Consider the following 50,460-nt stretch of genomic DNA (forward strand, 5'->3'; position numbering starts at 1 on the left):
AAAATGAATTATGCAATCCAACTCTGTCCCAAAATCAGCCGTAAAACTAAATATATCCATCTAACTTATTATATAACAAACAAATATATGAAATTATGGATGATTACGGATATACATATAAAATTTTTAGATAAATTTGTGTAACAATTATATAATATATGAAGGTACGCTCTAAGGATCAGAAAGGAGTTACAAAAACACCACAATTTAATGAAACTGAAAGTCTATCCTCTAGAAGGACTGTAGAAGAACACAGAGATGACGTCTATAATTCATTATATGACTACTTTCGAAATTATACGAAGTTTCAATTATCCTCACTTGACCAAATGCTAATTAGGGCTGCTTTTAAACTCGAAAAAGTACGTCGCCGTCAATTTCTTGTACAAGAGGGAGACCTCTGCAAATACATTTGTTATGTGAAATCTGGAGCTTTACGGATTTACTCCGTAAACGAACGTGGACAGGAAGCTGTTGTAGCATTTGCTCTGGAGGGGAATTGGATATCGGACTGGGAAAGTGTGGTAAAACAAACCCCAAGCCGGTACTATATTGATGCAGTCGAAGACTCCGAGATTATGCAGATATCACCTGTTGAACTGCATGCTTTAGAGGCACAGGTCCCCGCTATAAGTGAGTTTCTTCGTCTTGAGCAAAGATCAGTAGCGGTTACAACACAAAAAAGAATACATACTGCTATCAGTATGAATGCGGAAGAAAGGTACCGTGATCTGTTGGAGCATCATCCTAAATATTTTCAAAGATTCTCACAGAACATGATTGCTTCTTATCTAGGGATTACACCAGAGACTCTTAGCCGGTTAAGAAAGCGCTGAGCTGCCTTTGTATTGCTTATGTTAGTTATAATTGGTACTTTGCAAGCAATTATCTCCTGTTTATATTCTCAGACAGTCGGAAAAATTCTGTTATGATAAGGTGTGTACGATCTTCAAATCTAAAAATCAGCCAAATTATCTTTCAGTCCATCAATTATTACATTTTTTGATAAAAGTCAAGAAACAGCAATTTACTGCCAACTATCTTTGCAATAAATAAAATCAAAAATAATGAAAACAGTATTAATTACAGGAGCAAATAAAGGTATTGGCTTGGAATCAGCACGTCAGTTGTTGAAGAAAGGATTTTATGTTTTTCTAGGGAGCCGTAATGTGAACAACGGTCTGAAAGCTGTAGAACAGCTAAAATTAGAAGGACTAACTAACGTTGAGGCTATTCAAATTGACGTCACTAATGAGGAGTCCATCAAGGTTGCGCACATGGAAATCGGAAGAAAAGTTGGTGTTTTAGATGTGTTGATCAACAACGCAGGAATCAGCGGAATTGATATTAACAGTGAAGGACATATGGTTCCTCAGACTGCCATCGATACTGATATCGCAGTTTACCAAAAGGTTTACAATACCAATGTTTACGGCCCGGCAAGAGTGATCAAAGCGTTTATTGATCTTTTAAAAAAATCGCCAGAACCACGAATTGTAAATCTTAGCTCAAGTCAAGGTTCTCTTACTTTACACAGTGATCCTAATTATCTCTACTACAATGTAAAAGGAGTAGTATACCTTTCTTCAAAAGCTGCATTGAATATGTATACGATTAACCTTGCTTATGAGCTGCGGGATACGAACTTCAAGGTTAATGCCGTCAGCCCAGGTTTTACGGCGACAGATTTTACAGGTAAGAACGGTGGATCAGTTGAAGTGGCCGCAGAACGCATTGTTAAATTTGCGCTGATTGGTAAAGATGGTCCAACTGGAAAATTTTTCTGTGAAGAGACGAACCCGGATGGAACAGGTGAAATTCCATGGTAAAAAGTAAAGTAAGATGCTGATACAATTGGTCAGCATCTTACTTTTATAACAAGGAATATTTGAAATAAATGAATTCAGCAGAGTATTTAAAGGAATATTTATGTTTGAAGATAATAAAGATTTAGTTTTCAGTGTGGTTAGCCTTAAAGGGTGCGCAAAATAGATACACCTTGTGCTCCAATCTGAGTAAAATGAATACAGGTCAGCTTTTTTTTCCTTCCTTTCAGTCGGCTATTTTCTCTTTCACAGTAAAAATTATTTTAGTAAAAAGTAAAACACTGACTGTTAGGCATTTAAATGATAATACTTTAATAATTTAGAACTATAAAATATTTGTATTTATTTATCACAAAGTAACGGCAAGATGTGTCTTTGTACGTACAAACTTTTCAAGTTGTACTACAAAGACGATCTTGCCTTTTTTGCAAAAAAGGGGTAAAAAACTGCGGAACTTGTTTTTTATTTTATCAAAATTTTGGATAAGATTCTAGATTCAGCCTAATCTTTCTTTTTTAATCTCCAATTTTTCCAGCGTAATCCACGCTGTTCGTTTTTAAGCCAAACGCTTTGACTACTATTGTTTTAGTAGATTTTATCGCTCAATTTTGTCTCAGAAATTTTAATCAAAAAAAATCAATGAGCAAGTTCATTTATTTACTGTTTCTGTTGTTCACTATTTCAATCGAGGGACAGGTGGGCATTAATACCCAAACTCCTGAAACGACTTTTGAAGTTGTTGGAAAACCAAATGACATCAATCACTATGACGGTATTATTCCCCCAAGAATAACGGGGGATCAACTTGCTAATAAAACTTATTCAATATTGCAGAAAGGAGCCATTGTTTACGTGACTCAACCTGCATCAAATCTTTTGGGGCAAGTCATTCATATCGTGGAAGAAGGCTACTACTATTTCAATGGACAGTATTGGAATCAGATTTTTAGGGAGCCTAATTATTACGATGCGCTCATCATATTGGACGAAACACTTTCGGCAAATACTATTTATGAACAAACCTCGTGGAACACATATCTTCCTTTTCCTACAAATCCTAGGCAGCATACATTATCCACTAAAATATATAGATTAGGAACATCGGGTCTTGGAATAACCGGGCAAATTGATGCGAGGCGAATAGGAACAATTGGCTATTTGGATGTTAGTATAATTTGTTCAACACCCATCACTTCAAACTACGTCATACTGAATCTTTCAAAACCATTACGGGATTTAGGTTTTATGTCGGATGGCAGTGTGGGTTCACTGAACAATATTTTAGTAAGTGGAAACTCAAACGGAATCAATTCAGGTGTAGAGCAGGGCATTATTTCATTAACAAACGTTGATTTCAATCTGTTTCTTTGGAAAAATCAAATCGAAAAATTCAACGGTACTATAAAGGGCATGACCACTTTTCCAATTAATTATTTGAATGTAATTGAATGATAGATAAGAGGGATTTTAAGAAGGAAAATTGCATTAAAATAAGGATTTCCATAATCCAAAAAGAAAAGTGGAAAAAAGTTTGTTCAGAAAAACAAATTTCTTTAACAAGTCTAATTATTAATTCTGTGGAAAACAGAATGATGGATGACGAGAGAAGAAAAGTATTAGCGTTCATTGAAAAACAAGATAATATTTTCGGAAAAATTGAGACCAACATCAATCAATTTGCAAAAATAGCAAATGCTCAGAAGTTTATCAGCGAAAATGAGCTCAGAAATTTTTCTGATAAGTTATCGGAAATCGTAATTCTAAAAAAAGAACAGAACGAAATTTTTGTGAAAATCTATGCACTCATAGCAAATGATCATTAAGATTTTAGGCTCTTCAGGATCAGATTTTCACGGAGTGAGGTACAATGATAAAAAAGTAGAAAAAGGGACAGGGGAATTAATGCTCATGAAGAATTTTCCATCTTTCATTGAGGAGAGTAGTAAACAAGAAGAGGTGAGAAATTACCTGAAATCAATATCAAACAATGATAGGGTTAAAAAACCACAATTCCATGCAGTAATTTCTACTAAGTTTCAGGAACACAGCAAAGAAGAACTTGCAAAGGTTGCGGAAAATTTCATGGATGATATGGGATATGCAGAACAACCATTCATTGTTATTTATCATAATGATACGGATAATAATCACGTTCACATTGTTTCTACCAGAGTTGATAAGCAGACAGGAAAAAAGATTAATGATAGTTATGAAAGGCTTAAAGCACAGCAATCTTTAAGCAACACATTAGAAAAATTATATAGAATAAAACCTGAAGATGAACTTACAAAACTTCTTAATTACAAAACAAGTTCTCTCGATCAACTTGAAACTTTATTAGGAAGAAATGGTTTAAAGTTGATAAGAAATAAACAAAATGATAACGCTTTGGATATTCTTAAAAATGGGCTAAAACAAAAGACCATTTTCGGAGATCAACTCGTTTTCCAGCATTATAAAAATGACAGCAGATCCAGACAGATTAAAGCAATCCTGAGCAAATACAAAGAACTGTATTCCAACAAGGTTTTCCAAGTAGAAGATAGCAGGCAAAAAGATTCAATGCTCCCCAAAGAGAAAGTTTTAGAGAATGAAAATGATTCAAAAATAAAAATCGCTTTTGAAAGCGAACTCCAGAAAAAGCTGAAAGATGTCTTCGGGATAGATATCGTGTTTCATCATAAAGAGGGCAAGAAACCTTTTGGTTACACTGCGATAGACCATAAAACACAAAAAGTATATAAAGGAAGTGACATACTGAAAATGAATGAAGTATTTGAATTCACTTCTGATAAGATTGATAAAAAGACTTTTGAAATATTGAAGGATTATAATAATCCGAATCAGGAATCAAAAAAAATATTGCTGGAATTCTTAAATAAAAAATATCAGGGAACAGAGCTTAAGGATTTTATGCTATTTGAAAATAGGGGAAAGAAGGATTTGGAAACTTATCGAAAAGTGCAGTTTGAAATAAAGGATTTTATTAAAGATAAAAAAAATATAACTGATGAAAAAAATATATCAATAACGAAAGGCGAGGACGGAAAATTATATGCAGTTCACTCCAGATACCATTATATTGGAGAGCTTCAATTATTAATTGGAGAAAAGGCTTATCAAAAATTTCTAGATCCGATTCAATCAAATGAAATCCGAATTGAAAATAAAGAAAAATCTGCACTGGGTAAAGCGGTAAATGAAATGCTGTTTGAGTTAATGCAGAGTTCGGGAAATGCAAAAGACCCGGCTGAAAATGAACTCAAAAAGCGACGAAAAAAGAAAAGCCGATAAGCCGCAGTTTGGCTTCTAATAAACTTTAAAAAAAAAGAAAAACAATGATCATCACTTTTGCCACGCAAAAAGGAGGAACAGGGAAAACGACACTTGCCATAGCTTTTGCCAATTATATCTCCACTGTTTCAAAAAGGAAACTCAGTGTTTTTGATTTTGATTTTCAAAAATCCTTCTATCACAAATGGAAAGAAGATGAGCTCTTGGAAATTCCAAAATTGTACGATGTAGAAACTATTGGCGAAGAAGATGATCAACTTTTTTCGGATTTTGAGACCATCATTAATTTGAAAGAAAGCGATGAGATTATTCTGTTTGATCTCGCAGGGACATTAGATGCCAAATACAGCGATTTATTGATATATAGTGATTTTATCATAATCCCTTTTGAGTATTCCGATGTATCGGCAAAATCAACTTTGGTCTTTGTTAATTTCTTAGGACTTCTGGAAAGTCAGGCAGAGAGAATTTTTATCCGTTCCAAGTACGATAAAGGGTTTAAATATTTAAATCAGAATGGTATGGATAATGAACTGAAAAAATATGGAATGCTTCTCGCCAATCCGGTTTTCAAAAGAAACTGTTTACAAACGATAGACACCAGAAAACTCTCGTATGAACAGAAATATGCCGTGCAAAACTCATTCAATGAATTGATAATATACATAAGTGAAACAATGAATATTGACATTTAAGAAAAATGTAAAATACAGTCCACTGAATTCTCATCCTTATAAAATCAATAAAAATGATAAAAATCTCACTTTGCATTTTGACTGTTTATCTGATATATTATGTAGGTAACATTATGTATGATCTCTTTATAAAAAAAGAAAAAGAAAACTATAAAGTAGAAATGGAGGAATTTTCTTTGTCTGAAATTTCCGAACAGTACGAAGACCTTACTAAAAATGTTGGGATTGAAGAGGTGGAAAACATCAACACTCCAAAGTCATTCAGTAAAAATCAAATCTATTCTGAAATCAATGAAGGAATGGGAGAAATACAGAATTTGGAGTACTTGAGGGAACGATTTGAGTCTGAACAAGATCTAGACGAATTTGAAAATCTATTAAAGAACAATCCTGTACAAAATGAAAACGAACCTTTTTATGAGAAAGCTAATTCAACCGAAGTATATATTGATCAAAAAGAAATACGATCAGCTGAGAACGGAAAGAAGAACCCTGAGGAAGTATATCATCAACAACCAATTACGGTAGATGCAGCTCAGGAAAATAATAGAATAAAAGAGTGGAAATCGATGCTGAATCTTTCCGAAACTCTGGTTCAGATGGTAGCTAATAATGATGGACATAAAATCTATCAATCTATCATGTAGGTAATCAACTAATATAATTTCTAACAGTTTGATTATAAGAATTAACAATGGATTTTAATTCGTTGTCTGGGGCTTCTATGCCCAAAATCTAACATCCATTTTATTACTAAACTTTTATAAAATTTTGAATTATGATGAAGAATTTTTTTGCAAAAAAAATGACCGTAAAAAAAGTAATGACTGTAGCCTTAGTCATCATGGCACTAACCCCAGCGTTTGCCCAAGGTGGAGCAACAGCAATCTCAAATGCAGCTAGCGAAATTAGAGATTATTGGGATCCTGTTAAACTGATTTTAAAAGCAGTTGGAGGATTGGTAGGATTCATTGGAGGTCTGCGAGTGTATAACAAGTGGACGAATGGTGACCAGGATGTCAACAAAGAAATCCTTGGTTATGGAGGAGCAATGATCTTCTTGATCGTAGTTCCGGAATTCGTAACAGCATTCTTCGCTTAATATGGGATTCTACCTTTATAAGGGGCTGAAAAAGCCCCTTGTATTCTTCGGACTCAAAGGGAAATACATCTTTTACGCAGTCGGTGTCATCGTAGGTGGAGTCATTTCAGCATTGGTACTCTCGAAGTTCGGTCTCTTAGGCTCTTTACTTGGTCTTGCAGTCACCGCAGGCGGAGTTTATCTCATCTTCAGAAGACAGGACAAATATGGTTTGTATGACAAAACCAAAAACTTCGATCACATCTTAATTTTTCCAAAAAGGTTAGACAGTAATAAACTTTTAAAGAATGGCAACAACAAAAAAACAAGCCTTTAGCATTCCATTTATCGGCTATGATTATGGAAAGGATTTCAATTGGGATTTTGATGTTCTTTTCGGACAATACGGGAATCCGATTATTGGGATTAAGATAAAAAATATTGTCGAACAATATTCGGCAGATCCTGACAGCTATCTCAATTTCCACACGGTTTTAAATCAGGTTGTATCGATTATTGGAGAAGGAAGAATAGTGCAGAAGCTTGATATCTTTTCCAAGAAGAAATATGCAGCAGAGCAATCCAATCAATTTTTACAACAAAAATATTCGGAACATTTTGACGGCAGGCTTTTCAAAACCATTGAAACGGTTCTTTTCTTTACAGATATCATCGATGATAAGCTGAAAAAGAAAATGAAGCATTATCATTTTTCGGATAAAAGCTACAAAGAATTAAGGGATAAGTGCCAGAAAGTATTGATGCTTTTGAAACAGAACAATTGTGAACCTGAGTTTTTATTTGAGAAAGATTTTGAGTACTACATTTCGGGAGTTTTGTCGATGCAGTTTACCGAATCTCCAACTTTTGATAATATAAAAAGTACCAACGAATTTTTGCAAATAGGAAAAAGGTTTGTAAAAAACATCTCTTATGTGGATGTAGAAAACATTGATCTGCCTTCAGAAATTGAGCCTTACTCTGTTCTCGGCGGTAACGGTGCGGCAGCTGAGACAGCAGTGGATAATTTTAGTTTTATCAATGAACTGGAAGATTATGAGACCATTGTCTACAATCAAATCATTACTATTCCGCTGCAGGCACAACAGCAAAGGGAGCTCGACAAAAAGAAGAAAAAGCACGAAGGAGCAGCTAATAATTCTCCTTCCAATGCGATCATAGCAGATGAAATTCAGACACTGCTTCATAATATTGCCATTGATGGACAGCTCGTTGTGAATGCACATTTTTCAATTTTATTTTCCTCAGAAACATTGGAGAAAATGGAAAATATTCAGTCAATGATTGAAAATAAACTGTTCACAAAAGGAATCATCGTTTCCCAAAATGCCTACAACCAATTGGAACTCTGGCGATCAGCAATTCCGGGAAATGGCACCGAACTCAGAGAATACGATTTATTTATGACGACAAGCGAAGCGGCCTTGTGTTTTTTTTTTAAAGAAAGTTACCCGGTCAATGAAGAATCCAATTTCTACTTGAGATTTACAGATAGACAAGGTGTTCCGATAAAAGTTGATACATCAGATCAACCGATGAAAACAGGACGGATCAATAACAGAAACAAGTTTGTTATAGGATCCAGTGGTTCAGGCAAGAGTTTCTTAATGAATAATATTACAGAACAAGACCTTACTTATAATTATGACGTGATTATTGTTGATACAGGAGATTCTTATTCTGGACTTTGTAAATATAAAGGAGGAAGATACATTCAATACACCGAAGAAAAACCGATTACTATGAATCCTTTTTTGATGGACAAGAAAGAATTCAATATCGAAAAAATAGAATTTTTAACCAACCTAATCTTTCTGATTTGGCAAGGTCCTGATTCTTCAATGTCATCAGCACAAAAATCCATTTTAGATAATGTGTTGATATCCTATTACCATCAATATTTCAACTCGGGAACACCGTGGTATGAAAATAAAACTGCTGAAGAACTCATTCTCTATCTGAGTAAATATAACATTCACGAAGAAGACTTATTCAGAGAATATGAGAATGAAGGCAAAGGGCAGAATACTTATTATGACATTTTGGGAATTACTTTCGATGCCAGTTCCGATGAAATAAAAGAAGCAGGAAGAAAATTGTTGAAATTCTATCATCCCGATAAGAATATCAACAACCCGGAATATGAAAGCGAAAATTTCTATAAGGTGTATGAAGCGTATGACACGCTGAACGATGAAGAAAGAAGGAAAATATACAATGAGACGCAGTTGATTTTAATTAAGTCGAATGACATTATCAAGCAGCCCCTATTAGCTGAAGAACGGAATGAATCGTTTAGGAAAGCCATTATCCGGAAAATAAAAGAACTGGAAGAAAAGCTAATCGTAACAGAGCTTTCCTTCAATGGACTCTATGATTATTGTGATCAGTTTCTTCCTATTTATCTGAATAATAAGAAACACCATATCATAGAGAAAGAATTCAATTTGCGGACATTTTTGTTTGTACTGAAAGATTTTTACAAAGGCGGAAGGTATGGCACTACGTTAAATGAAAGTGCAGATAATACACTTTTTTATGAAAGTTTTATTGTTTTTGAAATTGATAATGTAAAAGATAATCCTAAACTATTTCCTATCGTAACGCTCATTATTATGGACACCTTCATCCAGAAAATGAGGTTAAGAAAAGATAGGAGAAAAGCTTTGATCATCGAAGAAGCATGGAAGGCTATTGCCAGTAAACTGATGGGAAGCTATATCGTTTATTTATATAAAACAGTAAGAAAATTTTGGGGAGAAGTAATAGTTGTAACTCAAGAACTTGACGATATAATAGGAAATGCGGTGGTGAAAGATTCCATTATCAATAATTCTGATACTTTCATTTTGCTTGACCAGACCAAATTCAAAGACAACTTTGACAAGATAGCATCATTGCTTTCTCTCAATAAAGTGGAGCAAAACAAGATTTTTACAATTAACAATCTCAACAACAAATTCGGGAGAAGCCGATTCAAAGAATTCTATTTGAAACGAGGTTCAAAAGGAGAGGTCTATGGAAATGAGGTTTCATTGGAGCAATATTTAACCTATACCACAGAAAAACCTGAAAAATCAGCAGTTGAATATTATGTGCACCATTTCGGAAACTATGATGAAGCATTGCGCAAAATAGTTAGTGATTTGAAGATCTTTGAAGACAGCCTAGAAAACCTTGTGTCACTCGTGAATTTGTACCAAAATCCTTTGGATCAAAAAATCAATTCTTTTTACAGAATGATGAAAAAAGAACACAAAGGGAAGAATGTTTTCAAAATCATCTCACAGGAATTAGAAGACCGAAATATCAGTTTTTCAGAATTAATCAATAAACAACAATATGAAAAAGTATAGCATTTTATTTTTAAGTTTTGGAAGTTTCCTTTATTCGCAAAACACCTATATAGACCCAACGGTAACGGCAGCAATGATTCTCTATTCTGAAAATTTAAAAGCCAAACAGAATGAAATGATTGAGGAAACTTCAAAGTTAAAAGATGCACAAACCTGGGTCGGAACCCAAATGGTTGCAGCCAATGACATTCAGAATAAAATTTTAAAAGGTCTGAAAGAAGTTTCGGGAACATTACAAAACGGAATTCAAGCACAGGAAATCTACTCAGAACTCAATAAATGTTACAATTATTCATCGCAGGTTGTACAACTAGCATCAGAACATCCTGAATATGCCATTTTTGGAGTAAAAGCATCCCAAAAAACCTACGAGCAAAGTCTAAAGATCGTTACTGATGTTTCTGATATTCTCGCATCCGGAGAACTCAATTTGGCTACTGCAGGAGACCGATACAAAATCCTTCATAATATTTCCGGTAATGTCAAAAATCTGAAGCTTTGGCTTTTGGCGATAAAATTACGACTGGAAAAAGCAAACCGATTAGGATTCTGGAATTCCATTAATCCATTTGCAGGATATATCAATACCGACAAAGGTATTGTTAAAAACATAATGAACAGGTACAAACGGAATTTTTAAATTTTTCTATTATGAGAAAAAGAATTCTTCTAAGCCTATTTATTCCGACCGCTTACTTCGTATTGATATCTTCCGGTGGTGGTTCTACCCCTGCATGGCAAAAGGAAAATGTATCATTTCCGATGATGGATATAGAGATCAGTGCCACTATGAAAGAACACGACAGGCAAAAGGAAATGAGGCAAAAACAAATTGCCAACGCTACCGTAGAAACAGCCAACAGAACCCAATGGAACCAATTCAAAGATAAGGTATCCAAAATCCAGGACAGATTGAGGATAGTTTCATTTGCCATTCAAGCCATACCAACAGGTATAGCAATGAGCAGGGAAATAACGAAAATAACAAATAATCAATCTGCCATTATCAATGAAATAAGTGATGCTCCCTATTCAATTATTGCGGTATTGCCTTCCCAAGTTAAGTTTGTTGATGATCTTCAAATGGTAACAAGACTCGTAATGGGTATCGTGATTTCTTACGGAGCCATCAATCAAATGGAAAAATCAGAACGTAAAGTATTATTGGACTATGCTTTAGGCGAACTAAAGGCAATAAGCAGGAATTCCACGCATATGCTTTTGAAGATAAGGGATATTAAAGCCAAAGTAAAACGCAATAAAAGAGCCTTTCAATATTATGTCAATAGAGATAAGCAAGTAGTTGAAAGCATAATGGATAACATTAAATCTTTCTAAAATGAAAAAAATATTTTTTTCCGGAGTTTTATTCTTCTCTGTTGCATCTGTAAAAAGCCAGCAAATAGTTATCAATGATAAACTCCTTTCGCAAATCACCGTAAACCACGGTGTTCGATTAGGAAGTGAGCAAACTTTTTTGGATTCCTATGAAAAGCAAAAAGAATTGTATGATGACATCAATAATAAAATCACGCAGATCATTGCTATTCAGGAGTATATCTATCAACAACTGAAAAATGTAAGTTCGACGCTTACCCAAAGTAAAAAACTTATCTACCTCTATCAATATCTCGGTAAAATAGTAACGAACTCCAATAAAATGCTGGATCTATCAGCACAGCATCCTGAATATTCCGTCTTGATATCAAAATACTACATAGAAACAGGCAAGCAAACAATGAAGCTTCAGCAGGAAGTTACTCAGGATATTCTCAGTGAAGACAAAGATTTTCTGATGGATGCGATGGATAGAGAAATGCTGATTGAAAAGATTTTTACAAGGGTAAGAAATATCAATGGGAATATTTTATACATCAATCTCCGATTAGAGAATGCCAAGAAGATCCCTTATCTGTATCAGGTTCCTGTTCTCCGCAATTACATCAATATAGACAAAGCTATTGTTGGCGACATCATCACTAAATACCATTACCTCTTTAATTAAAAAAATATGGAAAATCTACTAAAAAAAATCAGCCTGTTACAGTTCCTTATGATTGCAGGCAGTGTGTTTGGACAAGTCAGTGTTAAGAGATTAAATGACCCTTCCATTGTTGCTCAACATAAAAGAATGGTCTTTCAAGATTGGGGAGATTGGAGACCTTACCCAAAATATTTTTTAGGCATTCAAACCAATTTTGCCTATGCCACGGTTTGGGGAATGTGGGCTCCGAAAATTAACAGGGATTATAAAGATGGGGAAGACATTCGACCATTAATACCGACAGGAGTTCAAAATCAAAGATTCGCTCAATTAAAATTTCAGGAGGAAGAAGCAAAAAAAATAAAGGCAGCTTCAGATACCATTCATAAAAGAAGCGTTCAGGATTTTGCCCATTGGACGTCCGCTACTGTCGATGCCGATCCTCTTTGGTTATTGTATTACAAACGAATGCTAAAACCTATTACTGAATTTCCTGATACCCCTCAAAACTTTATCGAATGGCGGCTGAAAGACCAGCAAACTTTTGAAACACTCAGTAATACAGGTACTATAGCACGGCTTCAGGAAGAATTGGATCTCATCAAAGAAAAGTACACAATGTCCAGGTCTATGGATATGCCAAGAGGCAAACGATTCTTGATGTATCACGAAACCCTTATTAAATGGAGAAAATTTGTGCGAGAGTTAAGGGATTACAATAACAAGACAACACTTCTTACAGATTACAAAAATATTTTAAAGAACCATTCAAATTATGCCTTGCCACCTGCGTGGATACCGGCATCAGACCGGCAAATTGTTCAAAGTATGATGAACCACTACAAACACAAATATTAATAATGAATAAAACAACCTTATTATTTTGCCTTTTGACAATGTTACTGCCAATTATTGGCTTTGCTCAAACAGATGGCGATTATAGCAATTTACTCCAATTTTTAAAAGGTGACGGTGCTTTTGAGAAATGGTTTATGGAAGTTTTCACAAAACTGGACAACAGTGTGCAGGATAGCGCCGCCGGTTCAGCTTTGGTAGGAAAAGCAATAGGCGGTTTAGGCGCTCTGATGTACCTCGGATATATGGGTTGGCAAATGGCGGCCGGAGACAGGGAGTGGGAAATCACACCGATGCTGAAACCAATTCTTATCGGATTTACCCTTGTTTACTGGAGTGGATTTGTCAGTATGATTCAAGCGCCATTTGAGGCCATTGCCGAACCCGGAATCTCAATTTTCAGCGAGATAGAATCAGAAGTTAACGACTTAAGGGTCGAGAGATTCAAAAAGCAGCAGCAATTACTCGATGCTGTCATCAAATTAAAGGCGGAAGAAGATGCCAAACAGGAAGTCATTGAGAATACCACTGAAGATGCGGATGATTCGTGGTATGACATCAGCGAAGGATTGGATAAACTCATTCAGCCCATCAAGGAATGGTCAATACGAATGGAGTTCCAAATGCAAAAATTAGTCGCAGAACTCATTGAATTTTGTTGTCTTTCCATTCTTAGGATTTGTGTATATCTCATTTTCTTCATTCAAAAAATATGGTCTTACATTTTAATTATTTTGGGACCGATAGCTGTCGGAATGGCATTGATTCCAGGATTTGAAAATTCATTATACAGTTGGGTCTCAAAATTCATCAACATTAATCTTTACACTTTTGTTGCCTACACGATCATCAACATCGGTCAGCAATTGATCGCTTCTGGTTATACAATGGAGATCGAAAGGTATGATACCTTATTATCCAATGGAACCATTACTAACTTAGACGCTTTAATGGTCTATGTGAGTAATTCGGGAATGATCTATAACCAGCTCTTTACCTGTGTTGCCTATGTTGTAACAGGCATCGGGGTTTTAATGACTCCAACTATTGCCGACAGTATTGTTTCAGCAGGAGGAGCCGGAGCAATGACGAAAATGAAAAGTGCCGCAGGAAAAATGGCAAGTAGTGCTAAAACAGCAATATTGGCTGCCAAAACAGGAGGTGCTTCAGTAGCAGCAAGTGCAGCAGCAGGTTCCGCTTCGGGAAGGGTTAAGGAAGCTATGAAAAACGGAAAATAATCTCAAAAAACACCACAAATGCTTATTAAAAACATAGAACAAAGAATTAAAATCAACAAGATTATTTCAATCTCAACCATTGCTTTTGCTGTTTTCATTGTCATTGCAGGGTTTTTCTTTGCTTACAGAATGATCGAGGATTCCAGAAAATCCATTTACATTTTAGACAATGGTGTTCCGGTACTTGCCAAACAAACGGACGTACTACTGAACCGACCTGTTGAGTACAAAGCTCAAATTGAATTATTCCACCGATTGTTTTTCACACTCGCTCCGGACGACACCTACATCAAGGATAATATTCAAAAGTCATTGTATCTCATTGACGACAGCGGGAAAAAAGAATATACCAACTTAAAGGAAAAAGGATTTTACAATCAGATCATTGCCTCCAGTTCGATGGTCAGTATCCATACCGATTCGATTACACTTAGTATGGAACAAAAGAAATTCTCTTTTTTCGGGAAGCAGATGATCACCAGAAAATCTTCTGTCATTACGAGGAAGCTCATCACCGAAGGTTTCTTTGAAGACATCATCAGAAGTCCCAATAATCCTCACGGTGTGATTCTTAAAAACTGGAGGATCATCAATAACGAAGAACTTTCCAATCAAAATAAAAACTCTTACTAAAATGAATACGACATTAAAACAAAAGGGTCAGAAATGGCTACAGTGGGCAGTTCAAAATCCAAAGAAATTCTTCACGTATTCAATGATTCTACTGTCGGTTTCATTTATTGGGTCTCTCATTCAAGGTGTCTTTTTCCCTTCCGAAATGGCTTTCAAAATAAGGCCTCCTGTTCTCTATTCAAAAAGTAAGATGAGTCAAAATCCATCCCTAAATAATGATAAAGAGATGGAGAAGATTGTGAACGAACTGAAAACTTTAAAAGTAAAAAGAGACCAAAACGCTCTTGAAAAAGAAGACAGCTTACGAATTGACTACTTGTTTAACCAATACCAAAAACTAAAAAATGGACATTAAAAAAATAAATTTTAAAGAAAAAAAATATGTTTTGCCGCTTTTGGCTCTGCCATTTCTTTTTCTTTTCGGCTACGTAGGCGCGCAGTTTGTCAAAGAGGACACTTCTGAAAAAGACAAGCCAAAAGAATTGTCAATATCACTCGGAGATACGCAGGATTCAATTATGACCAAAAATGATGCGTATGATGCTTTTTTCAAAAAAGAGGATAACAGAACGATGCTTGGTGGATTAGACAAAGAAGAGGATAGTTTGCTAAACTATGATGACCAATTGTCACTGGATCAAAAAAGAAAAATCGACTCCTTAAAAGCAGAAAACGGCAGGCAAAACAGATATCAGGCGAAAGGAAATCAATCATCGTATTACAGACCAAATCAAACCCAAAGGGATGATAAGGATTACAACAGGTCTTCGGAAATCATCAAAATGCTGAATGGCAAATCTTATGAGAAGTCCGAAAATGATTATGCTTCAGAAAATCCGAAAACCAATACTCAAACCGCCCAACCGGATCCTGTAAAATATTTGAAAGAACAAATGTTGGTAATGGATTCTTTAGAAAAATCTCGTGATCCCGAGTATCAGAGCAAATTGGCAGCAGAGCAAAGACTGAAATCAAATAAGGATAAGATGGAAGATTTTCTCAACTCAACTTTCAATGTCAGTAAATCCGAAATAAACAGCGGTTTCAATGCTTTCTATAAAGAGAAAGAAAACAGCTTTATAAAAGCAGTCATTGACGAAAACAACAAAGGATTTTTAGGAAGCAGGATCAGATTTCGATTGCTGGAAGACATCTTTGTCGGAAACAAAAAGATTTGTAAAGGCTCGATACTTTATGGTCAAATCTCAGGATTTTCGATGCAACGGGTCAATCTCAACGTTATATCGGTCTTTACCAAAGGAGAAATCTATCCTGTCAATCTTTCGATTTATGATGTTGATGGGATGAAGGGATTGTATGTTCCACAAAGTGTTTTCAGAGATATGATGAGGGAAATGGGAAGCAACTCGGTTCAAGGCACCCAGATGGATATGGGCGGAAAAGGATTTTTCTCAAGCATTGGAACCAGCCTGTTTACATCAACATCCAAATCTATTGCGAACCTGATCAAAGAGAACAAAGCAAAATTGAAGTACAATTCTTATGTCTTTTTAATCGACGAAAAACAATTGAAAGATGCAAAAAACCAACAAAAAAAATAATACAATGAAACTTACCTTATATACCTTTTTACTTTTCGCAGCAAACTTACTTACTGCCCAAACAGCAACCAAGGAACAGATTATTTCCGACTTACCAGAAATTGAAATTACCGAAGGCATCAACCTGCATATTATTTCGCCAGAGCCTATTCAATACGTTGACTTATCTACGGAAAAACTTACGGGAGATTTACCCGCTACCAATATTGCCAGGATAAAAATTACAGACAATCCGGATTCTGACGAGAAAGGAAAAATCAAAAGACCATCCGTTTTATTTAATGGAGATAAAATCGGAGTAATAACCGTTGTTGCTCAATCTTTCATCGCTCAATACAAAGTTGTTTACAGAAACCTGGACAACCTAAATACGATTACCAATATCCATATTCAACCCGAAGCGATGCAGCCAATAGAGTTTGATAAAATGACATTTTCAAATCTTGAATTAAGAAAATTTGCAATGGATATTATTCAGAAAAAATCGGAGAAAAATCCGATAAGGGAAGAGAAAAACCTACAACTCAGCTTTCAACTCAACAATGTCTATGTCATAAGTGATTACATTTTTTTGGATATGACCATCAAAAATAATTCTAATCTAAGCTACGATATTGAGGATTTGAAATTTTCCTTAGAAGACAAAAAAATCCATAAAGCAACCAACAATCAAAGTGTAGATCTTACTCCCATTTTGCAACTGAATCCTCAAAAGCACTTCAGGAAAAATTTCAGAAACATTTATGTGTTCAAAAAATTTACCTATCCAAACTCTAAAGTGATGATGATTCGCCTCATTGAAGAACAACTTTCGGGACGTACTATAGAAATGAAGGTCAACTATTCTGAAATTCTTAAAGCGGACACCTTTTAAAAATTAATGCAATGGAAAATTTTTCAATTATACTGTGCTTCGCACTCTTACTATTAATATTTACCTACCATTCTATTTTGATAATCATTTTTTCTAAAAAACGAAAAGCACTCATAAATGACTATGAAAAGCTATTACACCTTAAAGGTTGGTATGAGAAAATATCTGAAGAAGCAAGTCGCTCATACATTCTTGAGAGCGTCGAAAAAAGAGGACACGAAGTAATTAATCAGTTGAATCTGCTGAATGCCAAACTTGTCAAAATACAGGAACATCATAAAAATTTGCATGAACGGCAACAGAAGCTACATGATAGTTTACTAGAAGAACACAAATTACTGAATCAATATTTCGAAAATTATTCTTAATGCAAGAGCAACAACATCAAATCAAGATCTATGGCTTTCTACAAAAAGCAGTGTATGCTGTAGTTGCATTAGATTGTGCTTCGCTTTTTTACCTTAATGCTAATGTTCAGGTAGTATCAAACTTATTGAAAAATTTTTCAAAACTGAGTTTTATTTACCCACCTATCAATGCCAAATTTGCAACCTTGATTTTGATAGGGTTAGTTGCGATTGGAACAAAAGCCAAGAAAAAGAAAGACCTAAATATTGCTAAAGAAATTGTCGTTCCTATGGTCTTGGGATTGTTGATGATTTTCTCGTCGTTGATTTGGCAAAATGATGCAGGAAATGAAAAACTTCCAAAAGTATTTCCCGGCTTCAATCTCTACCAGGTAATTTATGCTGTTCTTTCTTTTTCAGGAGCCGTTATTCTTCAAATGGGTGCAGACAGTATTTCAAAACTGATGCAGCAGAAAATGGGAAAAGACCGATGGAATGTAGAGGAAGAATCGTTCGACCAAAATCAAGAATTGGTAACATCGGATATGACCATCAATATTCCATATTTGTTTCGTTATAAAAATAAGAGCAATAAAGGTTGGATGAATATCAATCCTTTTCGAGGAACGATGGTCATTGGAACGCCAGGTTCTGGGAAGTCGTTTGGTGTCATAAATCCTGCTATAAGACAAATGATTGCAAAAGGTTTCTGTCTCTGTATCTACGATTTTAAATTCCCCGACTTATCACAGATTGCATATTACCATTATTTGTTGAAAAAAAGTAAGGAATCTGACTATGATTACAATTTCCACGTCATCAACCTAAATGAAGTTGAAAAATCAAAACGAGTAAATCCGTTTCATAAAAAGTACATCCAAACTTTGGCCGAAGCTCAGGAAATGGCCGAATCAATGGTGTCCTCTTTACAAAAAGGAGGTTCGAGTTCAGTAGGAGGCTCTGAAGCTTTCTTTACTCAATCTGCCATCAATTTTCTTTCGTCCTGCATTTATTTTTTTGCAACATTCGAAAATGGAAAATATTCTGATCTGCCTCATATTCTTTCCTTTATGAACCGAAGCTACAAAGAAATTTTCGATACACTTTTTACCAATGAAGAAATTTTCTCTTTGCTTTCACCCTTCAAGACGGCTTATGACAACAAAGCTTTTGACCAATTGGAAGGACAAATCGGAACCTTGAAAATTTTCCTTTCCCGATTGGCAACAAAAGAGAGTTTCTGGGTGTTTTCCGGAGATGAAGTAGAATTGAAGATTACCGATCGTGAAAATCCCTCCATTATCATACTAGCATCAGACCCGGGAACACAGGACATTAATTCAGCATTGTATTCCTCGGTGTTAAACAGGACTTTAAGATTGATCAATTCCAAACATAATTTACCGGGAGGAATTATCGCAGACGAATTTCCGACGATTTATATTCATAAAATTGATAACGTCGTAGCTACTGCAAGAAGCAATAAAGTTGCTGTAATGCTTGGACTTCAGGAAATTCCGCAGCTCAGACAGTTTTACAAAAAAGAAGTTGCTGATACGATTTCTGCCATTGTCGGGAATATTCTATCCGGTTCTGCCAGAGACAAAAATACACTGGATTGGTTGGAAAAACTTTTCGGAAAAATTAAACAAAAGTCATACTCACAATCTATTTCACAGCAAGGAACGACCACCAGTATCAATGAAAAGATGGATAATATGATTCCGGCAGGTAAAATAGCAGGCTTGAAAACAGGAGAAATGGTAGGAATAATCGCACGGGGAGAAGAAAACGCTGCTGAGCAATATAAAACATCTGCAATTAGGGGTAAAATTAATTTGGATATGAAAGCCATTCAGGAAGAAGAAAAAAACTATGTTAAAATGCCATCTTATTACTCTTTTGTGGATAAAAAAGGGGTCAACCGCAAAGAAGAAGTGCTGATGACCAACTTTAGAAAGATCAACAAAGAAGTGGAACTCATTGTGAATGAAAATATAAAAGCTGCATAAAATGAAAAAACTAAAATACACATTTACGTTGATGGCGCTGTTTTACAGTTGCTTATCATCTGCGCAATTTAATACGATTACAGCAACGGTACCGAAAAAATCTGAAAATCTAAAAGTATCAGATAAATCTGATATCGAAGAACCGGTACAACAAAAGAAGGCTAAGAAATCTTGGAAGCAAGTTCTAAATATCACCACAAAATCAGATTTAAAAAATGAAACTAAAGGTTCGACGAAGTGGTTAACGAGTCAAATAGATTCATTGAAAACACTGCTTAAAGATTATAGCAGTGTGAAAAATGCACGGAAAAATGAGTTTGAAAAACTGAAAGATTCTTTGATGCTGCAAGCACTGAATAGAGTAGAAGAGGCACAGCAATCATCAAAAAAACAAAACTTTTCTACAACGTATGATTTCGTAGATGAACCGGCGGCATCTTTTTCAAAAATCGTAATGCCACTTAAAAACAAAATAACAGTTACATCTTCCTACGGAATAAGAACTCATCCTATTTTCGGAAGAAAAAAAACACACAACGGTATCGATCTAAAAGCAAGCTTTGAAAATGTGTATTCCGTTTTGGACGGAATTGTTACTGCAACAGGTTGGGATTCTAAAGGCGGTGGAAATTTTATAAAAGTAAAACATTTTGACCGTTTCGAAACCTCTTACCTACATCTCTCAGAAATATATTATCGGTCAGGAGAACAAGTAAAAGCAGGCTTTATCATTGGGAAAAGTGGAAACTCAGGAAACTCTACAGGTCCACATCTGCATTTTTCGGTGAAAGAATTTGGACAGAGCATCAATCCTTCTCATTTCTTAAATGACCTCATAAAAGTAAACAATTTAATAGCAAACCATTATGAACACTAATACTTTACCAACAGACGAACTAAAAAAATACGGAATTATCAATGAAGATCTGTCATTCTCTAAAAAACTGAATGCAGATGATATTCAGAAATTTCTGAAGGGATACACCATTGTTGCAGACCACGACGAAAACAGGGCTACTTTTCAGCTTACAGATAATAACACCCAATTGAAAGTTATCTTTTTAGAAAGAGACAAAAGTATTTCTGAAATTCTTGTAAACAGTAAAAATAATATTCAATATACTGATGTCAAGAATGTTTCTAAATCTGCAAATGAACTGAGTTTCGAAAAAAAAGCCTTCATTTTTGACAAAGAAACCGAAAAAGTTGTTGAGTTTGACTTCATCAAAAACGCTACGGAGCTTACTGCCATCATTGCTGATAAAAAGGATACAGAAGAACTAAATCGATATAAAAATGAATTGCTGAAACTGAAAAGTTATCTTTTGGACAAGATAGACCAGTATCCTGAAATATCCAAGGAGATAACGAATGATCTCAGCATCGTGTCCAGAGAGATCAATTCCGTGAACAGCATATCTAAGAACCAAAAACAAATTTCCAAAGCAGATAATTCCGACATTCAACTGAATGTGAACGACCCGGATGTGTATCAGGATGCCAATCAAAGAAGAGACGATGACCAGGAGCATGACGAAGAAGTGGAGAAATCAAGAAAGTTTAGAAGGTAAATAAAATGGAAATTAATCTGACCTGGTTTGATAAAAATATAGTTCCGAGAACGAAGGCTTATAAAAATTTTGTGAAGGAAATTGAAAATACTTCACCTGAACAGTTTTTTCGGGACGGAGAGAGGCTGTTTACCGATAAAGAGAAAAAGTTTATGTCCATTCACCAATCTAAGGGAAGAGAAGTTATCATAGGCTCAAATTTTACATTGAAAACAATTTTCAAATCAAATCAGGGTTTCCCTATTGAGGATAAATTTAATACTACCGCTGAATTAATAAGATTTATTGAAAAGCAGCAACTAGCCAATAAACAGTTGATTTTGCAAAATAACAGGGAGTCTACTGAAATTACTATAAGTAATGAGTCAATAAAGCAGAAATTTCTTTCTGATCTCTGGGCTCAGGAATTGGAGAAAAAAACTGATTTAAGTTCCGGTTTGACCTATACTCAAATTGATGAAAAGCAAGCTCATCATTATCGAAATTATGAAGTAGAAGCCGCAAAGTTATCATTAGAAGTGGTCAATCAAATTGAAAAGACTGATCTGGAAGAAAATGCAGACTTTTTTTCAGATGAAGGCTTTAAAGAAAATTTAATCCCTGCATCTGACCTTCCGGATGGCAGGGTATGGCGCGGCTACGATGATGGGAGCGGATCTCTGAAAAGCCCAGATGGTCACAGTTACTACAGCTATGATCTGCAAACGCAGGAATATAGATTACCGTATGGCGGCAAAGAATGGACAGGTATGAGAGATTTTTATAATGAACCACAAACTTTGCACGACTTTAAAATATATGCGGAAGGAGACCTAAAGGAAAAAGCAGTCAAAAATAATCTTTATCCGAAACTTTCCGAAGAGGAAAAAAATGATATTCTCAATTACAGGATCTATATGAAAGAAAACGAATTCATACTGGAGAACTTGCAGATCACAGCGAACCAAAGAAAAGCTTATTCAGAAAAAATGGAATTCGGAACAACAGATGGAGATTATTCTCTTACACAAATGGACACAATCCCAAATGTTATTGATGGTCATACGTTGTCAAAAAATGACAAATACGAATTGGCTTTCGGCCTATTGGAAATACCGGAATATGGGGAATCCTACGAATTATTGGATAGCGGTGAAATTTTAAAAATCTATCTGGAAGAAGATAGTTTACCAAAAAATCGAATATTAACAATCAACGAAATAAAATTTAACAATCAAAACCCAAACATTATGGAAAACAACAAAGAATTTGATCAGGTACAATACCTAAAAGACCAAATGAAATACCTCGGTTTCGGAGAGGGTGAAAAACTTCACAAAGATATTGAAGAAGGAATTAAATCTGCCAAACAAGATTTTGAAATTAAAACCACGTCCGACAAAACCTTGCCTGAAAACAAAGTAGATTTTACATTGAAATTTAATAAATCGGAAAACGGAGGCGTTTTTCTCAATTCTTATAATGCAACTCTTGAAAATGAAAAAGATGAAAGCATCTCTCATAATTTTTATGTAAACAAGGAAAATACATTTACAGCAAAGGAAGCCGTCAATCTTCTGGAAGGTCGCACTGTGAAAATAGAGTTCACCAATCCAAAAACAGAAAAATTAGAACCTGCCTTTGTAAAGCTCAATTTCGAAGAACCGAAAACTGAAAAAGGAAATTATAATTTCCAGAATTTTTACAAAAATTACGGCGTTGATACTGCCCAGATCATCGAAAAATCCAAACTGATCTTCGATAAGCCTGAATGGAAGGAAAGTACCATAAAATCTTTGGAAAAAGGAAATATCGTCAAGGTAAAATTTGAATTGGACGATAAAGTGGTAGAAGGCAAAGCGGTGCTGAATCCGCAATACAAAAATCTGAATCTGTATGATTCCGATATGAACAGAATCAACACCAATAAAACTTTGGAAGGCTTGGAACAGGATAACAAGCACGAAAAAAACAATGTGAAGGAACAAAGCATTAAACGATAGATAAGACTTACAACCCATCATTTATTTCCCAGCGGTAAGTCAAATTAATTAGGCTGCCGCTTTTTTAATCCCTATTTCTATGAAAAAACTTTTAATACTACCCAGCTTGTTATTTCTTTTTGTAAGCACTTCCTGCCACAAAGAAATCAAATTCGAAAAAGGAGGAATCGATGTTGTCTCCAATGTATATTTTGATGTTTCCAAAAATCTGAACAACATCCAAAGTTTTCATTTGTCAAGCCTTAGTTATTCAGGAGATTCCATTATAGAAAGGATTCCGGATGCTAATGCTCCCGAAATAACCCAACAGATTTATTTCATTAAAGATTCATTGTGCTATACTATTGAAAATGAAAATCCCGGCAAAATTATTCTGTCAGACATTATAAATAAACAAAAGCCGCTTTCGGTTGAAAAGAAAAAAGGAGGAACATTGTTTTCTCAGGAAAAAATCCCCAATTACAGAAACAGAAAAAATTTGAGTGATACGGTTTTGTTTAAGAAAAAATACAAACGATTTGAAATCAACTCACCTTGGATGTACACCCGGTTTTACATTTATCCAACTGATACTATTTTACCGTACTCTATTTACAAACACGCGGAAAAGGACTACTACGGAAGGCTCGAAAGGATTGATTCTTACAATAAAAAATCTGACATATTTGTAACCCTTCAGTTGATACCGAGAAAAAACTGGGACAGTGAAGCCAAAGAAATTTTTGAATTTAACCACTTCATAAAAAACAGAAAAAAGTGAAAGATGAAGATTTTTTTAATGAGATAAATGATGACATTTCTGTAGTTGAAGGAAATAAAAAGGAACTTATTGTTTTCACAAACAGTAAGGATATGCTTTCATTCTTGGAGCTTCTTCAATTGAACAAGCAGGTCAATAATAGAACATTGATTACCCTTAATTCAGGTTCAAATAGCAAAAAGTTTCTCAATAGATACCAGAATTATGATGGCAAAATGTTTCTTTGTTTTACCGGGGATAGAACGGGAAATGCAATAACCAGAAAAATTCTTACAGAATTTAATGGCAAAAATATCAAAGACGTTCGTCCGTTATATGAAATTTCTGAAAATGGGAATCAACACCTGACTGAATATTTAGAGAATAAACTCAAGCTTCAAGATAAAAATACTAATTTAGTTGAACCAAAAATTTCTGAAAATGAAAGCAATGCAATTGAATACGGAAGAACATCCGATTCTCAGCAAGTGGGAAACGAAACACCTGAACACAACACTGGAAAACTTAGCCCTAAGATCCAATCCGAGCAAAACGGAAGTTACGGAAGCGGACAAGCAGTGGGCAGCAACAATGCTGGAAATGGACTTGCAGGCACAGAGCGGAGCAATTTGGGAAACCGAGACCGAGGAAGAGGATCCTATGACGACTCACAACAGAATAATGTTGGAGAGACTCAAGGACGTTCCGTGGGCGGAATCGTATCCGGGAGAACTGTATCCGATAGAAGAAGACCCAATGGAGGACTTTCCGAGGTAAGTGAAAATTCAACAAATAATGTAGAGTTAGATACTATTATTTCAAAATATAAAGGGCAAAAACTGAATAATGATCAAGTTGCAGAAGTAGTTTCTGCAACTTGTTTTGTTTCCGACAATCACAAAATCTTTCTGAAGAAAAATCTTAACATCACTTATGACTTAATAGAAATTTGCAACCAATTCCAAAGTGGCGGAACGGCAAAAGAAGGAAGAGGGATTTTAGACGAATATTATACGCAGGATAAAATTGTTGATACAGTTCATAATTTAATTAAAGACCATTTTAAAACTCAAAAAGAAATTTCCGTTTTAGAACCAAGTGTTGGAACTGGAAATTTTAATTATGCTATTCAAGAGCTATCTGTAAATTCTAAAATTACAGGATTTGAAATCAATGAGACCACCGCAAAAATTGCCAAGATTCTGCATCCCGAAGCTGACATCAATCTTCGTTCGTTTGAAACTGAATTCATTGATGAAAAAGGAAATAAAAAGGACTTTTCTCAGCAATACGATTTGGTCATCGGGAATCCGCCCTACGGTGAACACCGTGGGCTTTACAAAGGTTTGGGAGAAGAACCGAAAATTGCTAAATATGAAGATTATTTCGTTAAACGGTCTTTGGATTCTTTAAAACCAAACGGCGTTTTGGCGATGGTACTGCCGTCATCTTGGCTGAACCGTCAAAGCAATTTGAAAAATGCCAATATTTTGGAAGGTTTCCGCTTGCCCAACGGAGCTTTTGCAGGAACACAAATAGGAACAGACATTATCATTCTAAGAAAAAACACTCAAAATATCTCTACTGATATTTCTAATTATTTCGATAATAACCCAGCAAGAATTTTGGGAGAAACCCGAGAAAAAACCAACCGTTTCGGTCGATTAGAAAAATATATTCACGGAAATTTAGATGAAGCTTTATTTAAGATTGAACAGTTTAAAAATAGGAAAGAAACCCAGCGGATCGGAAATCTGTTTGAAGATTTGTTTTTAGAGGAAGATCATACAGTTCCTGTACTAAAAGAAGGAATTGCAGAAATAAAAGATTCTGCGAGGATCGAAAACCACAATAAAAATGAAGTAAGTGTAACAGAAACTCAAGAAAAAATTGAATTGGTACTTTTTAAACTGAATAACATCAAGTTTAAATCTCCAACAATTACGACTGAAATTGGCAAATATGAAAAACTACAAAAAAAGCTGATCACAAAATCAGAAGCATTTTCAGAGGAAAAATTAAAAGAACTGATTGAGAAAAGTGATAGAATAATTTCTATTCACAATACGAGAGCCGGGAACGAATATCAACTTCAAACAAAACCGGAAATAAAGAAAGGTGTTTTAAAATATCAATTCTCCAAACAGGATGAAATTGTAAATACTTCCTTGCAAAATAGTTCTGATATTACCAAAGAACAAATTGAAGCATTCAGAGATACCTCTTATAACGGCACATTAAATAATCGCGGAAAGCACTATCAATTTGCGAACTTCATTGATGGAAATTGGGTTCACGATTTTTATTACACTGAAGGAAATATTTACTCGAAACTGGAACAATTAGAGAGGGATTTTTCTGATAAAAATGCAGTTGGAGGAACAGAAAACCAATACGAAAAACAAAAATCATTATTAGAAAATGTTCTACCAAAAGCGAAATCGCTAGATGAGATTTATATCAGTCCGAACCACGAGTTCGTACACAAATTTGAGTTAGGTCAAATAGAGAAAGACCAATATAATCATGTTACAAAACGTACCGAATCAGTCATTGTAAATTACAATCTTGCAGAAAGATTCAAAGATTTTGTAGGCACTTTGTCAAGTGAAGCCTTTGCGGGTTCTTCAGCTTGGGAAGTGCGAAGTTTTGTAGATAACGAAACAGTTACAGGAAGCGATAAAGAGAGGAATACGTTAGTCAGAGAAAGGCGAAAAGCTGCTGCGAATGATTTGTTTTACAAGTTTGTTCGGGAAGAACTTTCCGATGATATTAGAAATCGTTTTGTAAAAGACTTCAATCGAAACTACAATAACATTCACGTTCCGGATTATTCTAAATTCCCATTATTTTCCAGAATCTATCTGCATTTCAAAGGTCATGAATTGCGTTTGACCGAAGTTCAGAAGGCAGGAATCGGAAGACAGACCACAAAAGGAGTAGGGTTATTAGCGCACGAAGTGGGTTTTGGTAAAACATTATCAGGAATTCTTTCTATGCACGAAGCAATGGAGAGGGGAAATGCGAAAAGACCAATCATCGTAGTTCCGAATGACAGTATTTTGAAACAATGGGTGGAAACGATTTTTGAAACGATTCCCAATGGGAAAGTTAATGTTTTAGGGAATTTGGGGAAAGATTATGATCTCTCAAAATTTGACAACAAAGACGGAGAAATTACCATCGTTACTTATGAGGGCTTTAATAATATCGGGTTTTCATCAGAAATAACCGAAGAGCTTTCTTCAAAATTCAGCTACATCTCTTCAAGCGAAATGAAAGGCGTTACCCATACGGAAAGGGACATCCAAATTGAACTTCAAAAAGAAAAGGAGATCGAGGGAAAAATGAAGCGTGGAAAAGTATATGATTGGGAAGATTTTGGATTCGACCATTTGACTTACGACGAAGTTCACAATGCCAATCACATTGTAGGAAAAGTAAAAATTGAAGACCGAAGATTTGCTTCCGATTTTAGAAGTCAAAACCAACAGACTTCCAAACTGGGAATCAATACCTGGATGGCTGCGCAATATATTCAAGACAAAAATGATGGCAGAAATGTAACACTACTTTCCGCAACGCCTTTTACGAATAAACCTTTGGAATATTATTCCATTCTTTCTTTAATAGCAAATAAACGTTTGGAAGAATCGGGATATTTCAATGTCAATACTTTCTTCGAGACCTTTATGGAAGCGGATAATGACATGGAGATTGACGCAAAAGGTGATGTGAAGTTTAAAGCCAATGTTCGGAGATTTAAAAACAATTCGCTGTTTCAACAATTACTTTCGGAATTCATTGATATAAAAGGAGAAGAAGACAATCCTGAATTGATTCGTCCCAACAAAATCAACAAAGAGTATAAAATTGATCAGAATGATCTGACAAAAGAACAATATGACTTGCTCAATGAAAATTTCAGTGAAAGTGAAAAGGGAGCAATTCTAACGCATATTCTCAATGCCCGTTTAATTGCGATTTCGCCGTATTTATCACCATACTATGATGATGAAGAGCCTTATGTAAAAGAATTTATAGAAAATTCTCCCAAGCTGAAACAGACGATGGATTTAATTCATCAAAATAAAAAAGACATTCCGGAATCCGGACAAATCATTTATTCTGAATTGGCGGTTGCTCAATTTCCAAAACTAAAAGAATATCTCATTAAAGAAATCGGTTACAAACCCGAAGAAATCGGAATTATCGCCGGAGCGACCAATAAAAATCAAAGAATTTCTATTCAAAATGATTTTAATGAAGGAAAAATAAAAGTTGTTATCGGCAGTGAAGCCATTCAGGAAGGAATGAACCTTCAGGAAAATACCACAGATGTGTATATGCTTACTTTACCCTACAATTTCACGTCTTTGCGACAGATCGAAGGACGAGCGTGGAGGCAAGGAAATAAAAACGAAAATATGAGAATCAATTTTATGCTGACCAATGACAGTATTGATGTTTTTATGCTTCAAAAACTGCAATCCAAACAGGCAAGATATTTAGAAGCAATGAAAAAAGGTGCGGATGTTTTGGATATTTCGGACATCAGTACACAAGAGCTTAAAACATCCATCATTACCAATCCCGAAACCCGAGCCAACATTGAAATCGAATTAATGAAAAAAAGGATTGAAAGTGAGAAAAACAAGCATCTCGCAGATAGTGCTTTTGTTCTGAGGAAATATGAAGATTTCTTAAAAGTGAAAGAATTAATAGCTAAAGCTGAACATTCCTACAATAGGATCGAAGGATATTCAAAAAATGAAGATGTAAATTCTGACTACTGGAGAACACAGTTACCTTCTTATCAAAGGACAATTGATTTACATAAAGCTCAAGTTCAAGAAGTGATTGAAAATCTTGCTGCAAAAGGGGTTAATGTTGCAGAAATTGAGAAGCAAACTAAAGCTACTGAAGAGAAGATTTCTGAATTGGATAAAAAGTTGGAAGAACTACCCGAAACGAAAGAGAATCTAATAGCAAAATATAAAATTGAAAAACAGAATAATTCCAACAACTCGAAGACTGACTTCAAATCAGAACGAGCAGCCGAAAACAAAATGATTTTCAAATTAGATAATGAAGCTTCAATTACATCTTCAAAACCTGAGAATTTATTGAATTATTTAAATATAATGAGAGAAGGCGAAAATTATCAAAATTCATATTTAGGTAAAAGGCGATAAAAGTTAACTAAGTTTTTAGTAATTTTTGAGTTGTCCTGTTGTTAGTTAACATAGTTAGGGCTAACCAAAAATGATTACTTGCCGAGCAGATTTTACTTGCAAAGACTTCTATGATGAGGTTCATGCTGTCCACTACAAAAGATTAGAAAACACGATGTTTTCTAATCTTTTTGGGATAAAGATGATATATCAGCTTGTAGAAAACTTCTCCTAACCTTAGATGCAGCTATTTTAAAAATGTTTTAAAAGATTAAAATAAGTACATAGTTACAACACAATTCGTTCACTATTAGATCCAAAAATACATTTTAGCCCAAAATCAGTGTTTATCTAATTTTAATAATCCAGATTGCTCTTGAATAGCCTCCCGCACCAAATCCATATAGTTTTATTCAAAAATATTATAGATTTTTATTGAATAAAACTACCGACAATTCTATTTCTTAAACTAATAAATCATCAGTGATAATAGTAAGTTGAAATTGAGTTTAAAAGATTTCATGTAGTAAAGATTAACAATGGCTAAAAGGGAAATAATAAAATATCCGATTACTGAAAGCTCAAATAAATTTGAGCTGGAGTCGGTTATGAAATTTCAGGAATTGCCATTAAATGTAGCTATAAAAATGCTAAAGGATTCAGGCACTATCGTTTCTGATGACGAGGCTGCTGAAATTTTACTATTTTTTCATACAATGGTTAAAATTACCATCAAGGAGTTTTTATCACCTGAAGATTAATTCGTACTTTAGTGATTACAAAGTATTTAAATCTTACATTATTCTATTCTTGTAAAGATTCTCTTATCCCACTTTTAAATAAAAAATTATGAAAGTTGCTGATCTATATATTCGCGTGTCAACTGACGAACAAGCAGATAAAGGGTATTCACAACGTGATCAGGAAGAGCGTTTACGCAAACATTGTTCTTCCCTGAACATAACAATTGACAAAATCATTTATGAAGATCATTCTGCCAAAACTTTTGAGAGGCCTGAATGGAAAAAATACCTGTTTAATATTAGAAAAGGAAGAGGTTCTAGACAGAACAAATTCTTATTTTTCACAAAATGGGATCGATTTAGCCGTAATACCAGTGAGGCTTATCAGATGATATCCAACCTTAATAAATTGTGTATTACGCCTCAGGCTATTGAACAACCATTAGATCTACGTGTACCCGAAAATAAACTTTTGTTAGCAATATATTTATCAACGCCTGAGGTAGAAAATGACAGGAGGGCATTGAATGTAACGTATGGGATGAGAAGAGCAATTAAAGAGGGTAGAATGATGGGTATCGCTCCATATGGTTACATCAACAGATGTACAGAAGACGGTCGTAAATATGTAGCTGTTAAAGAGCCTGAAGCAACAAATATGATATGGGCCTTCAAGCAGGTTGCGAAAGGACATCTACCTACAGCAGTTATTCTAAAAGAAATGAACAGGAGAGAAGGCAGAAAGCTGACGAAAAATTCATTTATGGATGGGTTGAGAAATATAGCCTACTGCGGAAAATTATTTCTAAAGGCGTACAACGACGAGGAGGAAAAAATTGTTGAAGGAAAACATGAGGCACTGATCTCTGAAGAACTTTTCATGAAAGTTCAAAGGGTTCTCCATCGTAAAAGCAATAAAGATGATTTTTTACCGGCAGGAAGAATAATAAATGAAGAACGGTATCCTTTAAGAGGATTATTACTTTGTCCAAAATGCAATAAAACTCTTACAGCCAGTAGTGCTAAGGGCAGAAGCAAGCATTACTACTATTACCATTGCACAACCTCATGTGGTTTCAGGCATAATTCTGAAATAGTTAATGATCTTTTTGTCGAAGAACTATCAAAATTTAGATTCAGCATCGGTGCTGAGAAAATATTGAAAACAATTTTAGAACAGAACTTTTCAATAGTTTCAAATGGTCTAAATGATGAAAGAAAGGTTTTGCAGAATAAACTTAATGCTATCGAAGGAAGAATTGACAAAGCGAGAGATATGTATCTTGAAGATAAATTGGATGAAGAAGATTTTAAAAGGATTAAAATGAAGTATAAAGTGGAAATTGAAGAAATTAACTTTAAATTAAATTCATTAAAAAATTCTGGTCATACAGATGATATTGAAAAGAAGATGAGTCAAGCATTAAATGCCATTGTAAACATCTCTGAAAGATATAATAACGCAAGTACAATTGACAAACGCGCAATTGTTGGTTTGATATATCCTGAAAAGTTAACATTCGACGGCGAGTATTTTCAAACCACAAAAATCAACAGTTTAGCTGGTAATATTGCCTTGATTAACAAGGAGTTAGGAAATAAAAAAAACCGACAAAGAAGTGAAAAAACTTCAAATGTCGGTCTTGTGACCTCGACAGGATTCAAACCTGTAACCTTCTGAGCCGTAATCAGATGCGCTATTCAGTTGCGCCACGAGGCCGTTGTTTCCTTATTGTTTAAAGGTTTGCAAATATAATACTTTTTTAGTTTCTTTGAAAGATGAAAGCAAATTTTTTACTGATAATCGCATTTTTATTTCTAACCAACTGTAAAAGAGAACCAAAAGTTTCATCTTCAGATTGGCAAATTATCTCCGAAAGACTACAATTTAAGGATGCTGCTGGAAAATTAGAGGTAAAATCGGGTAATTTTAACTATAGTTTTGAAAAAAGTAAAGTTCCTTTCCGTAAAATTATACTTTTAAATGCAAGTTTAATGGGGTTTGTATCTGAACTTAAAGCTGAAAATTTAGTGATTGGAATTGCAAGCCCGGAATATATTTACTCAGAAAAAATCGATAACTTATTAAAATCGGGAAAAATTCAAAACGTCGGCAACGAACAGAAGTATGATGTTGAGAAAATAATTTCTATGAAACCCGATGCTATTTTTACCAACTACATTGCAAGTTTTGATAATACCTATCAGCTTTTGAAAAATAATAATATTCAGGTAATCTTTTTAGATGAGTATATGGAGCAAAGCCCGATGGTAAAGACTTCTTATATTAGATTATTCGGAAAGCTTTTAGGAAAAGAAAAAGAGGCTGAAGAGAAATTTAATCAAATTCAGAAAGATTATAATGATTTAAAAACATTAGCTTCAAAAGCAACTTTAAAACCCAATGTCTTGGCAAACGAAATGTATGGCGATATTTGGTATATGCCGGGTGGAAAAACCTTTACGGCCAATTATGTTGCAGACGCGAATGCTCATTATATTTTAAAAGATAATACAGAAGAAAAAGCTGTAACAATGAGCTTTGAAGAAGTTTTTGCTAAATCTAAGAATATACAGTTTTGGGTAAATGCGGGAAACCATTTATCTAAAAAAGAGATGCTCAATATCAATCCTTTTTATGGGAAACTGGAAGTGTTTAGCAAAGGGAAAATCTATGGGATTTCAGGCAAGGAAAAGCAGAAAGCTAATGATTTTTTTGAAAGTGGAGTGGTGCGCTCAGATTTGGTTCTAAAAGATTATATCAAAATATTTCATCCTGAACTTTTACCGAATTATCACCTGATTTACATGAACGAATTGAAGTAAGCTCTTGTAAATATTTACATTTTTAAATCGCTGAAATTCAATGTGTCAACAAACAACTAAAAACGATCAACTCCTTAACTCGCAGTATTTTCATATTTTTACGTCAAGTTTTTAGCTTATGTGGAAAAAAATAAAACAATTTATTTTTATTGTTCTGATTCTGAATGTAGTTTTCATTGTTTGGGGTAGATTTTTCAATCCCCCCATTACGATTACACAAATCGGTGGACTTTTTGAGTACGGAAAATTGCACCGTGATTATATTTCTTACGATGAAATGGGAGCTAACGTAAAAAAAGCGGTCATTGCTTCAGAAGATCAGAAGTTTTTCAACCATAATGGATTTGATTATACAGCCATTGAAAAAGCGATGAAAAATAATGAAAAGGGTAAAAAAATAAGAGGCGGAAGTACCATTTCACAGCAAACGGCTAAAAATATTTTCCTTTGGCAAGGCAGAAGTTGGGTGAGAAAAGGGCTTGAAGCTGTTTATACATTCATTATCGAAAAGGTTTGGTCTAAAGATATTATTTTGGAAAGATACCTGAATTCTATTGAAATGGGACAGGGCGTTTTTGGAATAGAAGCTGCTGCACAGTATTATTTTGGTAAATCTTCAAAAGATCTTAATACTTCGGAAGCAGCCTGGATTGCAGCTGTTTTGCCAAACCCTAAAAAATATGATCCCAAAAATCCATCTCCTTATCTGAGAAAGAAACACAACTGGATTATGAGACAAATGAGGAATGTAAGTTTGAAATAGTATCTTTGCACCAATGAGACTGCTGAGTTCAAGTACAAAAAATTTTGAATCTGTTCTAAAAAAGTATTTTTCTTTTAAGAATGAGACTTCTTCGTTGGAGCCTTTAGCTGAGTTTTTAGAGGCTATAAAGAAGACAGATTTTAAAAATGTTATTAATTTTTTAAAATCAAATCCAAACTCTACAGCTCATTTTAGGCATTATCTTTCCAATGTTTTTGGAGTAAGACCTTTCAACCTTTCTTTAACGGAGGCTAATATTCTTTCAGAAAATGCATTTTTTCCTGAGCTCAAAAAAAGAATATTAAATAAAGTTTTACCACCCGTAGAAAACGAAAATACGGTTTGGTATCTTATCGATAACGTAAGTCTCAGACCAAAAACCGATCTTGAATATTTGCATAATATTCCGGAAGATGAGGTGAATGAGTTTTTGAGCATTTTAGGAATTTCAGATTTCATTGAGAAACCAAATGTAAAAAGAGAGTTGATATTTTCGATGAATATCCTTTCTTGGCGCGTTACGGGGATGGCTCTTGAAGTTGATGTAGTAAGAATGGCTCCCGAATACAGGAATTTCGACAATCCTTTTTTGGCTTTACAAAATGAATTGGAAGCTTTGGCGGAAGAATTCAAGATCAATCCTGAAATTCAGCTTCACTCAAAAGACAGCCGTTACAAGCAGATCAAAATTTATGCGGAACAATGTCAGGATTTCGTGAATATCGCTTTTAAAAACTCCTCAAAATACGGTATTTCAGGGAAAATTAACCAGTCACTGCTTAAGATCCGTCAACAGACACAGAGGATTTCTGAAATTGTTAACTTATTGATCATCGATCAGCCCGAAGATATTGTTATTAAATCTAAACAGTTGATCTTTAATATTCTGAGCTATAAGTCTCACAAGAACAATATTTCAGATCTTATCAATGACAGTACTCGTTTGATCTCGCATTTAATTACCAATCACACTGCAGAAACTGGAAGTCATTACATCACTTCAAGTCGCAAACAGTACATGAAAATGTTCTACAAAGCAAGCGGTGGAGGAATTATCGTGGGTGCATTGTGTATTCTGAAAATGTTGTACGGTTTTATGCCCGGAAGCGACTTTTTTCACGCGTTTTTATATTCATTAAACTACGCAATGGGATTTGTGATGATTTATCTGATGGGGTTTACGTTGGCAACCAAACAGCCTGCAATGACGGCTGCCACGATGACCAAAGTTTTATCTGAACAGGAAAGCACCAAAAATAATTATACTGAATTCGCTGATTTGGTTTCAAAATTATTCCGAAGTCAGTTTATTGCTTTTGTAGGAAATGTACTTCTTTCTTTCCCGATCGCATTGTTAATCATTTATGGTTTGGATGTTTTCTTTTCACAAAATTTAGCGGTAGAAAAATCAGATAAATTACTGAAAGACCTTAATCCTTTTGAGTCTAAAGCAATTCTGCACGCTTGTATTGCTGGTTTTTATCTTTTTATTTCAGGGATTATTTCCGGTAATATTGGGAACAATTCAGTATTTTACCAAATTCCTGATCGTATTGCAAAAAATCTTCCGATAAAAAGAATGTTTGGAGCTCGTTTTGCCAAAAGCCTTTCGAAATATTATGCTAAAAACTGGGCAGGAATTGTTTCTAATTTCTGGTTCGGTGTTTTTCTTGGAGCAACAGCGCCGATTGGTCTATTTTTCGGCCTTGACCTGGATATTCGTCACATTACTTTTGCCGCTGGAAATTTTGCCATTGGATTGTATGGAAAAGATTTTTCGGTAGAATCATCAGTTTTCTGGATCTCATTCATTACCGTTTTTGTAATTGGCTTTTTCAACTTTCTGGTAAGTTTCAGCTTGTCGATGTTTTTGGCATTCCGTTCAAGAAAAATGAATTTTGGGGAAGTAAGAGAGATTTACCGTGCAATTTTTAGATATTTTGTAAGAAATCCTTTGAAGTTTTTCCTTCCACTGCAATCTAGTTTTGATTTGAAATCAAATAAACTGGTACAAAATTCTATTCCTACAAAATCTGAACGTCGATAAATTTTTCTTCCCCAAATTTATCCTGAAACTTTTTGAGGTAAAAGCTTTTTCTCATTTTAAAATCGTTTTTCAGCAAAGGTGAATTGATTCTGAGTTGAATAATTTTATCGTCTAAATTAACACTGATAATTTCCTGAAAAAGGCTTTCATCAAGATAATCTTCCAGAAAATCTTTAATTTCAAAAGCAACTAGCTTATCTTCAAAACCATGGATTCTGGCAAAAGATTTTACCAGCTCAGAAGATTGAAATTCTCGTTTTTTATTTTTTTTCATTAGGGATACGGGTTTCGTGATTCGTTGATTCGGGGTTTTTAAAATGATTATAATTTTTAAGATTTGCCTTCATTCCAGTTTTCTTTAACCCATTTTTTGTAAATATTAATTTTTCCACCTAATAAATCGTATTGCTGTTTTAAAACTTCAAATTCTGTTGAAAATTCAGGATATAGAATTATAATTTTCTCAAGATGATTAATTGTTTCGTCATTACTTGCGTGGCTAAAGACTAAAAATCTATAGTATTCATTTTTATAAACAGAACGCCCATAACCCTCAACAATATTAGTAATAACAGAATCAGAAGACCTTCTTAACTGGCTTCCTAATTCGTACAATTCATATTTAGGAAGGAGAAAAGACGCTTTGTGAGTTTTTGTAAATAAATCAAAAGCCATTTTGTAAATGTCTAAATTCCTATAACTCATTATTTGTGTTTTTTTAAATTAATAAATGCAATTTACCAAACTATAATCCCAAATCTCTAAAATCCCGTATCTCGAAACTCGCATCCCGAATCATATTTCAAATATTATACTCTCTTCATTGATCTTCTTCACCACACTTTCAGTACGTTCTCTGTGTGTATCGGTAATAAAGATTTGCCCAAAATTTTCCTGATTGACCAATTTGATTAATTGCGCAACGCGCGTATCATCAAGCTTATCAAAAATATCATCCAGTAAAAGAATAGGTGTTTTGTTTGTTAATTCTTTTATCAGACTCATTTGAGCTAATTTTAATGAAATTAAAAACGATTTCTGCTGTCCTTGAGAACCTGTTTTTTTTATGAGAACAGAATCCATCTCAAAAAGAAGATCATCTTTATGAATTCCTTTTGAAGTGTAAGTAAGCATTCTGTCTCGCTCTAAACTTTCAATTAAAAGTTCACGAAATTTTTTGTCAGGCTGAGCGGAGTCGAAGCCTTCCAATAAATGAGATTCATAAATCACAGAAACACTTTCTTTTCCTCCTGAAATGATTTGATAGAAATTTTGAACAATAGGATTTAGTTTTGCGACAAATTCTCTTCTTTTTTCAAAGATCTTAGTTCCGGATCTTGTGATTGGATCATCGTAAATCTCCAAAGAATCTTTATCCCAAACTCTGTTTTTTGCAAAATATTTTAATAAAGCATTTCGTTGCTGAATCGTTTTCTGATATTGAATCAAATCATAAAGATATCCTGAATCGGTCTGAGAAATCATAGAGTCTAAAAATTTCCTGCGACTTTCCCCAGAATCAGAAATAAGGTTTGAATCGTACGGAGAAATCATCACACTTGGCAAATAACCAATGTGATCGGCCATTCTATCATAACTTTTATCATTCTTTTTAATGACTTTCTTTGCTTCTCTCGGCTGAGATATTTTTAAAGTATCTTCACTTTCTTCATTCTGAATTTCAGCATCGAGGGTGAAAAAATCTTCATCTTTTTTGATGTTGTTGGTATCGGTATTTCCTAAAAAACTTTTTCCTACAGAAAGGTAATGCAGTGCATCGAGAATATTGGTTTTTCCAACACCGTTATTTCCTACAAAACAGTTGATTTGTGGAGAAAATTCAAACTTTTTTTCAGAATGATTTTTAAAATTGTAAAGGGTGAGTTTGTTGATGATCATTTATATAGTAAAATGTTCGGGATTTTGTCTGGCATCCCAAATTCTTAAAATTCGAATTGTTTCAGTTTTTATAGAGTAATGGATATAATAATTTTCAACTAAAATAGCTCTTATATTCTCAATGTTTGTTTGAATTCCAGAGTCTGGATTTTTTGAAATTTGTTTCAGTTTTTGTTCAATTAAAAGATTTAATTTTTTACTGTATGCATTTGACTTATTTTTTGAAATCCAAAATTCAAGAATTTCTTTTTTATCAAAAAGAGCCTTAGAAGACCAGACTATTTTAGCCATTCTTCAGTCATTTTTTTTACTTCTTCATCAGTGTAAAAATCTCCATTTTCAATGTCTTGTTCAGCTTCTTTAATCATTTTTAATTGCTCATTGGTAAAATGAATTTTTGATTGATAAATTGCTGTATCATCACTCACAATGTTTTTTGTATCGTTTTTTTCAAATTCAGCGATGTATTCTTCTATTTTTAAAAGAACTTGAATGTTATCAATTCTGATTATTTTCTGAATCAGTTTAAGTTTTTGTTCATTCATATTTTCCATCACTCAAAATTTTAAGTAAAGATAAATAATTAAAAACAAAAAAGGTAAGCCGGAACAACTCTCAACCCAAAAAGAAAAATACGAATCTCTATTAGAATTTTTTGAAAAGTAAACCAGAATATAAGTAAATACCGAGGCTAGAAAAAAGCTTACAGCAAACTGAATTTTCAAATGAAAAATAGCTAAAATACAAGCAACGAAAATAAAAACGTAAGCAAGGTATTTTGTGTTTTGAACACCAATTAGTTTCGGAAATGTCTGAACGGTATCACTTTTCATATCGCGAATGTCGAATGGCAAAACGAGTGCAGTCACAAAAAAGAAACTGATAAAAAATATAGGAAAATTAAATGCAGGTAAAGTAAGCCAACAATTGACCAATGCCCAAACTAAACCTACATAAAATACTTTGAGTAACGGAATTTTTCGGATATAGGTTTCAAGAAAAAAACTGTTGTATAGTAATCCTAAAACTACAATCACAAACCATTTTACCAAACGTATTTCATTATGATTAAAAATAATTAAAGCCGCCGAAATAATTCCTGTGACGATATTTAATAATAGGATTTTGTAAAAATATTTTGTGTATTGATACTTCGTATACAAATATCCACTGAAATAGGTGATAAATATCAAAAGAACAGAAGGGAAACGGAATGTGTTTTGCTCCATCATGAAAAATACTGCGAAAAGCGTTCCCATTAAGGATACGTAAAGTTGACTGTCGATGACAGATTTTTTCAGTACTTTTAAGCAATTCATTTACCAAAAATAACACTTATGCAAAGATTTTCCAAGGTTTTGTTCCTTATCCTGTTTTTATCGTGTCTCTCTAATGCTTTCAGTCAGAAGTATTACGATACACAATGGAAAAAAATACAAACAAATTATGAAAAGGGAGCTTACAAATCAAATCTTCCGGTTGTTTTGGAAATTCAAAAACAAGCTATGAAAGAAAATAATGCGCTCCAGTTGATTCGCTCTCTGAAAGCAGAATTCAGCATTGTAAATCGAACCAATGACGATGAGAAAAATGATTCAGGATCAAAGTTTTTTGCTAAACTAAAAACGACAGAAAAGAACCTGAAAGGTGATGATCTTTTAGTGTACAAGGTTTTGTTGTCGGGTTTTACCCTTGATTATTACAATGAGCATTCTTGGGAAATAAATGGCAGAACCAATATGAATTCTCAGGATGTTTCACAAATTGAAACATGGAGCAAGCTTGATTTTAAAAATTATTTACTTCAAAATTTTAAAGAACTTGACCAGCAAAATCAGGCGATGAACAAGGTGTCTTTGGTAAAATATAAAGATATTTTTTTCAATACCGATTACATTGCTTATTTCTCTACTTTGCAGGATTGGTATTCTTTGAAAAAGGTAAATTTATTATCTAATAATGAATTGTTTACAAAAAACGAACTGGCGGAAAACAGAGTTTTAATCAATGCAATTTTTGATGAATTAATTGTTAAAAGTACGGGCAATTCTAAACTTTATTTTCTACATCAGAAACTTTCTGAGAATTGTATTTTTACTTCTTGTAAAGATAAATTAGTACAGCTTCAGAATTTAATAAAAATGAATATTGAAGGTGATTACAAAGTGCTTATTACAGAGGAAATAATAGATGAATTAATTAAAGGAAAAAAAGAAAAAGAAGCGCTTCAACTTGTCAATTCTATCAAAAATCAATATCCGAAATCTCCTTTTATTGAAAATATTAAAAATAAGGAAAATCAGATTATTAATCCTTTTTTAAGTTTTAAATATGAAGAACAAACTCAGCCCAATCTGCCGATTCATTTGGTTGCTGAGTTTAAGAATGTAAAAGAATTTTCTGTGAAGATCTATGAAGTAAAAGATAATTTTTTACCGTTGATTCAATTCGCGAGAAGCCCTTATGATAATGCTTATTCAAAAATAAAAAAATCGTTGGTAAGAAAAGAAGTTTTTCAGTTGAATGATTCTCAAGATTACCAGCTTCACAAAACTTCGGTTGAAATGAAGGCACTTCCTTCCGGAATTTATGTTGCCGAATATGAAGTTTCAGGTTCAAAACCAGAAGAAGGTAATAATCATAACTTTTATTTTTTAGTTTCAAATCATAAAATTATTTATCAGAATATCAACGAAAGCAATAACCTTTCTAATGAATTGAAATTAATCAGCTCAGAAAATGGGAAGCCTATCAATAATGAAGATCTTACATTTTATGAGTTTGTAGAAGGTAAAGCTTTAAATAAAGTTGCCGGTAAAACTAATGAAAATGGGGTTTTCAAATTTCCGATGACCAATAGTAAAGATTATTACAGAGCGATTTTGATTCAACAGCCGAAAACAAATGATTTTCAGTTGATGCAAATCTATGGTAACAATAATCGTGAAATCTATAATCCGAATAAACAAACCCGTACAAAAGCTCAAATCTTTACAGACAGAGCGATTTACAGACCCGGACAAACCGTATATTTTAAAGTCATTAATACCAAAATAGACAATGAAATAGAATCTGTTGCATCAAATTTAAAACAGAAAATAACTTTAAAAGATGCCAATAATCAAGAAGTTTTGGTACAGAATTTTACCACCAATGAATTTGGTTCTTATCATGGAAGTTTTATTTTGCCTAAAGGAAAACTGAACGGGAATTTTAGAATCATCACTGATGGAAACACTAGTGGCTACAGATATATAAAGGTTGAAGAATATAAACGTCCAAAATTTGAAGTGACTTTTGACCCTGTAAAAGATGAATATAAATACGGAGAAACCATCGAACTGAAAGGTAAAGCAATGATGTTTTCGGGAGTGGCTTTGAGTAACACCAACGTCAACTATGAAATTAAGAAACAAAATATTCGTTGGAGATATTTCCCTTGGTATCCAAATGATAATGATAACGAAAACTCGATTCTTGGAGAAGCAAAAACCAACGAAAAAGGAGAATTTACCATAAAATTAGACCTTAAAAAAGACGAAAAATTAGAAGGAATTCAGATTGATAATTACCAAATCAATGCTTCTGCGACTGATATCAATGGGGAAACTCAAACTGCGAATACCAATTTAAAAGTAGCTTCGGTTTCTCATTACATCAAAGCAGACGATATTAAAAATGTTTTTGCGGATGAAAATCTAAACGTAAAAGTTGAAACTAAAAATTATAACGAGCAAAATCTTAAAAAACCTTATCAGGTAAAGCTTTTAAAACTGGAAACTTCGAATAGGATTTTCAGAAACAATTTCAAAACAGAAGTTCAGAATCTGCCGAAATTTTCAAAAGAAGAGTTTATCAGCAAGTTTCCACATGATTTGTATGATAAAAATGATGAAATAAAAAACTGGAAAGTTGAGAAAGTAATAATAGATAGAATCGAGAATCAAGAATCAAGAATCAAGAATTCAACTCTTGAAAATAAAGATAAAAGCCTTGAGTCTAGCGTCTTAAATCTAGGTTCTTTAAACGCCGGCGATTACCAATTGGAATTATACAATATTGAAGGGAAAGACACAATAAAATCTACTCAAAATTTCAGTGTTTGGGATAAAAAATCTTTAAAACCAGCCCAGAAAACTTTCTTAACGGTTTTAGAACCAAAAGATGAGGTTTCAAGAGGTGAAAAAGCAAAAATTTATGTGTATTCATCAATTCCAAATGTTTTGGTGAATGTTTTCGTACAAAATGGTTTAGGAAAAACAGTTACCGAAGTTCATCAGTTCAAAAACGGAGTGCTGGAATATGAAACTGAAATTCCGAATGATAAAAATATAACTGGTTTAAATATTCAGTTTCAGTTGGCCTCATTTAATGATATTCAGACCGAAACGGTTGATTTAAAAATTAAAGATACAGAACAGCCATTGAAAATAGAAACGGTAACATTCAGAGATAAAATCGAACCTAATTCTAAAGAAAAATGGTCGGTGAGAGTTTCTGGTAATGACAAAGAAAAAATCAATGCTGAGGTTTTAGCCAATATGTACGATATGTCTTTGGACCAGTTTTCTGTAAATACTTTTAACTGGCAAAAATTGTACAGACCTTATTCTTTTACATCTACTTATGCAATTCATACAGGCCTTGAAGAAAAATATTTTCAAAGCAGAATGGAGTATTTTGATAATAAGGTGGTAGAAATTCCACAATTTAACTGGTTTGATGGAAATATTTACTTTGTAGATTACAGCAGACAATTGGAGACCACAACGGGCGTAGTTTTTCAAGAAGGAAGAAAAGCAGAGACATATAGTCCGCCACCGCCATCAGTTGGCGGTGCAAAAAGAAGTGCTTTAATGGCGAAAGCAGGTGTTGTAGCTGATGAAATGGTGGAAATTATTCAAAATGTTGTTCCTGAACCTGTAAAAGCTCCAAGAATTGACGCAGATGGTGTCTCAGATAAAAATGAAGAGACTTTAGAAAATGTTCAGGTTCGTCAAAACTTAAACGAAACTGCATTCTTCTATCCAGATTTAAAAACGGATGCAGAAGGAAATATTAACTTCGAATTCACGTCTCCCGAAGCTCTTACAAAATGGAAACTGATGTTCCTGGCTCATACAAAAGACGCAAGAGCAACAACATTGGAAAAAGAAGTGGTGACGCAAAAAGAGTTTTCTGTTACTCCAAATTACCCAAGATTTTTGAGAGAAGGAGATGAATTGAATCTTCAGTCAAAACTATCAAACTTAACAAACAAAAAATTGAACGGTTCTGCGCAACTGCAGATTTTGGATGCATTTACCAATGAAGATATTTCAGAGAAATTTGGGTTGAGTACTTTGACGGCAGTTTCTGGTTATAATAAGGAACAGGCTTTTTCAGTAAATGAAAACGGGAATTCTGCATTGACATGGAAAATAAAAGTACCGAATAACGTTTCATCAATCATTTTAAAAATAGTAGCAAAAGCCGGACAATATTCTGATGGTGAACAAAAAGCGATTCCGGTTTTACCAAACAGAATGTTGGTGACTGATGCAGTTCCGATTTTTGTGAAAGAAGGCGAAACGAAAACTTTTGTTTTAGACAATCTTAAAGATACAAACTCAACAACGATATCCAATGTTTCGAATACTTTAGAATTGACGACCAATCCGATTTGGGAAATTATGTTTGCACTTCCAAGTCTGAAAAATGACCAGAATAGTTCTGCAGATGTCATCTTTAATAAATGGTTTGCCGATGTTTTGGCTTCAGAAATTTTTAAAGCCAATCCGAAACTGAAAACAGTTTTTGAAGAATATCAAAGCAAGGGATTACTAACTTCTAATCTTGAAAAAAATCAGGAGCTGAAACAGTTGTTGCTTGAAGAAACTCCTTGGGTTTTGGAAAGTAAAAACGAAGAGGAACAGATGGCAAAATTAGCATTGCTTTTTGATGCTAATACAATGAAAAATTCTATCAATCAGGATTGGGATGATTTCAAAAAACTGCAAAATCCGGACGGTGGTTTCTCTTGGTATCAAGGGTATCCGAGTTCGTACGGAACGTCTCTTTATATTCTTAAAAATTTAGGAAAAATAAACGTTTGGCTAAAAGATAATGTGAAAGACTATCAGTCTTCTGAACAGAAAGAATTGGTAGCAAAACTGATTGGTTATGTTGATCAAGAAATCAATAAATACACTGATGTTAAAAAAGAAAATGTAATCAATAACTGGACTTTAGATTATCTTGATACCCGAAATTATTGGGAAAAACAATATCCTTTAAAAGGTAAAGGAGCAACGCTGAAATCTTTAGTAAAACAGAAGGCTAAAACAACCAAAATTACCGATTTCACATTCTTCGGATTGCATCGTGCAGCTTTATTGATGAGCGATTATGGCTTAAAAGATGTTTCGGATAAATTATTAAATTACTTAAAAGAAACTTCAGTAGATTCTAAAACGCAAGGAATTTATTGGAAGCAAAACCTTGATGATTGGGGTTGGTTCAGTTCGAAAGTAGTGAATCATGCAGGAGCTTTGGAAGCTTTTAATAAACTAAAACCAAACGATCAGAAATTCATCGAAGACATGAAAATCTGGTTAATCACACAAAAAGAAGTCAATTCTTGGGGAAGCTCAAGAGGAACTTCAGAAGTGATTTTCACGATTTTAAATTCAGGAAAATCTTGGACTTCAGCAGAAAGCGATAAAGCAACCATTATTTGGGGTGGAAAAGAACTGAAACCGGAAACTCAGGCGGCAGGTTATGTGAAATCTGCTGTGAAAACAGATGTTTTAGATAAGAATTTAGCGACCGTTACCGTTACAAAACCGGGTGCAGGAATTGTTCAGGGAGGTTTATTCTGGCAATATTATGAAGATTTGGATAAAATAAAATCTTCCGAAAATTATATTTCTGTCGTAAAAGAGCTTTATAAAAAAGTAAAAACGGTAAACGGTGAAGAATTACAGAAAATCTCTCCCGAGACTCCGCTGAAAGTTGGCGACAAAGTAACGGTAAGAATGATTTTGAACACAGATCGTGCGATGGAATTTATTCACATTAAAGATATGCGAGCGGCAGGATTTGAACCGGTGAATGTGCTTTCCGGTTATCAATGGAAAAATAGTTTGGGATATTATCAGTCAACAAAAGATGCGTCTACAAACTTCTATATTGAATATATGCCGAAAGGAAAATATGTTTTTGAATATGATTATGTAGCCAATGCATCAGGGAAGTTCTCAAACGGAATTACAACGATTCAAAACTATTATGCACCGCAGATGAGTTCACATACAAAAGGTTCGAATGTCGAGATTAAAGAATGATTTAGGTAATTAAAAAGGAAAAGTTTAGATAAAAAATGGTTTTAGATAAAATTCTAAGACCATTTTTTTATATTTGAAAAAAACCTTCATGTTTAGCATATTAGATTTAGAAAGCCAGTTTTCGAAACAGAAAATCAACAAATCAAAAAAGATGACTGTTCGTGAGTTTGAGGAGGAAAGCAAAAATCATTTTGTAAGTTTTGTAGATGATGAAATGGAGTCTTTTGATGTACAAATTATTTTGAATCCAAAATCTGAAATCATTAAATCTTCTTGCGACTGCAATAGTAAAGATTTTTGTCTTCATCAATTAGCATTGAGTATTTTTATTTCTGAGAATAATTCAGGAAAAAGCACCTCTAAAAAAACATCTAAAAGGAAAATTTCTGAAGCAGAAATGGTAATGGAAGATTTGAATTCTGAAGAGATGAAATCTTGGCTTCTTGAATTTTTCAAAAAAAATAAAGATGCCGAAATGCAGTTTTTATTGGAGTTTTCCGAAACAAAAAAAGAGTTTTCTACTGATGATATCAAACAAATTATTATAACAACAACCCAATCGGTTGTCGGAAAAAAGAAAAATCTCACCGCTCAGGATGTAAAAAAGATTGTTGATTTAATGACAAAGTCTTTAGAGCCAGTTGAGCAGTTTTTATTTCAAAACATTAATAAAGATAGTAGTTTCGAAAAATTTATTTTGATTAATAAGACTATTGTTGATTTTCAAATGTTGATCAATACTTCTAGTACAAGAATTGATAAATTTCTAGAAAATTTTAAAATAAGGTTTACTTCAAATTTTAATTCTATTAAAGATATTGAGATTTGGGAAAAATTAGCTGAAAAGTATTGGAATTTATTTTTAAAAGGCGAAGAATCTGTACTCATTTATTTCTATCAGTTTATCCTTGAGATGTATCATTCAGGAACAAAAGAACAAAAAAAGTTTATTGCAGAACTTGTTAAAAGTCAAATAATTATTTGGATTAAAAATAAGGTAGATTTGAGAACCTCTATTAAAGAAGATCTTTTGCCTATCATTGCTGAAAACGATTTTTTTACTTCCCTTCAAAAATATTTTCCGATTGCGCTTTACGAGAATTCATATAATATTAAAGTCATTAATGAAATGATAAAAATTAATGAAACTAAAGCTGAAGAATTTTGTAAAAAAATTATAAATAGAAATACCAACGAAAAATACAACTTACCTTACTACGAAATATTGGAAGCGTTGTATGAGAAAACAAATAATATTCAGGGTTTAGCTTATGTGAAAAAAGGTAAATTCAACAGCAATTATAATTTGGAAGATTATATTTTTATTGAACAGTATGAAGAAGATCGAGAAATCTTTAAGAAATTCAGAAATCGTATTTTATCTAATCTAAAAGGATCTTTTATAAGTGATTCAAAATATCCAGAAATGTATTTTTCAATTTTAGAACACGAAAAAAATTATAAAAAAATGCTCGAAGTTATTAATGATTATGTTCCGAGCAATATTATTATTAAGTACATGAAAAATTTGTATGATTTTGACCGTAAAAAGTTCTTAATTAATTCTACCAGAAGATCAGGCTGGGGTAGCCGAGAAGAAGATGATGAGATTTTGATCGATTTTCTAGTCGAAAATTACAATGCTGATGAGCTTAGACAACAATTTCCAAGACAAACTTTTGGATTCGGCGCCGCAAAATTTTCAAATACATTACTGGCTAAAATAAATGAAAAGGAGAAAAATATTCTATCAAGCAAATAGTAAACAGTTTAAAGAGTATAACTTCTTATGTATTAAATTTATGCTACCTCGTGTTACCTAACCTGTATAAATTATAAATTTCAACATCTCATTTCGTGATTTAAAAAATTATGGAATAGTTTTTGAGTATATGGAAATTGTAAATTTTAAATCAAATAATTATGAAATTTTTAAAAGTAGTATCTGCGGTATTGATGATGTTTGTAATGGGTAATATTTCTGCTCAGAAAAAGAAAGCAGAGAAATTTGAAAAACTACAAATAGAGATGTTTCCAAAAGCTAAAGAAGGGTATAAGCAAGTTTATATTCAATTGCCAATTGCGAAAAATGAAAATGATTTGAAAGTTGAATTTTTTGTTGGTGTTGAAAAAATGCTAGATTGTAACAACCACTTTTTAATGGGAAAAGTTACCTCTCAGGATTTGCAAGGTTGGGGTTACAATTATTATGAAGTAGAATCTAACGGAGAAACAGGTGGAACTTTAATGGCTTGTCCGGATCAGAAAAAGACCAAAAAATTCGTTTCTTTACAACCTGAAATTGTAAGATACAACAGCAAATTACCATTGGTGTTTTATGTGCCTAAAGACTTAGAAGTTCGTTATAGAGTTTTACGTCCGGATGCAGCAATGAAAAAAGCAACTCAGAAATAAATTATTAAAAATAATGACTCAAGCTCCATGCAAATTTGTATGGAGCTTTTTAATTTCTATTATTTTGTTTTTTATAATAATTCACCTTTCAAAATCAAAAAAAATATTTCAATGAAACAAAAAAACTGATATATTTGTTTCTAAAGATTTAGACAAAAATGGAAAACGTATTTGAAGCAAAAGATGCTCAGAATTATATCAATAGAATAAATAATCTTGTAGAAGAAACTCATGGTTTGTGGGGAAGAATGACGGTAGATCAAATGTTGGCGCACTGTTGTGTGTCTTACGAAATGGTTTACGAACCAGAAAAACACAAAAAACCCGGAGCGATTGCTAAGTTTATTTTAAAAACTTTTGTAAAACCGAAAGTGGTGGGTGAGAAAGCTTATCCGCATGATTCTCCTACAGCTCCTCAGTTCATAATTAAAGAAAGAAAAAATTTTGAAGAGGAAAAAAAGAGACTGATTGGCTTTATTCAAAAAACTCAGCAATTGGGAGCTTCAGCTTTTGACGGTAAAGAATCGTTTTCTTTTGGAAAATTAAAATCTCAGGAATGGAATAATATGTTTGCGAAACATCTTAATCATCACTTGAGCCAGTTTGGCGTTTAGTTTGTCTTACTAAATTAATAGAAACGGGCTTTAGCCCGTTTTCAAAAAACATAAATTCTTTTGGCTTTAGCCTAAATCTATTCAATTTAAGAATTTAAAACCATGAAAAAACTTTTATTCTTCCTCGTTCTTATCTCCAATTTTGCTTTTGCACAGATGCCCAATATTTCCAATGTTTGGCTCAATAATTCAAAGCCTTATATAGGAACTATTGGAAATGATAAAGAAACCATTAAACTTAAAATAGAAATTTCTGAGCAGGATAAGAAAAAAGATCAGGAATATTTTGTTTCAGGCTATTCGTTAGTAGAAAATAACCATTCAAAATTTGAGGGAAAGTTTAAATTACCAAATATAAAGACACAAAAAATAAAGGTGTAGTTTATGGTGATTATGAGTTGGCTGAAGAAGTGAAAGGAAAGCATTCCGGGATTTTTACGGGTAAATTTATTTATACTTTTAAATGGAATAAAACGACCGAAAAAATTGAAAGCCAAAACATCGAATTAATTGGTGATTGGAAAAGCTATGATAAAACATTGAACTTCAAGACACACCTTAAAAATCAATAACTATGTTAAAAAAAATATTGGCGGTTGTTGCCGGAATTATTGTTGGCTCTATCTGTGTGTGGGCGGTTGAAACCGTCAATCATCTCATATATCCTTATCCTGAAGGAATGAAACCGGGTGACATGGAAGGTTTTAAAAATTATATTGAAGCCTTACCTTTTTTAGGGAAATTTATGGTGATTATTGGCTATGCTTTGGGAGCTTTGGTTTCGGGGTTTATTGCCACAAAGATTTCAAAAGATGGAAAACCTACTGCAGCATTGATTTGCGGGATCATTTTTCTTGTTTTCACCATTTATAATATGACCGTTTTACCAACACCAATTTGGTTTTGGGTTCTCGGAATTTTAGTTTGGTCACTGGTTTTAGGAGGATACAAATTAGCTTTAAATAAAAAATAATAAAAACTTACATATGAAATTAGGCGTATTTTCGCTAAGCTTGAGCGTGAAAGATCTTGCTAAGTCTAAAGAGTTTTATGAAAAGCTAGGCTTCTCTGCAATGGGAGGAGGTATAGAAAATAATTATCTCATCATGAAGAACGGCAGTACATTGATTGGTCTTTTTCAGGCGATGTTCGACGGAAATATGTTGACATTCAATCCGGGATGGGATGAGAACGCTCAGAATCTTGAGGAATTTGATGATGTAAGAGAAATTCAGAAAAGACTGAAAGAAAGCGGAGTAGAATTAGATAAAACCGCAGACGAAACCACATCCGGCCCTGAACATATTTTCCTAAAAGATCCTGACGGAAATATGATTCTTATCGACCAACATCGTTAATTTGAGTTCCGTGTTCCGAGTTTCGAGTTTCGAGCTCAGCGCCTCGAATCACGAACCTCGAAACCCGAATCTAATATCTCAATCAAATAAAAACTATATTATGGCAACAGTAAATGTTTATCTTACCTTCAACGGAAACTGCAAAGAAGCCTTCGATTTTTATAAATCGGTTTTCGGTGGAGAATATCCTTACATCGGAACTTTTGGAGAGATGCCTCCACAGGAAGGAAAAGAAATGTCTCAGGAAGATAAAGACAAAATTATGCACGTTTCTCTTCCTATTTCAAAAGAAACCATTTTGATGGGAAGTGATACCGGCGGAGAATGGGCTTCAAACTTAAAAGTTGGAAATAATTTTTCAGTGTCTATCAATGCAGATTCTAAAGAAGAAGCAGAAAAACTTTTCAACGGACTTTCTGCTGGAGGAAATGTTACAATGCCTCTTGCTGATACTTTTTGGGGAGCCTATTTCGGAATGTTCACTGATAAATTTGAAATCAACTGGATGGTAAATTATGATGATCCTGCGAAAATGCAACAGCATCCTTAAAATTGATATTCTAAATTTGAAGCAAAATAAAATAATAACCGGCAATTATCTGTCGGTTATTGTTTTACTATTAAGAAGCTAGTTTTTCTTTGCTGAGTTAAACGCCTTTGCGAACGAAAAATATTTTCAAACATTTTAAATAAAACCTTTGCGCTCTTTGCGTTAAAAAATATAATCTTAAAAAATAAAACAAAATGAAATTTACAATTGATGAAATTAAATCAGAACACCAAAAAGTAAAAAGCGGTGCTGATTTTCCGAATTATATTCAGGCAATAAAAAATCTTGGTGTATCTCATTATACAACCCTCGTTACTGATGGAAACACAAAATATTTTGATGATGAGAATAATTTTGCCGAAACAGGAAAAAAATATGATGTTTTAGAAATAGCAGGAAATGCAGATCTTGAAAATTTTAAAACCAGATTAAAACTCCATCAAAAAGGCGGAACAGATTACCCTACATTTTGTAAAGACTGTGCGGAAAATGGAGTAAAAGGTTGGAAGATGGATTTCAACAAAATGACCTGTACTTATTTTGATAAAAACCAGAATGATATTTTAGAAGAAATTATTCCTTCACAACTTTAAGAGCCTGTTTAAAAAATGAATAATAAAAAAGAGTATGGGCTAAAAACTGGCTAAAAATTGTCATTTTAGAGTTGCAAAACAAA

General features: G+C 33.7%; 46 protein-coding genes and 1 tRNA gene. 40 read left to right on the plus strand and 7 right to left on the minus strand.

Features of this window, described 5'->3' with window-relative positions:
* Positions 1–158 precede the first annotated feature (158 nt).
* The 28 genes from AB671_RS01120 to AB671_RS01255 all read left to right on the plus strand — a co-directional run bounded on the left by AB671_RS01120 (position 159) and on the right by AB671_RS01255 (position 31,668).
* Positions 159–836: a Crp/Fnr family transcriptional regulator gene (locus tag AB671_RS01120; RefSeq protein ID WP_082987199.1), complete on the plus strand. Its 678-nt coding sequence runs from the start codon at positions 159–161 to the stop codon at positions 834–836.
* Between the two features lie 231 nt (positions 837–1,067).
* Positions 1,068–1,829, plus strand: coding sequence for an SDR family oxidoreductase (locus tag AB671_RS01125; protein WP_066680614.1), 762 nt, complete (start codon positions 1,068–1,070; stop codon positions 1,827–1,829).
* 636 nt (positions 1,830–2,465) lie between these two features.
* On the plus strand, positions 2,466–3,278 hold the full coding sequence (locus AB671_RS01130; RefSeq protein ID WP_066680617.1) for a hypothetical protein: 813 nt from the start codon (positions 2,466–2,468) through the stop codon (positions 3,276–3,278).
* Positions 3,275–3,649 (plus strand): hypothetical protein, encoded by a 375-nt coding sequence (locus AB671_RS01135; RefSeq protein ID WP_066680619.1) that lies wholly within the window; start codon positions 3,275–3,277, stop codon positions 3,647–3,649. The genes AB671_RS01130 and AB671_RS01135 overlap by 4 nt, the downstream gene beginning before the upstream one ends.
* Positions 3,639–5,120: a relaxase/mobilization nuclease domain-containing protein gene (locus tag AB671_RS01140; protein ID WP_066680621.1), complete on the plus strand. Its 1,482-nt coding sequence runs from the start codon at positions 3,639–3,641 to the stop codon at positions 5,118–5,120. The genes AB671_RS01135 and AB671_RS01140 overlap by 11 nt, the downstream gene beginning before the upstream one ends.
* A 44-nt stretch (positions 5,121–5,164) precedes the next feature.
* Positions 5,165–5,815: a ParA family protein gene (locus AB671_RS01145; RefSeq protein ID WP_066680623.1), complete on the plus strand. Its 651-nt coding sequence runs from the start codon at positions 5,165–5,167 to the stop codon at positions 5,813–5,815.
* 53 nt (positions 5,816–5,868) lie between these two features.
* A complete protein-coding gene (locus tag AB671_RS01150) occupies positions 5,869–6,462 on the plus strand; it encodes a hypothetical protein (RefSeq protein ID WP_157444100.1) in 594 nt (197 codons plus the stop codon).
* 134 nt (positions 6,463–6,596) lie between these two features.
* On the plus strand, positions 6,597–6,917 hold the full coding sequence (locus AB671_RS01155; protein ID WP_410492642.1) for a DUF4134 domain-containing protein: 321 nt from the start codon (positions 6,597–6,599) through the stop codon (positions 6,915–6,917).
* 1 nt (position 6,918) lies between these two features.
* On the plus strand, positions 6,919–7,233 hold the full coding sequence (locus tag AB671_RS01160) for a DUF4133 domain-containing protein (RefSeq protein WP_066680635.1): 315 nt from the start codon (positions 6,919–6,921) through the stop codon (positions 7,231–7,233).
* Positions 7,205–10,273: a DnaJ domain-containing protein gene (locus tag AB671_RS01165; protein WP_066680636.1), complete on the plus strand. Its 3,069-nt coding sequence runs from the start codon at positions 7,205–7,207 to the stop codon at positions 10,271–10,273. Before AB671_RS01160 ends, AB671_RS01165 begins: the two co-directional genes overlap by 29 nt.
* A complete protein-coding gene (locus AB671_RS01170) occupies positions 10,260–10,913 on the plus strand; it encodes a hypothetical protein (protein ID WP_066680637.1) in 654 nt (217 codons plus the stop codon). Before AB671_RS01165 ends, AB671_RS01170 begins: the two co-directional genes overlap by 14 nt.
* 11 nt (positions 10,914–10,924) lie before the next feature.
* Complete coding sequence (locus tag AB671_RS01175; RefSeq protein ID WP_066680638.1) at positions 10,925–11,611, plus strand: hypothetical protein; 687 nt, start codon at positions 10,925–10,927, stop codon at positions 11,609–11,611.
* 1 nt (position 11,612) lies between these two features.
* Positions 11,613–12,278 (plus strand): hypothetical protein, encoded by a 666-nt coding sequence (locus AB671_RS01180; protein ID WP_066680640.1) that lies wholly within the window; start codon positions 11,613–11,615, stop codon positions 12,276–12,278.
* A gap of 48 nt (positions 12,279–12,326) precedes the next feature.
* The gene (locus tag AB671_RS01185; protein WP_228390985.1) at positions 12,327–13,115 is read left to right on the plus strand and encodes a hypothetical protein; all 789 of its coding nucleotides are present in this window, start codon (positions 12,327–12,329) and stop codon (positions 13,113–13,115) included.
* 2 nt (positions 13,116–13,117) lie between these two features.
* Complete coding sequence (locus tag AB671_RS01190; RefSeq protein WP_066680644.1) at positions 13,118–14,350, plus strand: hypothetical protein; 1,233 nt, start codon at positions 13,118–13,120, stop codon at positions 14,348–14,350.
* Positions 14,351–14,368: 18 nt separating this feature from the next.
* Positions 14,369–14,983, plus strand: coding sequence for a conjugative transposon protein TraK (gene traK / locus AB671_RS01195; RefSeq protein ID WP_066680646.1), 615 nt, complete (start codon positions 14,369–14,371; stop codon positions 14,981–14,983).
* Between the two features lies 1 nt (position 14,984).
* Positions 14,985–15,338 (plus strand): hypothetical protein, encoded by a 354-nt coding sequence (locus tag AB671_RS01200; RefSeq protein WP_066680647.1) that lies wholly within the window; start codon positions 14,985–14,987, stop codon positions 15,336–15,338.
* On the plus strand, positions 15,334–16,545 hold the full coding sequence (traM, locus tag AB671_RS01205; RefSeq protein WP_066680698.1) for a conjugative transposon protein TraM: 1,212 nt from the start codon (positions 15,334–15,336) through the stop codon (positions 16,543–16,545). Before AB671_RS01200 ends, traM begins: the two co-directional genes overlap by 5 nt.
* A gap of 4 nt (positions 16,546–16,549) precedes the next feature.
* The gene (locus tag AB671_RS01210; protein ID WP_082987203.1) at positions 16,550–17,419 is read left to right on the plus strand and encodes a DUF4138 domain-containing protein; all 870 of its coding nucleotides are present in this window, start codon (positions 16,550–16,552) and stop codon (positions 17,417–17,419) included.
* A gap of 11 nt (positions 17,420–17,430) precedes the next feature.
* Entirely contained in the window at positions 17,431–17,787 is a 357-nt protein-coding gene (locus AB671_RS01215) for a hypothetical protein (RefSeq protein ID WP_066680650.1), read from the plus strand.
* Positions 17,787–19,778 carry a type IV secretion system DNA-binding domain-containing protein gene (locus tag AB671_RS01220; protein WP_066680651.1) on the plus strand — a complete coding sequence of 664 codons (1,992 nt, stop codon included), beginning with the start codon at positions 17,787–17,789 and terminating at the stop codon, positions 19,776–19,778. The genes AB671_RS01215 and AB671_RS01220 overlap by 1 nt, the downstream gene beginning before the upstream one ends.
* Position 19,779: 1 nt before the next feature.
* Entirely contained in the window at positions 19,780–20,655 is an 876-nt protein-coding gene (locus AB671_RS01225; protein ID WP_066680652.1) for a M23 family metallopeptidase, read from the plus strand.
* Positions 20,645–21,349: a hypothetical protein gene (locus AB671_RS01230; protein ID WP_066680654.1), complete on the plus strand. Its 705-nt coding sequence runs from the start codon at positions 20,645–20,647 to the stop codon at positions 21,347–21,349. The genes AB671_RS01225 and AB671_RS01230 overlap by 11 nt, the downstream gene beginning before the upstream one ends.
* Before the next feature lie 5 nt (positions 21,350–21,354).
* A complete protein-coding gene (locus AB671_RS01235; protein ID WP_066680655.1) occupies positions 21,355–23,331 on the plus strand; it encodes a hypothetical protein in 1,977 nt (658 codons plus the stop codon).
* Positions 23,332–23,410: 79 nt separating this feature from the next.
* The gene (locus AB671_RS01240) at positions 23,411–24,091 is read left to right on the plus strand and encodes a hypothetical protein (protein ID WP_066680659.1); all 681 of its coding nucleotides are present in this window, start codon (positions 23,411–23,413) and stop codon (positions 24,089–24,091) included.
* Positions 24,088–29,265: an Eco57I restriction-modification methylase domain-containing protein gene (locus tag AB671_RS01245; protein WP_066680661.1), complete on the plus strand. Its 5,178-nt coding sequence runs from the start codon at positions 24,088–24,090 to the stop codon at positions 29,263–29,265. Before AB671_RS01240 ends, AB671_RS01245 begins: the two co-directional genes overlap by 4 nt.
* Before the next feature lie 518 nt (positions 29,266–29,783).
* Positions 29,784–30,005: a hypothetical protein gene (locus AB671_RS01250; protein ID WP_055983646.1), complete on the plus strand. Its 222-nt coding sequence runs from the start codon at positions 29,784–29,786 to the stop codon at positions 30,003–30,005.
* A 115-nt stretch (positions 30,006–30,120) separates the two neighbouring features.
* Entirely contained in the window at positions 30,121–31,668 is a 1,548-nt protein-coding gene (locus AB671_RS01255; RefSeq protein WP_262484074.1) for a recombinase family protein, read from the plus strand.
* Here AB671_RS01255 and AB671_RS01260 read toward each other — a convergent pair.
* A tRNA-Arg gene (locus tag AB671_RS01260) sits at positions 31,634–31,707 on the minus strand. The genes AB671_RS01255 and AB671_RS01260 overlap by 35 nt on opposite strands.
* A 59-nt stretch (positions 31,708–31,766) precedes the next feature.
* Between AB671_RS01260 and AB671_RS01265 the strand changes: the two genes are divergently transcribed.
* The 3 genes from AB671_RS01265 to AB671_RS01275 all read left to right on the plus strand — a co-directional run bounded on the left by AB671_RS01265 (position 31,767) and on the right by AB671_RS01275 (position 35,623).
* Entirely contained in the window at positions 31,767–32,813 is a 1,047-nt protein-coding gene (locus tag AB671_RS01265) for an ABC transporter substrate-binding protein (protein ID WP_066680663.1), read from the plus strand.
* Positions 32,814–32,931: 118 nt separating this feature from the next.
* Positions 32,932–33,576, plus strand: coding sequence for a monofunctional biosynthetic peptidoglycan transglycosylase (mtgA, locus tag AB671_RS01270; RefSeq protein ID WP_066680665.1), 645 nt, complete (start codon positions 32,932–32,934; stop codon positions 33,574–33,576).
* A gap of 13 nt (positions 33,577–33,589) precedes the next feature.
* Positions 33,590–35,623, plus strand: coding sequence for a recombinase (locus AB671_RS01275; protein ID WP_066680667.1), 2,034 nt, complete (start codon positions 33,590–33,592; stop codon positions 35,621–35,623).
* On the opposite strand, the gene AB671_RS01280 is transcribed toward AB671_RS01275, so the two are convergent.
* The 6 genes from AB671_RS01280 to AB671_RS01305 all read right to left on the minus strand — a co-directional run bounded on the left by AB671_RS01280 (position 35,601) and on the right by AB671_RS01305 (position 38,841).
* Positions 35,601–35,897: a hypothetical protein gene (locus AB671_RS01280; protein ID WP_066680669.1), complete on the minus strand. Its 297-nt coding sequence runs from the start codon at positions 35,895–35,897 to the stop codon at positions 35,601–35,603. The genes AB671_RS01275 and AB671_RS01280 overlap by 23 nt on opposite strands.
* Before the next feature lie 56 nt (positions 35,898–35,953).
* The gene (locus tag AB671_RS01285; protein ID WP_066680671.1) at positions 35,954–36,328 is read right to left on the minus strand and encodes a four helix bundle protein; all 375 of its coding nucleotides are present in this window, start codon (positions 36,326–36,328) and stop codon (positions 35,954–35,956) included.
* 90 nt (positions 36,329–36,418) lie between these two features.
* Complete coding sequence (gene recF, locus AB671_RS01290) at positions 36,419–37,522, minus strand: DNA replication/repair protein RecF (protein WP_066680678.1); 1,104 nt, start codon at positions 37,520–37,522, stop codon at positions 36,419–36,421.
* Positions 37,523–37,813: a type II toxin-antitoxin system RelE/ParE family toxin gene (locus AB671_RS01295; RefSeq protein ID WP_066680679.1), complete on the minus strand. Its 291-nt coding sequence runs from the start codon at positions 37,811–37,813 to the stop codon at positions 37,523–37,525.
* The gene (locus tag AB671_RS01300) at positions 37,801–38,076 is read right to left on the minus strand and encodes a hypothetical protein (RefSeq protein WP_066680680.1); all 276 of its coding nucleotides are present in this window, start codon (positions 38,074–38,076) and stop codon (positions 37,801–37,803) included. Before AB671_RS01300 ends, AB671_RS01295 begins: the two co-directional genes overlap by 13 nt.
* Positions 38,077–38,079: 3 nt before the next feature.
* Positions 38,080–38,841 (minus strand): hypothetical protein, encoded by a 762-nt coding sequence (locus AB671_RS01305; RefSeq protein WP_082987201.1) that lies wholly within the window; start codon positions 38,839–38,841, stop codon positions 38,080–38,082.
* An 18-nt stretch (positions 38,842–38,859) separates the two neighbouring features.
* On the opposite strand from AB671_RS01305, the gene AB671_RS01310 reads away from it, so the two are divergent.
* From AB671_RS01310 to AB671_RS01350, 9 genes are all read left to right on the plus strand, one after another.
* Complete coding sequence (locus AB671_RS01310; RefSeq protein WP_066680681.1) at positions 38,860–44,847, plus strand: alpha-2-macroglobulin family protein; 5,988 nt, start codon at positions 38,860–38,862, stop codon at positions 44,845–44,847.
* Positions 44,848–44,935: 88 nt separating this feature from the next.
* Positions 44,936–46,609: a hypothetical protein gene (locus tag AB671_RS01315; protein WP_066680683.1), complete on the plus strand. Its 1,674-nt coding sequence runs from the start codon at positions 44,936–44,938 to the stop codon at positions 46,607–46,609.
* A gap of 161 nt (positions 46,610–46,770) precedes the next feature.
* On the plus strand, positions 46,771–47,262 hold the full coding sequence (gene eco, locus AB671_RS01320; protein WP_082987202.1) for a serine protease inhibitor ecotin: 492 nt from the start codon (positions 46,771–46,773) through the stop codon (positions 47,260–47,262).
* Between the two features lie 158 nt (positions 47,263–47,420).
* Complete coding sequence (locus AB671_RS01325; RefSeq protein WP_066680685.1) at positions 47,421–47,876, plus strand: DUF1569 domain-containing protein; 456 nt, start codon at positions 47,421–47,423, stop codon at positions 47,874–47,876.
* A 102-nt stretch (positions 47,877–47,978) separates the two neighbouring features.
* On the plus strand, positions 47,979–48,257 hold the full coding sequence (locus AB671_RS22670) for a hypothetical protein (protein WP_228390986.1): 279 nt from the start codon (positions 47,979–47,981) through the stop codon (positions 48,255–48,257).
* Positions 48,258–48,450: 193 nt separating this feature from the next.
* Positions 48,451–48,849: a hypothetical protein gene (locus tag AB671_RS01335; protein WP_066680687.1), complete on the plus strand. Its 399-nt coding sequence runs from the start codon at positions 48,451–48,453 to the stop codon at positions 48,847–48,849.
* Positions 48,850–48,862: 13 nt separating this feature from the next.
* Positions 48,863–49,234, plus strand: coding sequence for a VOC family protein (locus tag AB671_RS01340; RefSeq protein ID WP_066680690.1), 372 nt, complete (start codon positions 48,863–48,865; stop codon positions 49,232–49,234).
* Positions 49,235–49,334: 100 nt separating this feature from the next.
* Positions 49,335–49,784, plus strand: a complete 450-nt coding sequence (locus tag AB671_RS01345; protein ID WP_066680692.1) for a VOC family protein — start codon at positions 49,335–49,337, stop codon at positions 49,782–49,784.
* A gap of 194 nt (positions 49,785–49,978) precedes the next feature.
* Positions 49,979–50,377 carry a DUF1398 domain-containing protein gene (locus AB671_RS01350; protein ID WP_066680694.1) on the plus strand — a complete coding sequence of 133 codons (399 nt, stop codon included), beginning with the start codon at positions 49,979–49,981 and terminating at the stop codon, positions 50,375–50,377.
* Positions 50,378–50,460: the final 83 nt, after the last annotated feature.

The sequence above is a fragment of the Chryseobacterium sp. BGARF1 genome (assembly GCF_001677955.1).
Taxonomy (GTDB): domain Bacteria; phylum Bacteroidota; class Bacteroidia; order Flavobacteriales; family Weeksellaceae; genus Chryseobacterium.

Excerpts from the sequence above, each read along its gene's own strand:
- AB671_RS01120 (WP_082987199.1), top strand. The coding sequence starts at position 159 with ATGAAGGTACGCTCTAAGGATCAGAAAGGAGTTACAAAAACACCACAA.
- AB671_RS01125 (WP_066680614.1), top strand. The coding sequence starts at position 1,068 with ATGAAAACAGTATTAATTACAGGAGCAAATAAAGGTATTGGCTTGGAA.
- AB671_RS01130 (WP_066680617.1), top strand. The coding sequence starts at position 2,466 with ATGAGCAAGTTCATTTATTTACTGTTTCTGTTGTTCACTATTTCAATC.
- AB671_RS01135 (WP_066680619.1), top strand. The coding sequence starts at position 3,275 with ATGATAGATAAGAGGGATTTTAAGAAGGAAAATTGCATTAAAATAAGG.
- AB671_RS01140 (WP_066680621.1), top strand. The coding sequence starts at position 3,639 with ATGATCATTAAGATTTTAGGCTCTTCAGGATCAGATTTTCACGGAGTG.
- AB671_RS01145 (WP_066680623.1), top strand. The coding sequence starts at position 5,165 with ATGATCATCACTTTTGCCACGCAAAAAGGAGGAACAGGGAAAACGACA.
- AB671_RS01150 (WP_157444100.1), top strand. The coding sequence starts at position 5,869 with ATGATAAAAATCTCACTTTGCATTTTGACTGTTTATCTGATATATTAT.
- AB671_RS01155 (WP_410492642.1), top strand. The coding sequence starts at position 6,597 with ATGAAGAATTTTTTTGCAAAAAAAATGACCGTAAAAAAAGTAATGACT.
- AB671_RS01160 (WP_066680635.1), top strand. The coding sequence starts at position 6,919 with ATGGGATTCTACCTTTATAAGGGGCTGAAAAAGCCCCTTGTATTCTTC.
- AB671_RS01165 (WP_066680636.1), top strand. The coding sequence starts at position 7,205 with ATGGCAACAACAAAAAAACAAGCCTTTAGCATTCCATTTATCGGCTAT.
- AB671_RS01170 (WP_066680637.1), top strand. The coding sequence starts at position 10,260 with ATGAAAAAGTATAGCATTTTATTTTTAAGTTTTGGAAGTTTCCTTTAT.
- AB671_RS01175 (WP_066680638.1), top strand. The coding sequence starts at position 10,925 with ATGAGAAAAAGAATTCTTCTAAGCCTATTTATTCCGACCGCTTACTTC.
- AB671_RS01180 (WP_066680640.1), top strand. The coding sequence starts at position 11,613 with ATGAAAAAAATATTTTTTTCCGGAGTTTTATTCTTCTCTGTTGCATCT.
- AB671_RS01185 (WP_228390985.1), top strand. The coding sequence starts at position 12,327 with ATGATTGCAGGCAGTGTGTTTGGACAAGTCAGTGTTAAGAGATTAAAT.
- AB671_RS01190 (WP_066680644.1), top strand. The coding sequence starts at position 13,118 with ATGAATAAAACAACCTTATTATTTTGCCTTTTGACAATGTTACTGCCA.
- traK (WP_066680646.1), top strand. The coding sequence starts at position 14,369 with ATGCTTATTAAAAACATAGAACAAAGAATTAAAATCAACAAGATTATT.
- AB671_RS01200 (WP_066680647.1), top strand. The coding sequence starts at position 14,985 with ATGAATACGACATTAAAACAAAAGGGTCAGAAATGGCTACAGTGGGCA.
- AB671_RS01210 (WP_082987203.1), top strand. The coding sequence starts at position 16,550 with ATGAAACTTACCTTATATACCTTTTTACTTTTCGCAGCAAACTTACTT.
- AB671_RS01215 (WP_066680650.1), top strand. The coding sequence starts at position 17,431 with ATGGAAAATTTTTCAATTATACTGTGCTTCGCACTCTTACTATTAATA.
- AB671_RS01220 (WP_066680651.1), top strand. The coding sequence starts at position 17,787 with ATGCAAGAGCAACAACATCAAATCAAGATCTATGGCTTTCTACAAAAA.
- AB671_RS01225 (WP_066680652.1), top strand. The coding sequence starts at position 19,780 with ATGAAAAAACTAAAATACACATTTACGTTGATGGCGCTGTTTTACAGT.
- AB671_RS01230 (WP_066680654.1), top strand. The coding sequence starts at position 20,645 with ATGAACACTAATACTTTACCAACAGACGAACTAAAAAAATACGGAATT.
- AB671_RS01235 (WP_066680655.1), top strand. The coding sequence starts at position 21,355 with ATGGAAATTAATCTGACCTGGTTTGATAAAAATATAGTTCCGAGAACG.
- AB671_RS01240 (WP_066680659.1), top strand. The coding sequence starts at position 23,411 with ATGAAAAAACTTTTAATACTACCCAGCTTGTTATTTCTTTTTGTAAGC.
- AB671_RS01250 (WP_055983646.1), top strand. The coding sequence starts at position 29,784 with ATGGCTAAAAGGGAAATAATAAAATATCCGATTACTGAAAGCTCAAAT.
- AB671_RS01265 (WP_066680663.1), top strand. The coding sequence starts at position 31,767 with ATGAAAGCAAATTTTTTACTGATAATCGCATTTTTATTTCTAACCAAC.
- mtgA (WP_066680665.1), top strand. The coding sequence starts at position 32,932 with ATGTGGAAAAAAATAAAACAATTTATTTTTATTGTTCTGATTCTGAAT.
- AB671_RS01275 (WP_066680667.1), top strand. The coding sequence starts at position 33,590 with ATGAGACTGCTGAGTTCAAGTACAAAAAATTTTGAATCTGTTCTAAAA.
- AB671_RS01280 (WP_066680669.1), bottom strand. The coding sequence starts at position 35,897 with ATGAAAAAAAATAAAAAACGAGAATTTCAATCTTCTGAGCTGGTAAAA.
- AB671_RS01285 (WP_066680671.1), bottom strand. The coding sequence starts at position 36,328 with ATGAGTTATAGGAATTTAGACATTTACAAAATGGCTTTTGATTTATTT.
- recF (WP_066680678.1), bottom strand. The coding sequence starts at position 37,522 with ATGATCATCAACAAACTCACCCTTTACAATTTTAAAAATCATTCTGAA.
- AB671_RS01295 (WP_066680679.1), bottom strand. The coding sequence starts at position 37,813 with ATGGCTAAAATAGTCTGGTCTTCTAAGGCTCTTTTTGATAAAAAAGAA.
- AB671_RS01300 (WP_066680680.1), bottom strand. The coding sequence starts at position 38,076 with ATGGAAAATATGAATGAACAAAAACTTAAACTGATTCAGAAAATAATC.
- AB671_RS01305 (WP_082987201.1), bottom strand. The coding sequence starts at position 38,841 with ATGAATTGCTTAAAAGTACTGAAAAAATCTGTCATCGACAGTCAACTT.
- AB671_RS01310 (WP_066680681.1), top strand. The coding sequence starts at position 38,860 with ATGCAAAGATTTTCCAAGGTTTTGTTCCTTATCCTGTTTTTATCGTGT.
- AB671_RS01315 (WP_066680683.1), top strand. The coding sequence starts at position 44,936 with ATGTTTAGCATATTAGATTTAGAAAGCCAGTTTTCGAAACAGAAAATC.
- eco (WP_082987202.1), top strand. The coding sequence starts at position 46,771 with ATGAAATTTTTAAAAGTAGTATCTGCGGTATTGATGATGTTTGTAATG.
- AB671_RS01325 (WP_066680685.1), top strand. The coding sequence starts at position 47,421 with ATGGAAAACGTATTTGAAGCAAAAGATGCTCAGAATTATATCAATAGA.
- AB671_RS22670 (WP_228390986.1), top strand. The coding sequence starts at position 47,979 with ATGAAAAAACTTTTATTCTTCCTCGTTCTTATCTCCAATTTTGCTTTT.
- AB671_RS01335 (WP_066680687.1), top strand. The coding sequence starts at position 48,451 with ATGTTAAAAAAAATATTGGCGGTTGTTGCCGGAATTATTGTTGGCTCT.
- AB671_RS01340 (WP_066680690.1), top strand. The coding sequence starts at position 48,863 with ATGAAATTAGGCGTATTTTCGCTAAGCTTGAGCGTGAAAGATCTTGCT.
- AB671_RS01345 (WP_066680692.1), top strand. The coding sequence starts at position 49,335 with ATGGCAACAGTAAATGTTTATCTTACCTTCAACGGAAACTGCAAAGAA.
- AB671_RS01350 (WP_066680694.1), top strand. The coding sequence starts at position 49,979 with ATGAAATTTACAATTGATGAAATTAAATCAGAACACCAAAAAGTAAAA.